The organism is Azospirillum picis (genome assembly GCF_017876115.1).
Taxonomy (GTDB): domain Bacteria; phylum Pseudomonadota; class Alphaproteobacteria; order Azospirillales; family Azospirillaceae; genus Azospirillum; species Azospirillum picis.
In genome coordinates, this window is record NZ_JAGINO010000016.1 from 110046 (window position 1) to 162388 (window position 52343).

At 68.4% G+C, this 52343-nt stretch carries 47 protein-coding genes (1 of these 47 only partly in view); 19 read left to right on the forward strand and 28 right to left on the reverse strand.

Annotation, left to right across the window (positions count from 1 at the left end; genetic code table 11):
* A protein-coding gene (locus J2850_RS20280; protein WP_281415003.1) for a DUF983 domain-containing protein crosses the window boundary here: on the reverse strand, window positions 1–2 show a 2-nt sliver of it. 508 nt of this gene lie to the left of the window's left edge; a 2-nt sliver of its 510-nt coding sequence is all that appears in the window; only part of the start codon is in view: it crosses the left edge, with 2 bases visible at window positions 1–2; its stop codon lies off the left edge, out of view.
* A 137-nt stretch (window positions 3–139) separates the two neighbouring features.
* The gene (locus tag J2850_RS20285; protein WP_209985392.1) at window positions 140–1024 is read right to left on the reverse strand and encodes an NmrA family NAD(P)-binding protein; all 885 of its coding nucleotides are present in this window, start codon (window positions 1022–1024) and stop codon (window positions 140–142) included.
* A gap of 499 nt (window positions 1025–1523) precedes the next feature.
* Between J2850_RS20285 and J2850_RS20290 the strand changes: the two genes are divergently transcribed.
* The 3 genes from J2850_RS20290 to J2850_RS20300 all read left to right on the forward strand — a co-directional run bounded on the left by J2850_RS20290 (window position 1524) and on the right by J2850_RS20300 (window position 6809).
* A complete protein-coding gene (locus J2850_RS20290) occupies window positions 1524–3677 on the forward strand; it encodes a YgiQ family radical SAM protein (RefSeq protein WP_209985395.1) in 2154 nt (717 codons plus the stop codon).
* Between the two features lie 296 nt (window positions 3678–3973).
* A complete protein-coding gene (locus J2850_RS20295) occupies window positions 3974–5776 on the forward strand; it encodes an ABC transporter ATP-binding protein (RefSeq protein WP_209985399.1) in 1803 nt (600 codons plus the stop codon).
* Window positions 5777–5951: 175 nt separating this feature from the next.
* Entirely contained in the window at window positions 5952–6809 is an 858-nt protein-coding gene (locus J2850_RS20300; protein ID WP_209985402.1) for an oxidoreductase, read from the forward strand.
* 39 nt (window positions 6810–6848) lie between these two features.
* Here the strand turns inward: J2850_RS20300 and J2850_RS20305 are convergent, their stop codons facing one another.
* From J2850_RS20305 to J2850_RS20335, 7 genes are all read right to left on the reverse strand, one after another.
* A complete protein-coding gene (locus J2850_RS20305; protein ID WP_209985405.1) occupies window positions 6849–7553 on the reverse strand; it encodes a glutamine amidotransferase in 705 nt (234 codons plus the stop codon).
* 91 nt (window positions 7554–7644) lie between these two features.
* Window positions 7645–8190, reverse strand: a complete 546-nt coding sequence (locus J2850_RS20310; RefSeq protein WP_209985408.1) for a carboxymuconolactone decarboxylase family protein — start codon at window positions 8188–8190, stop codon at window positions 7645–7647.
* 99 nt (window positions 8191–8289) lie between these two features.
* Window positions 8290–9009: a hypothetical protein gene (locus tag J2850_RS20315; RefSeq protein WP_209985411.1), complete on the reverse strand. Its 720-nt coding sequence runs from the start codon at window positions 9007–9009 to the stop codon at window positions 8290–8292.
* A 43-nt stretch (window positions 9010–9052) separates the two neighbouring features.
* Window positions 9053–9697 (reverse strand): MarR family winged helix-turn-helix transcriptional regulator, encoded by a 645-nt coding sequence (locus tag J2850_RS20320; protein ID WP_209985414.1) that lies wholly within the window; start codon window positions 9695–9697, stop codon window positions 9053–9055.
* Window positions 9698–9820: 123 nt separating this feature from the next.
* Window positions 9821–10222 carry a response regulator gene (locus tag J2850_RS20325; RefSeq protein WP_209985417.1) on the reverse strand — a complete coding sequence of 134 codons (402 nt, stop codon included), beginning with the start codon at window positions 10220–10222 and terminating at the stop codon, window positions 9821–9823.
* Complete coding sequence (locus J2850_RS20330; RefSeq protein ID WP_209985420.1) at window positions 10219–12084, reverse strand: sensor histidine kinase; 1866 nt, start codon at window positions 12082–12084, stop codon at window positions 10219–10221. The genes J2850_RS20325 and J2850_RS20330 overlap by 4 nt, the downstream gene beginning before the upstream one ends.
* Entirely contained in the window at window positions 12065–12739 is a 675-nt protein-coding gene (locus J2850_RS20335) for a chemotaxis protein CheX (RefSeq protein WP_246513275.1), read from the reverse strand. The genes J2850_RS20330 and J2850_RS20335 overlap by 20 nt, the downstream gene beginning before the upstream one ends.
* A gap of 385 nt (window positions 12740–13124) precedes the next feature.
* Between J2850_RS20335 and J2850_RS20340 the strand changes: the two genes are divergently transcribed.
* From J2850_RS20340 to J2850_RS20350, 3 genes are all read left to right on the forward strand, one after another.
* Window positions 13125–13913, forward strand: a complete 789-nt coding sequence (locus J2850_RS20340; protein ID WP_209985425.1) for a DUF2076 domain-containing protein — start codon at window positions 13125–13127, stop codon at window positions 13911–13913.
* A 183-nt stretch (window positions 13914–14096) separates the two neighbouring features.
* Complete coding sequence (locus J2850_RS20345) at window positions 14097–14360, forward strand: hypothetical protein (RefSeq protein WP_209985428.1); 264 nt, start codon at window positions 14097–14099, stop codon at window positions 14358–14360.
* Between the two features lie 344 nt (window positions 14361–14704).
* Window positions 14705–17353, forward strand: a complete 2649-nt coding sequence (locus J2850_RS20350) for a methyl-accepting chemotaxis protein (RefSeq protein ID WP_209985431.1) — start codon at window positions 14705–14707, stop codon at window positions 17351–17353.
* Between the two features lie 103 nt (window positions 17354–17456).
* Here the strand turns inward: J2850_RS20350 and J2850_RS20355 are convergent, their stop codons facing one another.
* Together J2850_RS20355 and ppc are read right to left on the reverse strand one after the other, a co-directional pair.
* Complete coding sequence (locus tag J2850_RS20355; protein WP_209985435.1) at window positions 17457–17645, reverse strand: hypothetical protein; 189 nt, start codon at window positions 17643–17645, stop codon at window positions 17457–17459.
* Between the two features lie 271 nt (window positions 17646–17916).
* Window positions 17917–20688: a phosphoenolpyruvate carboxylase gene (gene ppc / locus J2850_RS20360; protein WP_209985438.1), complete on the reverse strand. Its 2772-nt coding sequence runs from the start codon at window positions 20686–20688 to the stop codon at window positions 17917–17919.
* A gap of 343 nt (window positions 20689–21031) precedes the next feature.
* On the opposite strand from ppc, the gene J2850_RS20365 reads away from it, so the two are divergent.
* The 7 genes from J2850_RS20365 to uxuA all read left to right on the forward strand — a co-directional run bounded on the left by J2850_RS20365 (window position 21032) and on the right by uxuA (window position 28792).
* A complete protein-coding gene (locus tag J2850_RS20365; RefSeq protein WP_209985441.1) occupies window positions 21032–21799 on the forward strand; it encodes a GntR family transcriptional regulator in 768 nt (255 codons plus the stop codon).
* Between the two features lie 115 nt (window positions 21800–21914).
* On the forward strand, window positions 21915–23396 hold the full coding sequence (locus tag J2850_RS20370) for a mannitol dehydrogenase family protein (protein ID WP_209985444.1): 1482 nt from the start codon (window positions 21915–21917) through the stop codon (window positions 23394–23396).
* Window positions 23397–23440: 44 nt separating this feature from the next.
* Window positions 23441–24469: a Zn-dependent oxidoreductase gene (locus tag J2850_RS20375; protein WP_209985447.1), complete on the forward strand. Its 1029-nt coding sequence runs from the start codon at window positions 23441–23443 to the stop codon at window positions 24467–24469.
* A gap of 71 nt (window positions 24470–24540) precedes the next feature.
* Window positions 24541–25566, forward strand: coding sequence for a TRAP transporter substrate-binding protein (locus J2850_RS20380; RefSeq protein ID WP_209985450.1), 1026 nt, complete (start codon window positions 24541–24543; stop codon window positions 25564–25566).
* A 198-nt stretch (window positions 25567–25764) separates the two neighbouring features.
* Window positions 25765–26268, forward strand: a complete 504-nt coding sequence (locus J2850_RS20385) for a TRAP transporter small permease (protein WP_209985452.1) — start codon at window positions 25765–25767, stop codon at window positions 26266–26268.
* Entirely contained in the window at window positions 26268–27542 is a 1275-nt protein-coding gene (locus J2850_RS20390; protein ID WP_209985455.1) for a TRAP transporter large permease, read from the forward strand. The genes J2850_RS20385 and J2850_RS20390 overlap by 1 nt, the downstream gene beginning before the upstream one ends.
* Before the next feature lie 53 nt (window positions 27543–27595).
* Window positions 27596–28792 (forward strand): mannonate dehydratase, encoded by a 1197-nt coding sequence (uxuA, locus tag J2850_RS20395; RefSeq protein WP_209985458.1) that lies wholly within the window; start codon window positions 27596–27598, stop codon window positions 28790–28792.
* A 67-nt stretch (window positions 28793–28859) separates the two neighbouring features.
* Here the strand turns inward: uxuA and J2850_RS20400 are convergent, their stop codons facing one another.
* Window positions 28860–29270: a bacteriohemerythrin gene (locus tag J2850_RS20400; RefSeq protein WP_209985461.1), complete on the reverse strand. Its 411-nt coding sequence runs from the start codon at window positions 29268–29270 to the stop codon at window positions 28860–28862.
* Window positions 29271–29451: 181 nt separating this feature from the next.
* Here J2850_RS20400 and J2850_RS20405 point away from each other — a divergent pair, with 181 nt between their 5' ends.
* Window positions 29452–30210 (forward strand): Fic family protein, encoded by a 759-nt coding sequence (locus tag J2850_RS20405; RefSeq protein WP_209985464.1) that lies wholly within the window; start codon window positions 29452–29454, stop codon window positions 30208–30210.
* A gap of 35 nt (window positions 30211–30245) precedes the next feature.
* Here the strand turns inward: J2850_RS20405 and J2850_RS20410 are convergent, their stop codons facing one another.
* Window positions 30246–31004 (reverse strand): AraC family transcriptional regulator, encoded by a 759-nt coding sequence (locus tag J2850_RS20410; RefSeq protein ID WP_209985467.1) that lies wholly within the window; start codon window positions 31002–31004, stop codon window positions 30246–30248.
* Between the two features lie 338 nt (window positions 31005–31342).
* Between J2850_RS20410 and leuA the strand changes: the two genes are divergently transcribed.
* Complete coding sequence (leuA, locus tag J2850_RS20415; protein ID WP_209985470.1) at window positions 31343–33010, forward strand: 2-isopropylmalate synthase; 1668 nt, start codon at window positions 31343–31345, stop codon at window positions 33008–33010.
* A gap of 136 nt (window positions 33011–33146) precedes the next feature.
* On the opposite strand, the gene J2850_RS20420 is transcribed toward leuA, so the two are convergent.
* The 9 genes from J2850_RS20420 to J2850_RS20460 all read right to left on the reverse strand — a co-directional run bounded on the left by J2850_RS20420 (window position 33147) and on the right by J2850_RS20460 (window position 44372).
* On the reverse strand, window positions 33147–34817 hold the full coding sequence (locus J2850_RS20420; RefSeq protein ID WP_209985473.1) for a CocE/NonD family hydrolase: 1671 nt from the start codon (window positions 34815–34817) through the stop codon (window positions 33147–33149).
* A 472-nt stretch (window positions 34818–35289) separates the two neighbouring features.
* Window positions 35290–37059 (reverse strand): adenine deaminase, encoded by a 1770-nt coding sequence (gene ade / locus J2850_RS20425; protein ID WP_246513277.1) that lies wholly within the window; start codon window positions 37057–37059, stop codon window positions 35290–35292.
* 98 nt (window positions 37060–37157) lie between these two features.
* Window positions 37158–38483: a PAS domain-containing sensor histidine kinase gene (locus J2850_RS20430; protein WP_209985476.1), complete on the reverse strand. Its 1326-nt coding sequence runs from the start codon at window positions 38481–38483 to the stop codon at window positions 37158–37160.
* On the reverse strand, window positions 38480–39616 hold the full coding sequence (spbR, locus tag J2850_RS20435; RefSeq protein ID WP_209985481.1) for a SpbR family protein: 1137 nt from the start codon (window positions 39614–39616) through the stop codon (window positions 38480–38482). The genes J2850_RS20430 and spbR overlap by 4 nt, the downstream gene beginning before the upstream one ends.
* A gap of 165 nt (window positions 39617–39781) precedes the next feature.
* Window positions 39782–40525, reverse strand: a complete 744-nt coding sequence (locus J2850_RS20440) for a DUF6969 family protein (RefSeq protein WP_209985484.1) — start codon at window positions 40523–40525, stop codon at window positions 39782–39784.
* Between the two features lie 167 nt (window positions 40526–40692).
* Window positions 40693–41418 carry an ABC-type transport auxiliary lipoprotein family protein gene (locus J2850_RS20445; protein WP_209985487.1) on the reverse strand — a complete coding sequence of 242 codons (726 nt, stop codon included), beginning with the start codon at window positions 41416–41418 and terminating at the stop codon, window positions 40693–40695.
* A complete protein-coding gene (locus tag J2850_RS20450) occupies window positions 41415–42374 on the reverse strand; it encodes an MlaD family protein (protein ID WP_209985489.1) in 960 nt (319 codons plus the stop codon). The genes J2850_RS20445 and J2850_RS20450 overlap by 4 nt, the downstream gene beginning before the upstream one ends.
* A 7-nt stretch (window positions 42375–42381) precedes the next feature.
* Window positions 42382–43221 carry an ABC transporter ATP-binding protein gene (locus J2850_RS20455; RefSeq protein WP_209985492.1) on the reverse strand — a complete coding sequence of 280 codons (840 nt, stop codon included), beginning with the start codon at window positions 43219–43221 and terminating at the stop codon, window positions 42382–42384.
* Window positions 43221–44372 carry an ABC transporter permease gene (locus J2850_RS20460; protein WP_307354496.1) on the reverse strand — a complete coding sequence of 384 codons (1152 nt, stop codon included), beginning with the start codon at window positions 44370–44372 and terminating at the stop codon, window positions 43221–43223. The genes J2850_RS20455 and J2850_RS20460 overlap by 1 nt, the downstream gene beginning before the upstream one ends.
* A 233-nt stretch (window positions 44373–44605) precedes the next feature.
* On the opposite strand from J2850_RS20460, the gene J2850_RS20465 reads away from it, so the two are divergent.
* Together J2850_RS20465 and J2850_RS20470 are read left to right on the forward strand one after the other, a co-directional pair.
* Window positions 44606–45121 carry an adenine phosphoribosyltransferase gene (locus tag J2850_RS20465; protein WP_209985493.1) on the forward strand — a complete coding sequence of 172 codons (516 nt, stop codon included), beginning with the start codon at window positions 44606–44608 and terminating at the stop codon, window positions 45119–45121.
* Between the two features lie 177 nt (window positions 45122–45298).
* Window positions 45299–46027 (forward strand): hypothetical protein, encoded by a 729-nt coding sequence (locus J2850_RS20470; RefSeq protein ID WP_209985496.1) that lies wholly within the window; start codon window positions 45299–45301, stop codon window positions 46025–46027.
* Window positions 46028–46057: 30 nt separating this feature from the next.
* Here the strand turns inward: J2850_RS20470 and J2850_RS20475 are convergent, their stop codons facing one another.
* Both J2850_RS20475 and J2850_RS20480 read right to left on the reverse strand, forming a co-directional pair.
* On the reverse strand, window positions 46058–46708 hold the full coding sequence (locus tag J2850_RS20475) for a response regulator transcription factor (protein WP_209985497.1): 651 nt from the start codon (window positions 46706–46708) through the stop codon (window positions 46058–46060).
* Between the two features lie 188 nt (window positions 46709–46896).
* Window positions 46897–47940 (reverse strand): OmpA family protein, encoded by a 1044-nt coding sequence (locus J2850_RS20480; RefSeq protein ID WP_209985500.1) that lies wholly within the window; start codon window positions 47938–47940, stop codon window positions 46897–46899.
* Between the two features lie 215 nt (window positions 47941–48155).
* Here J2850_RS20480 and J2850_RS20485 point away from each other — a divergent pair, with 215 nt between their 5' ends.
* Window positions 48156–49253 carry an MBL fold metallo-hydrolase gene (locus tag J2850_RS20485; protein WP_209985503.1) on the forward strand — a complete coding sequence of 366 codons (1098 nt, stop codon included), beginning with the start codon at window positions 48156–48158 and terminating at the stop codon, window positions 49251–49253.
* Here J2850_RS20485 and J2850_RS20490 read toward each other — a convergent pair.
* The gene (locus tag J2850_RS20490) at window positions 49240–49449 is read right to left on the reverse strand and encodes a hypothetical protein (protein WP_209985505.1); all 210 of its coding nucleotides are present in this window, start codon (window positions 49447–49449) and stop codon (window positions 49240–49242) included. The two genes, J2850_RS20485 and J2850_RS20490, sit on opposite strands and share 14 nt — an antisense overlap.
* A 270-nt stretch (window positions 49450–49719) precedes the next feature.
* On the opposite strand from J2850_RS20490, the gene J2850_RS20495 reads away from it, so the two are divergent.
* The gene (locus J2850_RS20495; RefSeq protein WP_209985509.1) at window positions 49720–49983 is read left to right on the forward strand and encodes a hypothetical protein; all 264 of its coding nucleotides are present in this window, start codon (window positions 49720–49722) and stop codon (window positions 49981–49983) included.
* A 175-nt stretch (window positions 49984–50158) separates the two neighbouring features.
* On the opposite strand, the gene J2850_RS20500 is transcribed toward J2850_RS20495, so the two are convergent.
* The 3 genes from J2850_RS20500 to J2850_RS20510 form a co-directional block, all read right to left on the reverse strand.
* The gene (locus J2850_RS20500; RefSeq protein ID WP_209985512.1) at window positions 50159–51259 is read right to left on the reverse strand and encodes a branched-chain amino acid ABC transporter substrate-binding protein; all 1101 of its coding nucleotides are present in this window, start codon (window positions 51257–51259) and stop codon (window positions 50159–50161) included.
* A 171-nt stretch (window positions 51260–51430) separates the two neighbouring features.
* On the reverse strand, window positions 51431–51790 hold the full coding sequence (locus J2850_RS20505; RefSeq protein ID WP_209985514.1) for a DUF6867 family protein: 360 nt from the start codon (window positions 51788–51790) through the stop codon (window positions 51431–51433).
* A 1-nt stretch (window position 51791) separates the two neighbouring features.
* Window positions 51792–52343 (reverse strand): ABC transporter ATP-binding protein (locus tag J2850_RS20510; RefSeq protein ID WP_209985516.1); only part of this gene is annotated, 552 nt, incomplete at its 5' end.

Here is a 52343-nt window from a genome sequence, read left to right on the forward strand (position 1 = left end):
AACAGAAATCCATGCAATATGCGGTCAAGATTCATACAACCTTGGAGCACAGGGCACGTGCCACCGGCCCTCATCTCTGGCCGTCACCTCCAGCCGTCCTATCGAGCCGCCCTCCTTCTCCGAAGGCGGCGACCGCGATTCAGCTCTGGAAGACGGCGAGGTTGTCGATGAGCCAGTCGTGCAGCGTGCGCGGATCGCTGCCGGTTAACTCACGGACGGTCGCGGTCGTCTCGCTAAGCGCGGAGTCCCGGAACATCTGGTCGAGCCCGGTCAGCAGATCAGCGATGAGCGGCGATAGGCCGCTGCCGAGCAGTGCGGCATGCTGCTCCTCAAGTGTACGGCTTCCATAGTTGATCCGGCGCCCCAGCAGGGCCGAGAGCTCCTGCGCGATCTCCTGCATGGTCCAGGCCCGCGCACCCGTCAGATGGTAGGCCCGCTGGGAGTGGGGATGGACCTTCTCCAATAGCGCGACCCGCGCCACTTTCGCTATGTCGCGCGTGTCGATGAAATTGACCCGCCCCTGGGTCGCCGCACCCGCCCAGGCACCGCCGGCGATCTGGGGACCTGAGCGCTTCAGCACGTCGAAGAAGGCCGATGGCCGCAGGACCGTCGCGGCTATCGCCTGACGGGCAAGGTGCGCCTCGATCTTCATGTGCCAGGCGAACGGAGTCAGCCGGGTCGCAGGGCAGAGCGCCGAGAGCTTGACGATGTGCCGCACGTTGGCGGCAACGGCGGCATCGATGAGCGCGACCTCGTTTTCCACCTGTCGGGGCGAGGTGCCATGTGCCAGGAACAGCCGCTCGGCACCGCGAAGGGCGTGCCACAAGGTTTCGGGCCGGTCGAAATCGATTGCCGCGACGGCTACGCCCTCCGGCAGCGTCGCCGTCCTGGGATCGCGGGTCAGCGCGATGGTTTCGACCGGGTCGGACGCGAGAAGACTGATCAGGGTGGCCCCGACACGTCCGGTCGCACCGGCTATCGCGATCCGCGGGCCGCTTGTGCCCGAATGGTGATCTGCAGACATCTTACCTTCCCGTCGGTTCGGTTCATGTTAGGATCGGGTGGCCCCGCCCATCCGACTGACGGGCTACCGGTATGAGCAGGCCGGGGACGGCTCGCCGGGCACCGGTGCCGGAACGCGGTGAACTGTGCGTCCGTATGTCCCGGCGGGCGTCGCGCCGTCCGGTGCCGCCTGGGTCAGTCCGCAAGACAGGTGGGTCAGCCCCATCCCTTGCCACGCATGGTGCCCCAGGATCCCGAAGTGGACGATCGTACCTAGGTATGGGTGGAGGGGCTGGAAACGCGCACGGCCAAGGGGACGCGGAGCAAGGCTCCGACGGGACGGCGGTTCCGGGGCGGGCGGGGGCTTGCGCCTGCTGTGGGGCGTCCCACATAGCTGCGCAGGACAGACCACGCAATATCCCATCACCGTGCTGCGTTATCGGCGGTGGGAATTTGCCGGCCGACACGCTAAGACTATCGGCTTGTCCACCCGCACCGATTCATGAGCCCCGGAGAACGCGATGCTCGCGGCCCCCAACCTGTTCGCCGACCGCCCCGACCGGAGCGTGCGCCCGAAGGCGGCGCCCTTCCTGCCGATGTCGCGTGCGGAGATGGACCGGCTGGGCTGGGACCAGTGCGATGTCATCGTGGTCACCGGCGACGCCTATATCGACCACCCCAGCTTCGGCATGGCGATCATCGGCCGGTTGCTGGAGGCGCAGGGACTGCGCGTCGGCATCATCGCCCAGCCGGACTGGAGCAGCGCCGAGCCGTTCAAGGTGCTGGGCAAGCCGCGGCTGTTCTGGGGGGTGACCGGCGGCAACATGGACTCGATGGTCAACCACTACACGGCCGACCGTCGCCTGCGCCACAACGACAGCTACACCCCCAACGACGAGGGCGGCAAGCGCCCCGACCGCGCCGTCATCGTCTATTCCCAGCGCTGCCGCGAAGCGTACAAGGACGTTCCCATCGTGCTGGGCGGCATCGAGGCGTCCTTGCGCCGTATCGCCCAGTACGACCATTGGAGCGAGAAGATCCGCCGCTCCGTCCTGGTCGATTCGAAGGCTGACATGCTGGTCTACGGCAATGCCGAGCGTGCGATCATCGAGATCGCGCGCCGTGCGCGCGCCGGTGAATCGCCCAAGGAGATGACCGACATCCGCGGCACCGCCATCATGCGGTCGGCGGTGCCGGAGGGCTGGAGCGTCATCGACAGCAGCTCGATCGACGATCCGTCCGCGCCGGTGTCGCCACGGGCGCCGGGGGCCGACCGCATGGCGGTGCGGCTGCCCAGCTTCGAGCAGGTGACCGCCGACAAGGTGCTCTATGCCCACGCCAGCCGCGTCCTGCACCAGGAGAGCAATCCCGGCAACGCCCGCGCGCTCGTCCAGCGCCACGGCGACCGCGAGGTGTGGCTGAACCCGCCGCCGATCCCGCTGGAAATGAACGAGATGGACGGCGTCTACGACCTGCCCTATGCCCGGGCGCCCCACCCGTCCTACGGCGATGCGCGCATCCCGGCCTGGGAGATGATCCGCTTCTCGGTCAACATCATGCGCGGCTGCTTCGGCGGCTGCTCCTTCTGCTCGATCACCGAGCATGAGGGGCGCATCATCCAGAGCCGGTCGGAAGGCTCCATCCTGCGCGAGATCGAGCAGATCCGCGACAAGACCAAGGGCTTCACCGGCGTCATCTCCGACATGGGCGGGCCGACCGCCAACATGTACCGCCTCGCCTGCAAGGACAAGGAGACGGAGTCGGTCTGCCGCCGCCCGTCCTGCGTCTTCCCCGACATCTGCAAGAACCTGAACACCGACCATTCCTCGCTGGTCCAGCTCTACCGCAAGGCCCGCGCGGTGCCGGGCGTGAAGAAGATCCACATCGCCTCGGGCCTGCGCTACGACATCGCCGTGCGCAGCCCGGAATACATCAAGGAGCTGGTGACCCATCACGTCGGCGGCTACCTGAAGATCGCGCCGGAGCACACCGAACCGGGCCCGCTGTCGAAGATGATGAAGCCCGGAATGGGCGCCTACGACGACTTCAAGCGGATGTTCGACAAGGCGGCCAAGGAAGCCGGCAAGAAGCTCTACCTGATCCCCTACTTCATCGCCGCCCATCCCGGCACCACCGACGAGGACATGATGAACCTCGCCCTGTGGCTGAAACGGAACGGCTTCAAGGCCGACCAGGTGCAGACCTTCCTGCCGTCGCCGATGTCGCTGGCGACCGCCATGTATCACAGCGAGCGCAACCCGCTGCGTCCGGTCCGCCGCGTCGGTTCGGAGATGGTGTCCTCGGCCAAGGGATTGAAGCAGCGCCGTCTGCACAAGGCGTTCCTGCGCTACCACGACCCGGAGAACTGGCCGATCCTGCGCGAGGCGCTGAAGCGCATGGGCCGCGACGACCTGATCGGTCCGGGAGAGCACCAGTTGATCCCGGCCTGGCAGCCGGTCGGCGCCACCGCCAAGCCGCGCGACCATGCGGCCAAGCCGGGGGCGCAGAAGGGGCCGAAGGGTAAGGCCTTCCTGACCCAGCAGGCCGGCCAGGGACGGCGGATGGTGCCGCCGGTGGCGAAGCCGGCCGCTCCCAAGGCCACCGGCAAGCCGGCGCCCTCCTCGGCGACGCCTTCGGGAATGAAGCCGCGCCAGACCAACCTGAAGGGGCGCTGACGGCACCGCGCCATTACCAAAGAGGTATTGGCGAGCCGCGGCGGCTTTGTTATACGAGTATCCCTTTTTCACATCCTGGCCGGTCGGGAGGCTGCATGCGTATGAAGTGCCTGCTGAACGCTCCCACCCCGGCCAGCAGCTTCCGTCCGGGCCGCCACTTCTAGGCTCCGGCTGGGTGCGGCTGCGACAAGCCCCCCACCACTCCAAACACCTCCTTCAGAACGGCGGCACCAGCCGCCGTGATGCCTGCGTGCCTGCGCGCCGGCCCTGCTCCGGTTTGAAAGCCGGTTGGAATCATGGCTCAGAAACGCCCCCCGCGCGCGGATGCGATCCGCAGCGTCCTCGCCTTCACGTTCCGCCACTGGCGGCGCCAAGCACCGCTGGCGGCGGGGATCGCCGGCGCCATCGCGCTCGCGACCCTGGCCGACGTCTTCATGCCGCTGTTCGCCGGCCGCCTCGTCGATGCGCTGACCCTGCTGCCGAACGACCGCGACGCCGCCCTGGAATCGGCTCTGGCCGCCTTCGCCGCCATGGTCGGGCTCGGTGCCGGCATGGTCGTGATGCGCCATGTCGCCTGGAGCGGCGTCATTCCGCTGACCCTGCGCATCATGAGGGATGTCGGCCAGGACAGCTTCCACCGGGTCCAGCGCTTTTCCACCGACTGGCATGCCAACAGCTTTGCCGGGTCAGTGGTGCGCAAGATCACCCGCGGCATGTGGGCGCTCGACACCCTGAACGACACGCTGCTGCTGGCCCTGTGGCCATCGCTGGTGGTGCTGTTCGGCACCATGCTGGTGCTGGGGCTCCACTGGCCGGCCATGGGGCTGGTCATTGCGCTCGGCACCACGGTCTACATCGGCATGACGGTGATGTTCTCGACGCTCTACATCGCGCCGGCCGCCCGGCTGTCCAATGCCTGGGACACCAGGATGGGCGGTACGCTGGCCGACGCGGTCGGCTGCAACGCGGTGGTCAAGGCGTTCGGCGCGGAATCGCGTGAGGACGACCGCTTCGCCGGCGTTCTGGGCAAGTGGAGCCGGCGCACCGCCCGCACCTGGACCCGTCACACCCGCCACAGCACCGTGCAGCTTGCGGTGCTGCTGCTGATCCGCAGCTCCGTGGTGGCGACCGCGCTTTGGCTGTGGTGGCGCGGCCAGGCGACGCCGGGCGACGTCGCCTATGTGCTGACCACCTATTTCGTCGTGCACGGCTACCTGCGCGATATCGGCATGCACATCAACCATCTCCAGCGCTCCGTCAACGAGATGGAGGAACTGGTGGCCATCCATGCCGAACCGCTCGGCGTCGAGGACCGGCCGGACGCGGCCCCCATCCGCATCGGCAAGGGCGAGGTGCGCTTCGACCATGTGACCTTCCGCTATGGCGGCCACACGACGCCGCTCTACCACGACCTGTCGCTGACCATCCCGGCCGGACAGCGCGTCGGGCTGGTCGGGCCGTCGGGGTCGGGCAAGACCACCTTCGTCAAGCTGATCCAGCGGCTCTACGACGTGACCGACGGCCGTATCCTCATCGACGGACAGAGCGTGGCCGGGGCGACCCAGCAGTCTCTGCGCTCCCACATCGCCATCGTCCCGCAGGAGCCGATCCTGTTCCACCGCACGCTGGCGGAGAACATCGCCTATGGCCGGCCCGACGCCACCATGGAGGAGATCGAACAGGCGGCGCGGCTGGCCAACGCCCACGACTTCATCGCCCGCCTGCCGAAGGGCTACGCCACGCTGGTCGGGGAACGCGGCATCAAGCTGTCCGGCGGCGAGCGCCAGCGGGTGGCCATCGCCCGCGCCTTCCTGGCCGATGCCCCGATCCTGATCATGGACGAAGCCACCTCCAGCCTGGATTCCGAATCCGAAGCGCTGATCCAGGAGGCGATCGAACGGCTGATGCAGGGACGGACCGCGATCGTCATCGCCCACCGGCTGTCCACCGTGCGGACGCTCGACCGCATCCTGGTCTTCAACCATGGCCGGGTGGTGGAGGACGGCAGCCATGCCGCCCTGATGCATCGGACAGGCGGGCTGTACCGCCGCCTGTTCGAACAGCAATCGGCTCCCCCGCCGCTTCGCATGAACGGGTGAGGCGGGTCCCCTCCCCCACTGTCCCAAGGGGGCAACGCCGCGAGGGGCGAAAGGCCAGTGGACGGGTGCGGGGGCCGGCGTATCTTCCTGCCGGGCGCTCGTGCCGCACCCGCACATGGGCGCCCGCCCCCACCCGCGCGCCCGGCTGGCGCCACACCGTGACCCAGGAGTTTCCATGGCACAGAACGCAACGGACACGCCCGTCTGGTTCATCACCGGCTGCTCGACCGGTTTCGGCCGCGAACTGGCCCGGCTGGTGCTGGAGCGTGGATGGCGCGTCGCGGCGACCGCGCGCGACCCCGGCACGCTCGGCGACCTGCTGGCCGGGCATGACGGGCGCGGCCGCGCGGTGGCGCTCGACGTCACCGATCCCGACCAGGTCGCGCGTGCCGTGCGTGAGACTGAACAGGCGTTCGGGCGGCTGGACGTGGTCGTCAACAATGCCGGCTACGGCTATCTCTCCGCCATCGAGGAGGGCGAGGACGCCGAGATCCGCGCCATGTTCGAGACCAACGTCTTCGGCCTGGCGGCGGTGACGCGCGCCGTTCTGCCGGGCATGCGGGCGCGGCGCAGCGGCCATATCGTCAACATCTCCTCCCAGGGCGGGATGATCGGCTTCCCCGGCTCCGGCTATTACGCCGCCACCAAGTTCGCGGTGGAAGGGCTTTCGGAATCGCTGTCCAAGGAAGTCGCCCCGCTCGGCATCCGCGTCCTGATCGTGGAGCCCGGCCCGTTCCGCACCGACTGGGCGGGGCGCTCGCTGAAACAGTCGGCGACATGGATCGACGATTACGAGCAGACCGCCGGCACGCGGCGCAAGCAGGTCTCCGGTTACAGCGGCAAGCAGCCCGGCGACCCGGTGCGGGCGGCCGAGGCGATCATCACGGCCGTGACGGCGCCGAACCCGCCGCTGCGCCTCGTGCTCGGCCGCCCGGCCCTGGAGGGCGTGCGCGGCAAGCTGCGCTCGGTGCTCGACGAGATCGACGCCTGGGAGGAGACGACGCTCGGTGCCGATTTCCCGGACGCGGGTTGAGGCGACCGGCGGCCGGTGCGCTCACACGGCACCTTTCCGTCAACGCTGGCCGAGGCCGGCGATCCAGTCGGCGAAGAGGCGGGAGCCGGCGTCGCGGAGCACCGGGCCATGGCGCTTGCTGTCGGCCCTGAGCTGCCGGGGGTCCAGGCCGGCCGCCGCGATCTCGCAGGCATGGCCGACGAGCCAGCGTTCGATGTCGGCGCCGTCGACCTCGCCATGGAACTGCAATCCGAGTGCGTTCCGCCCGAGCGAGAATGCCTGATGGGCGCACAGGTCGGTCGAGGCGAGGAGCTCGGCGCCGGCCGGGAGGTCGAAGGTGTCGCCGTGCCAGTGCAGCACCGCCGCACCGTCGAGATGGGCGAGTGGAGAGGCGCGCCCCGCCTCGGTCAGCGCGAGCGGTGCCCAGCCGATCTCCTTGCCGGGACCGGGATAGACGCGCGCGCCGAGGGCGCGCGCCATCAACTGGGCGCCGAGGCAGATGCCGAGCGTGGGAAGGCCGGCCGCCAGCCGCCGCTCCAGGAGCCGCAGCTCGTCGGCGAGGAACGGGTACCGGTCGTCCTCATAGGCGCCGACCGGCCCGCCAAGCACGACGAGAAGCTGCGCGTCCGATGGGTCGATGCCCTGCAGGTCGTCGATTCCGGCGTCGTGGACATGCAGCGCATAGCCCGCCCGCCGCAGGATCGGCTCGACGATCCCGAGCCCTTCGAAGGCGATGTGGCGGATGGCGATGGCGGTCGGGGTCATGGCGGTTCTCCTCGGTGCAGGGTGGTGACGCAGCGTGGTGCGCAGGGCTGATGAAGGCGGCCGGCCGCTTCCGACCGGCCACCTTGCGGCATCAGGCGGTACGCGAGAGCTTCACGCCGGGAAAGTCGACCGGGACGTCGAAGGCGACGTTCACGTAGTTGGTGAAGAGGTTCAGCGCGACATGGGCGAGGATCTCGACGATCGCCTCGTCGTCGAAGCCCGCGGAGCGCAGGGACTGGACATCCGCGGCATCGATCGCGCCGCGGTTCTCGACCACCTTCACGGCGAAGGCCAGGGCTGCGGACGCCTTGGGGTCGGCCGAGCGCCCCCGCTGGGCATCCGCCATCTCGGCGGCGGTCGCCCCGGCCTTCTGGCCGAGCAGCGTGTGGGCGGCCAGGCAGTAGCGGCAGTCGTTGCGGTCGGCGATCGCAACCGCGATCTGCTCGCCGAGCTTGGCGCCGATCGTGCCCTGCCCCAGGGCGCCGAACGACCCCCACATGCTGGCGAGGGCGGCGGGCGAGTTCGCGACCGCCTTGAACATGTTCGGAACGACGCCGAAGGCGCCCTTGATCCGGTCGAGCGTCGGCTTGACGGCGGCGGAAGAGGTGGCTGGATCGACGAGGTTGACGTGTGCCATGATGCTTTTTCCTTCTCTGGTGCTTGGAGGGGGATTTTCGGGCGGTCCGGCGATGGCAGTCGTCGGGCCGCTTTCGAGCCGGGACCTGCTTTCCCGGAATTACTTGGCCGGAACGACCTTGCCGGGCAGCGACAGGTTGCCGGACGCGACCTTGTGGACGTCGGTGACGCACAGGAGCGGCGTGTGCAGGTTGGCGTTGACCCTCAGGCCGGCCGTCACGCCGTCGAACGAGGCGGTGGCGAGGGCGCCGATCCTGTCCAGCGGGATGTGCACCTCGACGAGGTCCGCCTTCAGTTCGGTCCTGTATTCCGGGCTGTCGATCAGGATCGGTGCGCCCGGCCACGTCTCGGGCAGCCGGGGTCTGGTGCCCTCGGGGATGTCCTTCACCTTCAAGCCGCCCGGGCAGGCCTTGTCCTCGTTGAGGACGACCCAGTGCGGGTGCCAGCGGTCCCGGTTCTTCGCACCCTTGGCGGCGTCGTCGAAGTCGGGGTGGAAGGTGACGGCAAGCGCGACGATGCCCTGGTCGCTCTCGAAGCCGACATCGGAGGAGTTGAGCGACGTCGGCCAGACATAGGCGTAGACCTCGGACCCTTCGAACTTGCCGGTCGCCGTCGGCGTCGCCTTGCCGGCGTCCGCCCGGACGCGGGTGCTGAAGACCGCGTGGCCGTGATCGGTGACGATGCGGGTCTCGATGATGTCGAACGAGGCCATGACCGCCTGGTTGCTCGCCGACGTGATCTCGTGCGCGCCGGCCGGGGCCGCGAGGCAGCAGAGTGCCGCAGCCACGAGGCCGGCGCCCCGTGGTCCATCGATTGTCATGATCCTGGACTCCTTCTTCTGGTCGTGGTGCTTGGAGTTGCGGCTACCCCCCGGTGAATGCCGTCCAGGTGGCAGCCTGGACGGCGGGGGCGGCCGCTTCATGCTCGCCGCAATCGAGCCGGAGATCCCGGTCGACGATCGGGGCGTTCACAAAGGCGCAATGGTGGGGAGCGGCCTCGCCCGGATGGGCGTTCGGCCGGAAGTGGCGGCAGGTCACGCACAGGCGCTGGACCGGGATGGCCCCGGCCTGTTGCAGTGTCCGGATCAGCTTGACCTGGGCCAGCAGGAGATCGGCCTGCTCGCCGGGAGACAACCGCGCCAATGCCGCGGTGACCTGGGTGGCGGCGGCGGCGAGGGCTTGCCCCTGGGCGGCTCCCTCCTCCGTCAGGCGGGCGATGACGGCGCGTGCGTCGGCAGGATCCGGCGTGCGCCGCAGCAGGGCCTTGCGTTCGAGCGCGGCCAGCGTGTCGGCCATGCTGGGAGCGGAAACCGACAGGTGCGCCGCGATCTCCTTGGGCCGGAGGCCGGCAGGCCGGGCGGCCAGAAGCGCCAGCACCTGCGCCTGCGTCGGGTTGAGCCCCGCCTTGCCCGCCGCTGCCCAGAGATCCGCACGCAGCACCAGAGCGATGCGCTCGAAGCCTTCGCGCAGGCGGGTCAGGACGGGGTCCGGTTTGGGGGCGTGATCCATGCGCTTATTAATAGGAGTCCTATCTATATCCGTCAAGCGGAATCTGCGCGAGACCTCGCCCGGTCGGCGCAACCGCCCTCCGGCTCTGCCCAGATCACCGCGATCCGGCGTCCCCGCCTGATATCAGACGAACAGTTCCATGGTCTGCGGCACGTTGCGCGGGGTTTCTCCGGCCAGGACGGCACGGGCCGCATCGACGGCGGCGAGCAGGCCGCTTTCGGTGAAGGGCTTTGGCAGGCAGCCGATCCCTGCCACCGGCCCGCCCTTCTTCAGCTCGTCGCGGAAGGAGGTGATGAACAGGCTCGGCACGCCGATCGCGGCAAGATCACGTGCCGCGTCGATGCCGCTGGACCCCTGGCCGAGATGCACGTCGACCAGCGCCAGATCCGGCTTCTCATCGCCGGCGATCGCCACCGCCTCGCCGGCGGTGGTCGCGGGGCCGCTGACCGTATAGCCGGCGGTCTCCAAGTAGAACTGCTGTTCCAGGGCGATCAGCACCTCATCTTCCACCAGCAGGATCTTCATCCCTCGCACTCCGCCGTGGAAGAGGTTTCGAGCAGGGGCGTCGCTTCCGGCACCGGCAGCGTGATGCTGAAGGTCGTCCCCATGACCGTGGTGTCGATCCCCACCTCCGCCCGGATCTGCCCGGCGAGGCTGGAAACCAGCCGCATGCCCAGGCTGCGGCTCTTGCGGATATCGAAGTTGGCCGGCAGGCCGGGACCCCGGTCGGAGATGGTCAGGACCAGCGTCTCCGCTTCGCGGCGGAAGGTCACCGTGACCAGCGCCGGACCATCGCCACGGTGCTTCACCGCATTGGTGATCAGTTCGTTGGCGATCAGGCCCAACGGCGCCGCATGATCGATCGGCAGGTCGATCACGTCGGTGCGGACCGAAATGTCGCACATGCTATCGCCGCCGGAGGCACGGCCGAGATCCTCGCACAGCTCCTTCAGGTAGGTGCCGAACTCGATGGTCTGGAACTGGTCGGCCTGGTAGAGGCGGTTGTGGACGCGGGCGATCGCCTCGATCCGGCTGCGGGCATCCTGGAAATGCACGCGCACCGTCGCGTCGGGCAGGCTCAGGGTCTGCAGCGTCAGCAGGCTCGACACGAGCTGCAGGCTGTTCTTCACCCGGTGGTTGACTTCGCGCAGCAGGGTCGACTTCTGGCTGACCAGCTTGCGCAGCGCCGCTTCCATCGACTTGATCTCGGTCACGTCGATGTGCATCAGCACGGCGCCGCCGAACGGGCCGGCCGGCATCGGGGCGGCGAGGCAGCGGAACCAATGCTGGCTCGCGGTGACATACTCCGCCGCCACCGGCGGGGCTCCCTCGTCCAGAAGGATGCGCAATCCGTCCATGACGGCGTCGGCACGGGGATCGGCCGTGTATCCCTTGCCGCAATGCTCCAGGTAATTGTCGCCGACGATGCAGCCCTGGCCGAGAAAGGTCGTTTCAGGACCGGCTTCCGCCCAGGCCCGGTTGACCGACACGATCCGGCCGGAGCGGTCGAGCACGGCGATGAAGGCCGGCAGGGCGTCCAGCGTCGCCTTGGTCTGCTCGGCGAGCTGGCGCATGGCGAGCGCGCTCGCCCGCAGTTCCTCGCGGGCGCGGCGTCGCTCGGTGATGTCGCGCAGGATGCCGGTGATGAAGCTGCGCCCCTCCGACTCCCAGCGCGCCATCGAAAGTTCGAGATCGACGGTGCTGCCGTCGCGGCGTCGGCCGGTCAGTTCCACCGGCTGGACGGCGGCGTCGAAGCCGCCGTTGCCCGGACCGTTGCGCACGGCCATGTCCAGCCAGTCGGGCGACTCCTCGCCCAGCAGGGTCCGCACGCTCTGCCCGATCAGCTCCTCCGGCCGGTAGTCGAACTGGCGGGCGGCGGCGCCATTCATCCACTGCACCATGCCGCGCGTGTCGGTGGTGATGATGGCGTCGTGGGCGGTGTCGACGATGGCGCGGTGGCGGGCATCGCGCTGCTCGCGCAGCACACGCTCGCGGTTGACCGCGGCGGTGACGTCGGTCACCTGGATCAGGCAGCGTGCCTCGCCGCCCGGCGGCAGCGGGCGGATCACCACGTTGTGGACCATCCGCCGCCCGTCGGGCAGCCGCAACGGGAACAGCATCGGGTTCAGCGTGTGCGACAGGACGCCGGGAGCGCCGGTGGCGAGCGTGTCGCGCACCGCGCTGTGCAGACGCGATTCACGCAGGTTGGGTAAGGCGTCGAACAGCTCATGCCCCAGGATCTGGCGCGCCGGCAGGGCGGAAGCCTGTTCCATCCAGCCGTTCCAGAAAAGGACATGACAATGGCGGTCCAGAAGCAGGATGCCGGCGTCCAGCGCCCCCAATACATCCAGCGCCCAGGTCGGCTGTTCAGGCAGAGTGGGGGCCATGCGGCGTTCCGGCAGAAGAGGATTCGGACGCGATGCCCTCGATGAAGGCATGGATCAGTTGCTTTAGCGATTCCAGAGACGAAACTCCCATCAGCAAGGCGATGTAGCCGCGGATGCTCCGGCTGCGGATCGTGAAGTCGATATAGAGGAATAGCACGAGTTCATCGGTGTTCCCCGCCTTATCCTTCAAAATATTCGCGCCGTCGCCGCGCAGCACGGCCGGCAGCGAGATCGTCAGCCTGTCCTTCAGAGCGTTGGCGACGATGACCAGGCAGCCGTTCAGGATGATGTTGCCGATCTCCGCCAGGGCGTCCTGCTCCAGATCGACGATCTCGGCCAGCGTCAGGTCGCCCCCCAGGACCGCGCGGGCCAGTTCCAGGCTGTTGGCTTCGGGGAAGATCAGCATGGCGCGGCCGTCGAACGAGCCGCGGAACTGCTGTTCCACCGCGACCAGCCCGTTGCGTTCGCGGGCCGTCAGGAAGTCCGACGCCTCCTGCCGGCTGACGATGTCTACCGTCGGCACGGACAGCAACACTTGGTCGTTGACCATGCGGCTGAGATGGGTGGCGGCCCGGCCGACGCCCATGTTCACCAACTCGGTCAGCGCGTCGCGCTCCAGGTCGGCCAGTTCCACCATCGATTGGCGCTCGCCCATTCTTGCTTCGTCTCGGCCCGAAAACGTACTGCCAGCCGGCGCCGCCCGGCGGTCGCATAAGGAATGTGGCCTATCGACCCGGAAAAAGGCACCCCCGTCAATGTCATATGTTAAGCCTGCGACGCCATAGCCGGTATAGCCGCACGCTTCTCACAATGGTCAAGCCGGTGACTGGCGGATTGCCCTAAAGACCGCCGCTGCATGAACGAAATCACCGGCAAGCTGTTGGCGTGCTTGTACAAAGTTGCGCCCGACACGCAACAGGCTTTCCGCACGTCCACCAGACGCCCGGCCGGACATGCGGCCTGGGACTTGTCTTGCCCGGTATGCCGGTTCCACATAGGTATAGTGCCCACCTGACCACGCGCACAGCAAGGAGACATCGATGACCCCCGAGGAACGTACGCTGTTGTCCGATCTGTTCCGTCGCCTGCGCGAGGTCGAATCGCAACCACGCGACGGCGAGGCCGAGGACTTCATCCGGCGCTCGGTCCAGGACCAGCCGCTTGCGTCCTACTACATGGCGCAGACCGTGCTGGTCCAGCAGCAGGCACTGAGCGCCGCGCAGGGCCGGATCGAGGAGCTTGAGCGGGAGTTGCAGGCGGCACGCGGCCGGCCGGCTGCGCCCGCGGCTTCCGGCGGCAGCTTCCTGTCGAACGCGCTGGGGCTCGGCCGCAGCCCCTGGCGCGGTGGCGGGCCTTCGGCCTCGCCGCCTCCGGAGCCGGCCGGCCGCAGCCCGTGGGGATCCCCGCCCCCCGCCCAGGCCGGCGGCGGTTTCGGCCAGCCGCAGGGCACCTATCCGCAGCAGCCCTATCCGCCGGCCTATCCGCCACAAGGGATGGCGCCCCGCGGCGGCGGGTTCTTCGCGGGAGCGGCGCAGACCGCGGCGGGCGTCGCCGGCGGCATGCTGGCGGCGAGCGCCATTTCCTCCCTTCTGCATCACTCGCCCGGCCCCTTCGGCAGCGCCATGGCCGGAACCCCGGCCGGCGAGACGATCAACGAGACCGTGATCAACAACTATTACGGCGACGACCAGGCGCCGGCACCCGACTTCGACGCGCGGGACGTGACCTACAACGAGCCCGATCCGCCGCAGGCGGATGACGCCTCCTACGACGACGGGGGGTCGTTCGATGACGGCGGTGGCGGCAGCGGGGACGATTCCTGGATCTGAGACATGGGAGCGGGGATGCCGCAGCCGCAGGGATGCCGCAGCGGTGTCGCAGCGGCGCGGCTCCCCTGCCGGTGCCTCCCTTGGGGTTTTCCTTGATCAGGGCCTTAACCCCATTGGGCATAGGGTGGTGATTTGCTGGCTCACGGCCGGTGTCAGGCCGTGCGACGCCAGAAGGTCCGTTCCATGCCCAAGTCGATGCCCGAACCGATCCACTCCCTCCGTCAGGCCGTCATTCCTGCCGCCGTGCCCGCCCCGATCACCGTCACGATCGGCCCTTGCACACCCGCACGCGCGCCCAACGGGCGTGTCAAGGTGCCGATGCAGTTGCTGGAGATCGCGCAGGCGATGTCGGACGAGTGCGACGGCGACCCGATCCGCGTTCTGGACTGCCATGGGCACCAAGCCGCCGTGGTCGGCCGCCAGGATGTCGACGTCGAACTGTTCTGACCGCCGGCTTCCCCCGGCGCCCCCGGAGCACCCCAGCGCGTCATCCTGCCGCCGCCGGCGCGGTCGCCGCTGCGGATGGCCCGCCCGGACGCATGCAGCCGGCAGGATACCGGGCAGGCGGTGACCTGGACCGGTGGTGGCGGCAATCCCGCGCTTTCGTCCTCTGGCGGAAATACCGAAGCGTTTCGTAAGATTCTGTCAACCACACCTCGGTATGTTTGTGCGGCAATCAATGGATTGGCATAGCGGTCCTGGCGGACCGCAGCCTGTCCAGCGGAGCAGCAGAGGCCAATCACGCGGGCGGGACGCCCGAATGTGCGCACATTGCCGGAGGGGCTGCACAGATGACGATCAACGAGCGCGACGACACCACCAGGGCGGGACGGCCGCCGGAACAGGCGGCTGCCCCACCGCCGGCCAGACGCCTTGGCGTACGGGGCAAGCTGCTGCTTGCCTTCGCCGGAATGGCGGGCATGACCGTCGCGGCCAGCATCGTCGGGCTCACCTCCTTCTCCGCGGTGGAAGCCCCGCTGACGCGAATCGTCAGCACCGGCCTGCCGGAGATGGAACTGGCCAAGCGCCTGTCCGGGGAAAGCAGCGGCATCGCCGCGGCCGCACCGGCGCTCGATGCCGCCGTGACACAGCAGGACCGTCAGCGCATCTATGGCGAGATCATGGGCCAGGGCAAGACCCTGGGCGCGCTGGTGGAGGAACTGGGAAGCCGGCGCCCGAACGACCCGCAGATCACCGAGTTGCGCGGCAAGACACAGGCGCTCGTCAAGACGCTGGAGCGTGAGAATGCGGCGGTCGAACGCCGGCTGTCGGTGCGCGACAGCCGCGACGCGGCGATGACGGATCTCTCCAAGGGGTATGACGCTTTCCTGACCAACCTGGCGCCCCTGACCGACCGCGCCGGGGCCACGCTGCGCGGCAAGGGCGAGGCGCTGGATTCCAGCACGGAACGGGACATGGATGCGCTGGGCGACGCCGTCCGCTCGCTGATCACCATGTTCGAGTTGCGCGGCGACATCGGCGTGGCGTCCGAAGCCCTGACCCGCGCCGGCGGCGCCGACAGCGCCGTCGCGGTCACCCAGCACCAGCAATCCTACCTGGAAGCCGCCGCCCGGATGGTCAGCGCCACCGGACAGGTCGCCACCCATCTGAGCCAGGAGACCAACGACGGGCTGGACGCCTTCTTCAGGCTCGGCGACGGGGCGGACGGCGTGTTCGACCTGCGCCGCCAGGCCCTGGAGCTGCCCGTCGGCACGCCCGAGCGCGACGCGTTGCGGCAGAAGATCACCGCGATCCTCGCCGATGCCGCGAGCCGGCAGAAGTCCCTGTTCGAGCAGATGGAATCGCCGCTGATGCGGCTCAAGGCCGGGATCAAGCTGTCGAGCGTCAACATCCGCTCGCAGACCCGTGACGCGATGCAGGACCTGCTGGGTGACGGGCTGGCCCGCTTCCGGACCTATCTGGAGCTGTCCACCCATGCCGCCGCCGCGGTGGGTACGCTGAACGAAGCGGCGCAGGCCCCAAGCCTCGACAGGCTGAAGACGCTGGAGGTCCGCTACGCCGCTGCGGCAAAGGCGATGGACGAGCGGCTGAAGGCGCTGCAGAGCGGTGGCGACGACGGGCTGCCCAAGCTGATCAAGAGTGCCGAACTGCTGGCGGTCTACGGCAGCGGAGACAAGAGCCTGTTCGCCTTGCGCCGCGCGGAGATCGGGGCTGCACAGGAGAACGACGCCGTGCTGGCGGAGAACCGGGACATCGCCCGCCAGTTCGCCGGTATGGTCGACAGCCAGATCGCGGCGATGAAGGCGGAAGCGGATGCCGCGGCGGCCGGAGCCACCGAAGCCCTGTCGGCTGGCCGGATGATGCTGATCCTTTTCGCCGTGGGCAGCCTCGCCGGTGCGGCGGCGCTCGCCTGGTTCGTGGTCGGCCGCAACATCGTCGCCCGCATCGGCCTGCTCTCCGACGCCATGCGCGCGATCGCCACTGGCAACCTGAACGCCCCCATTCCGACCGCCGGCTCCGATGAAATCGGCGACATGACGCGGGCGCTGATCGTTTTCCGCGACACCGCGAACCGCGCGACCGAAGCCAATGCGCGGGCCGAGGAGGAACGCAGCCGGGCGGCCGGCGAGCGCCGTCGCGCCATGATCGAGATGGCGGAGAATTTCGAGAGCAGCGTCCGCTCGGTCCTGGACCGCGTCGCGAAGGCGGCGGGCGAGATGCAGGGAATGGCCCAGCGCATGAGCCGCAACGCCGAGGCCACCAGCGGAGAGGCGGCCACCGCCGCCAGCACCTCCCAGCAGGCCGAAGGCAGCGTCAAGGCCGTGGCCGCCGCGACCGAGGAACTGTCCGCCTCCATCCAGGAGATCGGCAGCCAGGTCCATGCGTCCAGCCAGATCGCCCGCAAGGCGGCATCCGACGCCGAGCGGACCGACCGCACGGTGGAAGGCCTGTCGCAGACCGCCGGGAAGATCGGCGAGGTGGTGCAGTTGATCAACGACATCGCCAGCCAGACCAACCTGCTGGCCCTCAACGCCACCATCGAGGCCGCCCGTGCCGGCGAAGCCGGCAAGGGTTTCGCAGTGGTGGCGAGCGAGGTGAAGAGCCTGGCCAACCAGACCGGCAAGGCGACCGAGGAAATCTCGTCCCAGATCCAGGCGATGCAGTCGGTCACTCAGGATGCGGTGGACGCCATCCGCTCCATCGCCGGCACCATCCGGGAGATCAACGAGATCGCCGCCACCGTCGCCGCAGCGGTCGAACAGCAGAGCGCCGCAACGCGCGAGATCGCCCGCAACGTCGGCGAGGCCGCGGACGGAACCCAGCATGTCCGCCGCAACATCGACTCCGTCGCCCGGGCGGCAGCGGAGTCCGGCGAATCCGCCACCCACGTCCTGACGGCCTCCTCCACCGTCGCGGACGAGGTGCGGTCGCTCGGATCGCAGGTCGACACCCTGGTCAACCGGATGCGCGCCGGCTGATCGGCCGACGGCCGTTTCCTCTCCCGCCCGAAGCGGGAGAGGGCCGGCGAAGCTGAAAGGTCGCCGGGGCGACGCGGACGCCCCGGGGCGGCGGCGCTGCTTTTCAGCGCTGCCGCGTTTCGACCGTGATCGGACGCCAGATCACCGCCGCGCCGGCACCGGCACCGCAAGCCCCCCCACAGAATCCGTCATCCTGTCCGGTGGCTCCCTGCTGGCTGGCGGCGGTGCCGCCGGCGCCGGCCTGTCCCTGTTGCGGTTGGGCCATCTGCTGCTGCTGTGACTGAGTGGTCATACCATTTCTCCTCTCAAGGAGGAGTGGGGTATCAAAATATTCGCCGACGATCAATTGGCTTTTCAGCAAGGATACCCGTGACTTCTTTTGGGATGTGGCAATATGTCCGCTCTTTATTTTGCATTGCCGAAGAATCGGGCTGCGGTGCACAAGATTAGGGCAAGGCGGACCAACTATTTGAATACAAACGCAAACGCCCTTCCCCAGGCTGGGAAAGGGCGTCGGAGCCGCACCCTTTGGATGGCTGCGGCATTGTGCAGCGGCGAAGGCGTCAGCCGCTGTTGCGCAGGCCGGCGGCGATGCCGTTGATGGTCAGGTGGATGCCGCGGGCGATCTGCTCCCCGCTGTCGCTGGTGCGGTGACGCTTCAGCAGTTCGACCTGGACATGGTTCAGCGGGTCCAGATAAGGGAAACGGTTTCGGATGGAGCGGGCGAGCAGCGGGTTGCTTTCCAGCAGTGCCGACTGTTCGGTGATCGCCAGCAGGGCGTCGATGCTGTCCTGCCATTCCGCCCGGATGCGGGAGAAGATGCTGTCGCGCAGCGCCGGGTCCGATACCAGTCCGGCATAGCGCGACGCGATGGCGATGTTCGACTTCGCCAGCACCATGTCCATGTTCGACAGCAGCGTGCGGAAGAAGCCCCAGTCGCGGTGCATCGCGCGCAGGCGCCCCATCCCGTCCGGGTGGGCGGCGAGATAATCCTTCACCGCCGACCCGAAGCCGAACCAGCCCGGCAGCATCAGCCGGCACTGTGCCCAACTGAACACCCAGGGGATGGCGCGCAGATCCTCGATGCTCGTCGACTTCTTGCGCGAGGCCGGGCGGCTGCCGATGTTGAGGTTGGCGATCTCGCCGATCACCGTGGACTCCCAGAAATACTTCTCGAAGCCCTCGGTTTCGTAGACCAGCCCGCGGTAGGCCTTGAAGGCGTGCTCCGACAGTTCCTCCATCGTCTCCAGGAACTGCTCGGTGCAGGGCGCGGCCGATTCCGGGTGCAGCAGGGTCGCCTCCAGCGTCGCCGCCGCCAGCGTCTCCAGGTTGCGGCGCCCGACCTCGGGGTTGGAATATTTGCCGGCGATCACCTCGCCCTGCTCGGTGATGCGGATGGCACCCTGCACGGCACCGGCGGGCTGCGCCAGGATCGCCTGGTAGCTGGGACCGCCGCCGCGGCCGACCGAGCCGCCGCGGCCGTGGAACAGCCGCAGCCGCACCCCGTGCTTCTCGAACACCTCGACCAGCGCGATCTCGGCCTTGTACAGCTCCCAGCCCGAGGTGAGGAACCCGCCGTCCTTGTTGCTGTCGGAATAGCCGAGCATCACCTCCTGCAGGTTGCCGCGGCTCTCCAGGAACCGGCGGTAGACCGGGATCGACAACAGCCGGTCCATGGTGACGGCGCAGTTGCGCAGGTCGGCGATGGTCTCGAACAGCGGCGCGATGTTGAGGTCGAGGACGCCCTCCTTCGGCCGCAGCAGCCCGGCCTCCTTCAGCAGCACCGCGACTTCCAGGATGTCCGACACGCCGTCGGCCTTGGAGATGACGCAGTTGACCACGGCATCGCTCCCGAACCGCGCCCGGCTGTCGGCCGCCGTCCGCAGGATGTCGAGCTCCGAAGCCGTCTCTTCCGAGTACAAGGTATAGTTGGAGGCGAGCGGACGGTTGGTTTCCAACTCGCGGACCAGCAGCGCGATGCGTTCGTCTTCGGACAGCGACAGGTAGTCGACGCCGGCGTCGGCGAAGCCCAGGAGCTCGGCCACGGTACGCTCGTGGACGTCGGAGTTCTGGCGCAGGTCGATGCTGGCCAGATGGAAGCCGAACAGGTCGACCGCGCGGCGCAGATGGCGCAGCCGGCCCTTGGCGAGCGCCGCCGAGCCGTTGACGGTCAGCGACCGGTCGATGACGTCGAGGTCGGCGCGGAACTCCTCGGCCTTCTGGTAGGCGGGAGCGTCGCCCACCGCATGCAACGGCGAGTCCAGCCCGTCCAGGCTGCGCAGCGTGGCCGCCAAGCGGGCATAGATGCCGGAGATGGCGCGGCGGTAGGGTTCGAGCTGGCGGTGCGGCGACGGGTCGGGCGAACGCTCGGCCAGCAGCCGCAACGGCTCCGACACCGAGATGACTCGGGTGCTGAGAGACAGCTCCGCCCCCAGCGTGTGCAGCTCGTCGAGATAGAAGCGCAGCGCCCGGGTGCTCTGCATCCGCATCGCCTGGCGCAGAACCGGAGCGGTGACGAAGGGGTTGCCGTCGCGGTCGCCGCCGATCCAGCTTCCCATCCGCAGGAAGGACGGCAGCTCCGTCGTCGACCAGGACGGATCCATCCGCCGCAGTTGGTCCTCGAGCTGGGCGTGGAAGCGCGGGATTTCACGCAGGAAGGTGTAGTCGTAGAAGGTCAGTCCGTTCGCCACCTCGTCCGTCACCGCCAGCTTGGTGGCACGCAGGATGGCGGTCTGCCACAAGGTCAGCACCGCCTGCTGCAGCGCCTCCTGGTTGGCTTCGTCCTCTTCCGGGGTCATCGGGCCGTGGTCACGCTCGGCCAGCAGCTTGGCGACCGACATCTGGACGGTCAGGATGCTCTTGCGCTGCACCTCGGTCGGATGGGCGGTCAGCACCGGGCTGATCAGCGCCCCGTCGAAGAACGCCTTGAGCTGCTGGGTGGTGACGCCGGCCTTCGTCGCCTCCTCCAGCGCGTGGGTCATCGTGCCCTCGCGCGGGGCGGATCCGGCGAGCGCATGCGCGCGCGTGCGGCGGATGTGGTGCTGGTCCTCGGCAATGTTGGCGAGGTGCGAGAAGAAGCTGTAGGCCCGAACCACCCGCGCGGTCTGCGGCGGCGACAGGCTGTTCAGGATCGCTTCGAGTTCGCGCCGCGCCCCCTGGTCCTCGTCGCGGTGGAAGCGGATCGAGGTCTGGCGGATCCGCTCGACGATGTCGAACACCGCCTCCCCTTCCTGGCTGCGCACCGTATCGCCGAGGATCCGCCCAAGCATGCGGATATCTTCGCGAAGCGGCTGGTCCTTCGTCTCGGAACTTTCCTGAAGCAGGATGGCGGACATGGGCGGCGGTTTCCTGGAGGAGGAGGGACGGATGGGCGCGGTGTCGCAAGGCGATGGTCAAAAATCGGGCAGAGGCTGCACCTGCGCACGAAATGACCGGGACATCGGGCACAGCATGCCGATTCCACGCGAGTTTTCAACCATCCGTATGCTTGTGCGAAGGCTTTCCCACGGGACGGGGCGGCGCTATGCGACGTCGCATGGCATGCCCATGGAATGGCCCCTCCACCCGCCACCAAGGTGCGGGCTTGCTTCGCCACTAGTATGGTAGTATGCTTCTAATCTGTTCATCGCCCGGGCGGATCCGCAATCGCGGCGACCGGGCCGGAAAGGTGGCGTGACGATGCTGGACAAGATCGATGCGGAATCGAATGAGCCGATCGCGCGGCGTGTCTACCGGGTCCTGCGCAACGCCATCGTGACGATGCAGTTCCGTCCGGGCCAAGCCCTGTCGGAACAGGAGATCGCCGACCAGCTCGGCGTCAGCCGCCAGCCGGTGCGCGAGGCGTTCATCAAGCTGAGCGAAGGGGGGCTGCTCACCATCCGGCCGCAGCGCGGCACCTTCGTCGTCAAGATCTCCACCAAGCAGGTGCTCGACGCGCGCTTCGTTCGCGAGGCGGTCGAGACGGCGGTGGTGCGCAAGGTCTGCGAAACCATCTCCCCCGCCGGCCTGCGTGACCTGCGGGACAATGTGAAGGCGCAGTGGAGCTTTGCCGACGAACCCGACCCCGAACGTTTCCTGGAACTGGACGAGGCCTTCCACCGCGGGATCGCCGCCGGGGCCGACTGCGACTATGCTTGGCGCATCGTCGAGGAGACGAAGGCGCAGATGGATCGCGTCCGCTACCTCAGCGTCCCCTACGCCACGCCGATCCGCCGGCTGATCGCGCAGCACGAGGCGGTGCTGGACGCGATCTCGGCGCGCGATCCCGCCAGGGCCGAAGCCGCCATGGGACTGCACCTGCGCGAGATCCTGACCTCCCTGCCCGAACTGGAAGGCAAGTTCCCCGACCTGTTCAGCCACGAGGAGGCCGCCGTGCCGCCGCCGAAGCCGCGTGGCCGCGCCCGGTCCGGCGCATCCCTTCGCGCCCGGGCGGCCGCGCAGCAATGACGGAGCAGATTTGATTGGGGCGATCGACAATCAGCGTTGTCATCCTCCCTGCCTGGCGGCATACTACCATACAAGGATGTGATCCGAAGGTCCGCCAGGAAGGAATCAGCCCCTCATGCCCTCTGCCGCCCGTTTGAGCAGCATCAACCTCGCCACTCTCCCGCCGCAGGTGAAGCGGCCGGCCTATGACCGCGAGGCGCTCGACATCGGGATCGTCCATCTCGGCGTCGGGGCGTTCCAGCGCGCCCATCAGGCCGCCTACATCGATGCGCTGCTCGCCCGCAGCGTCGGTCCCTGGGGCGTTGCCGGCGTCAGCCTGCGCAGTCCGGACACCCGCGACGCCCTGGAGCCGCAGGACGGCCTCTACACGATGGCGGTGCGCGACGCCGAGGGGGAGCGGCTGCAGGTCGTCGGCTGCCTTCGGGAACTGTTGGTGGCGCACGAGGATCCGGCGGCCGTTCTGGAGCTGATGGCGCGCCCGTCGGTCCGCATCGTCACCCTGACCGTCACCGAGAAGGGATATTGCCATGATCCGGCGACCGGCGCGCTGAACGAGGACCATCCCGACATCCGCCACGACCTTGCCGATCCCGCCGCTCCGCGCACCGCCATCGGTTTCATCGTCGAGGCGCTTGCCCGCCGCCGGGCTGCCGGGCTGCCCTCCTTCACCGTGCTGAGCTGCGACAACCTGCCGAGCAACGGCGACACCGTCGCCCGCATCCTGCGCCGGTTCGCCGAGCTGCGCGACGCGGACCTCGGCGCCTGGGTGGCTGCCGGCGTCGCTTGCCCCAACAGCATGGTCGACCGCATCGTGCCCGCCACCACCGAGGCCGACCGCGCCCGCGTGTCGGCAGCGCTGGGCGTATCGGACGCCTGGCCGGTGGTGACCGAGCCCTTCACCCAATGGGTGGTCGAGGACCGCTTCCCCGCCGGCCGCCCGGCCTGGGAAACGGTCGGCGTGGAGATGGTCGCCGACGTCCATCCCTATGAGACGATGAAGCTGCGGCTGCTGAACGGCAGCCACTCCACCATCGCCTATCTCGGCTACCTCGCGGGCTACGAGACGGTGTCCGACACCATGGCCGATCCGGCCTTCGCCACCCTGATCCGCAACCTGATGGACCGGGAAACCGGCCCGACGCTGCACATGCCTCCGGGTGCGGACCTGGACCATTACAAGGACGCGCTTATCACGCGCTTCCGCAATCCGGCGCTGCGCCACCGCACCTGGCAGATCGCGATGGACGGGACGCAGAAGCTGCCCCAGCGCCTGCTCAACCCGATCCGCGACAGGTTGGCGGCCGGCCGGCCGATAGACCGGCTGGCGCTCGGCGTCGCCGCCTGGATGCGCTATGTCACCGGCCTCGACGAGAAGGGGCAGCCGATCGACGTGCGCGACCCGCTGGCCCCCCGGCTGGCGGAGATCGCCGCCGCGTCGGGCGGCGCGCCCGACCGGCTGGCCGAGGCGCTGTTCGGCCTGACCGTGGTGTTCGGCGACGACCTGCCGCGCGACCCGCGCTTCACCGCCCCGACCGTCACGGCGCTGCGCCGTCTGTTCGCGGAGGGTGCACGCGCCGTTGTCGCGGCCACCGCCTGAACGGGCTCAAGAAAGCAACATCAGTTATAGGGAGAGTTCCCGTCGTGGTTGCCCTGACCGTCGAGAAGCCGCATGTGCTCGCCCTTCGCCCTGAAAGCGCCCCGGACGCCGCACCGGTCAAGTCCGGCGAGGTCCTGGTCCGCGTCCAGCGCGCCGGCATCTGCGGCTCGGATCTGCACATCTATCACGGCTCCAATCCCTTCGCGGTCTACCCCCGCGTGATCGGGCACGAGTTCGCCGGCACCGTCGAGGCGGTCGGTGACGGCGTGACCAATGTTGCGGCCGGCGATCACGTGGTGGTCGACCCGGTGGTGTCCTGCGGGCGCTGCTATGCCTGCCGGGCCGGACGCACCAACGTCTGCGCCAATCTGGAGGTGTTCGGGGTCCACCGCGACGGCGGTTTCCGCAACCATGTCCTGGTGCCTGCGGCGAATGCCGTCAAGGTGCGCTCCGATCTGCCCTTCTCGTTGGCCGCCCTGGCGGAGCCGCTGTCGATCGCCGCGAACGTGCTGTCGCGCACCGGCATCGGTGCCGACGACACGCTCCTGGTCTATGGCGCCGGCACGGTCGGTCTGACGGTGGTGCAGGTCGCAAAGCTGCACGGCGCCCGCTGCATCGTCGCCGATCTCGACGACAAGCGGCTGGAACGGGCAAGGGAGTTCGGTGCCGACGTCGTCCTCAATTCCTCGCGCGTGTCGGTGCCGGACGCGGTGCGCGACGAGAATGACGGGCTCGGCCCGACAGTGGTGATCGACGGCGCCGGCGTGCCGGCGCTGCTGGAGGAGGCCTGCCGCCTCGCCAGCCCGGCCGGGCGCATCGGCCTGCTGGGCTTCTCCCCCGCCCCCTGCAACATCAGCCAGCAGGAGATCGTGAAGAAGGAACTGACCCTGGTCGGTTCCCGCCTGAACCGCCGCCTGTTGCCGCAGGTGATCGATTGGCTGGAAAGCGGCAAGCTGAAGCCCGCCGCCATGATCACCCAGGTCTTCCCGATCGCCGACGCCGCGAGCGCCTTCGCCCTGATCGAAACTGACCCGTCCAGCACGATCAAGGTCCAGCTCGACTTCGAAAGTTGAGCGCCGACCAAGCTCCATCTTCTGCACAAAGGAAGGCGGGCCCGATCCGCCCATAACGGAGGAACACCACAATGAACAGCAAGACCCCGATCTCCCGCCGCACGCTCGCAAAGAGCATCGGCCTGGGCGCCGGAATCGCCGCCGGCGCAACGCTGCTGGGCGGCATCGCAGCACCGGCCATCGTTCGCGCGCAGGCGAAGACCACGCTGAAGCTCGGGCACCTCGGCAACGAGGACAATGTCTGGCACAAGGCCTCGTTGGTCTTCGCCGACGAGGTCGCCAAACGCACCAACGGCGCGGTCGAGGTCAAGGTGTTCCCCAACGAGCAGCTCGGCAAGGAAACCGACCTGATCAAGGGTATCCAGCTCGGCACCATCGACTTCACCATCACCGGCGAGTCCCTGCAGAACTGGGCGCCGGCCGCGGCACTGCTGGCGGTTCCCTACGCCATCCGCGACCTCGACCATCTCGACAAGGTCGTCACCGGCGAGCCGGGCAGGAAGATCGCCGAAGCCATCGAGCAGAAGACGCAGCTCGTGCCGCTGACCTATTTCGCCCGCGGCCCGCGCAACCTGACCAGCAAGCGCCCGATCAAGTCGCCGGATGAACTGAACGGCCTGAAGATGCGCGTCCCCAACGTGCCGCTGTTCGTGTCCTTCTGGCAGGGGCTGGGTGCCAAGCCGACGCCGATGGCCTTTTCCGAGGTCTTCACCGGCCTGCAGAACGACACCATCGAGGCACAGGAGAACCCGCTGGCCCTGATCAAGTCGGCCAGCTTCTACGAGGTCCAGAAGTACCTGAACCTGACCGAGCACGTCATCAGTTGGATCTATCTGGTCGGCGGCTCGAAGAAGTTGAACAAGATGCCGGCGGACCAGCGCACCGCCATCATGGAGGCCGCCAAGGCGGCCCAGGCCGCCGAGCGCAAGCTGTTCATCGAGGACGAAGCCAAGCTCGCCGCCGACCTGAAGGCCAAGGGCATGGAGTTCGTCACGGTCGACAAGGCCGCCTTCGCCGAGAAGGGCCGCCCGGCCGTCGTCGCGGCGCTGTCGCCCGAGATCAAGCCGATCTACGACGAGATCCTCGCGGTCAAGTGAGCGGGGAGACTGCCTCCCTCTCCCGTCCCGGGAGAGGGAGGGGACCCACGACGTGGGGAGGGTGAGGGGTAGGGCAAAAATCCAGAACCGCATGGTTCCTTAGTTCACCCCTCACCCCTCCCACCGCTTCGCGGCGGGTCCCTCCCCTCTCCCGGGGCGGGAGAGGGTGTACTCCCCCAACCGCAAGAGTGCTTTCCAATGCGCAACGCCTTTGCCGCCCTGGTGTCGGCCGTCTCCGCCCTTTGCCGTTGGGGAACCCTGGCGGCCATCGGCGTCCTCATCGTCGTCGTGACCATCCAGGTGCTGGGCCGTGTGCCCGGCTTCCCCTCGCCGGCCTGGACCGAGGAGGTGGCCCGCTTCGCGCTGGTCCATCTCGTCGCCTTCTCCTGCGGGCTGGCCCTGCTGCGCGGCGAGCTGGTGAACGTCGACATGTTCATCCTGCTGCTGCCCACCCCCTTGCAGGCCGCGGTCGCCCGGCTGGTCGACGTGGCGATCCTGGTCTTCGCCATCGCCATCATCCCCGGCTCCTGGGACTATGTCGTCGGCAGCCTCGGCGAGCGGGCACGGTCCATCAACATGCCGATGATCTGGGTCTACGTGGTGACGCTGATCATCCCGGTGTCGCTCGCCTTCTTCTCCATCGCCCGGCTGGCCGGGCTCGGGCGCGATTCGGCGCCGCCCAGCCACGGGGAAACCATCTGATGGTCACCGCACTGTTCCTCACCTTCGCCATCCTGCTGATCCTGGGCGCGCCGGTCGGCATCGCGCTGGGCGGCGCATCGGCGGTCTATCTGGTCGGCAGCGACATCGACCTCGCGGTGGTGCCGCAGTTCATGTATGCGGGCATGGACAGCTTCGTCCTGCTCTGCATCCCCGGCTTCGTGCTGGCCGGCAACCTGATGAACGGCGGCGGCATCACCGACCAGATCGTGCTGTTCAGCAACCGGCTGGTCGGCCATATCCGCGGCGGCCTCGGCCTCGCCAACGTCACCGGGTCGATGGTGTTCGCCGGCATCTCCGGCACCGCAGTGGCGGAAACCGCCTCCATCGGCGCGGTGATGATCCCGGCGATGCGCAAGTCGGGCTACGACGCGCCCTTCGCCGCCGCGGTGACTGCCGCCGCCTCCACCGTCGGACCGATCATCCCGCCCAGCGTGCCGATGATCATCGTCGGCACGCTGACCGGCCTGTCGGTCGGCAAGATGTTCATGGCCGGCGCCGTCCCCGGCCTGCTGCTCGGCCTCGGCATGATGCTGACGGTGTGGATCCTGGCACGGGTGCGCAACTATCCGCGGGAGCCCTGGCAGGGCTTCGGCGCCCTGGTCCGCGCCAGCCGCGGCGCGTTCTGGGCGCTGCTGATGACGGCGATCATCCTGTTCGGCATCGTCGGCGGCTATTTCACCCCGACCGAAGCCTCGATCGTCTCGGCGATCTACGCCTTCGTCATCGGGCTGTTCGTCTACAAGGGCTTCACCCTGCGCCAGCTTCCCGGCATCCTGCTGGAGAGCGCCATCGGGTCGGGCGGGCTGATCCTGCTGGTCGGCCTCGCCAACGTCTTCGGCTGGATCCTGACCAGCGAGCAGATCCCTCAGGCCATCGCCGCCTCGATGCTGGCGCTGACCACCAACAAGTATCTCATCATCCTGCTGATCAACATCCTGCTGCTGATCGTCGGCACCTTCATGGAGACGATCGCGGCGCTGATCATCCTGTTCCCGCCGCTGCTGGCGGTGGCGACCCAGGTCGGCATCGACCCGATCCATTTCGCCACCTTCGCCGTGCTGAACCTGATGATCGGCCTGACCACCCCGCCGGTCGGCGTCTGCCTGTTCGTCGCCGCCAACATCGCGAAGATCTCGCTCGGCGCGATCACCAAGGCGATCTGGCCCTTCCTGCTCTGCAACATCCTGATCCTGTTCCTTGTCTCCTATGTGCCGGCCCTGTCGTTGTGGCTGCCCAACCTGCTGTTCCGCTGATCACCGTCGACGACACCCCAAATCCAAAAATCCCTCCAGAGGAGTTCGAAGCCATGGAACAGTCCTGGCGCTGGTTCGGTCCCGAAGACGCCATCAAGCTCAACCACATCCGTCAGGCCGGTGCGTCCGGCGTCGTCACCGCGCTGCACCACATCCCCTACGGCGTCGTCTGGTCGGTCGAGGAAATCCAGAAGCGCAAGGCGATGATCGAGTCCGACGAGGAACTCGGCCTGCGCTGGACCGTCACCGAAAGCCTTCCCATCCACGAGGCGATCAAGATCGGCGAAGGCGACCTCACGGAGCTTTTCGACAACTACCGCCAGTCGATGCGCAACCTCGCCGCCTGCGGCGTGACGACCATCTGCTACAACTTCATGCCGGTGTTGGACTGGACCCGTACCGAACTCGCCGCGGCGCTGCCGGGCGGCGGGACGTCACTGCGCTTCAACGCCTTCGAGCATGCGGCCTTCGATGTCTACATGCTGGAGCGTCCGGGCGCCGAGGAGGACCACTCGCCCGAGGTGCTGGCGCAGGCCAGGGAGTGGTTCGACCGCTCCTCCGAAAGCGACCGGGCCAAGCTGCTGTCGAACATCATGGCCGGCCTGCCGGGCGCCTACGACCGCTACGACATCCCCGGCCTGCGCCGGATGATCGCGCGCTTCAACGGCATGACCGCCGACGGCCTGCGCGAGACTCTGGCCCGCTTCCTGCGCGAGGTGATCCCGACCGCCGAAGAGGTCGGCATCCGCATGGCGATCCATCCCGACGACCCGCCCCGCCCGCTGTTCGGCCTGCCGCGCGTGGTCAGCACCGAGGACGACCTCGCCCACCTGATCAACGCCGTGAAGTCGCCCAGCAACGGCCTGACCTTCTGCACCGGCTCGCTCGGCGCCGGCCAGACCAACAACGTGCCGGCGATGGCCAAGCGCTTCGCCGAGGACATCCATTTCGTCCATCTGCGGAACGTCTCCAAGGAACTGGACGGGTCCTTCGAGGAGGCCGACCATCTCGACGGCGACGTCGACATGGTGTCGGTCGTCACCACCCTGCTGGAGGAGCAGAAGCGCCGCCAGGACGCCGGCAAGGACAACTGGCGCCTGCCCTTCCGCCCCGACCACGGGCACGAGTTGCTGGATGACGTCGGCAAGCCGACGCACCCCGGCTACCCGATGATCGGCCGGCTGCGCGGCCTGGCGGAGATCCGCGGCGTGATGACGGCCGTCGCGGCGCTGCGCGGCCTGCCGGTGTAAACGGAGCGATTGCCCTTCCCCGGCCCTTCCCGGGGCTGCGGGAAGGGCAACCGGGAACGGGAGCGGTCTACCGACCCGCCGCCCCGGCGATATACGGCTTGTACCGGCTGTCCGTCTGCTGGATGTGGTCCACGAACCAGTCCTTCAGCAGCAGGATCAGGTCCATACGCAGCATCGTCGGATTGTCCCCCTCGATGTCGCGCGCCAGCTTCTCGACCTCGCCGGCGAAATAGCGGTGGGCGGCGAGATGCCCTTCCAGTCCCGGATAACGGCCGCGCTCCATCATCGCCTCTTCCCGGGCGAAATGGACGGCGACATAGTCGCGGAGGCTCGTCAGCAGTCCGGACAGCTCCTCCCGGTTGTCGGGCGTGATGCCGCTGTCCAGCAGGCCGTTGAACAGGTCGAGCAGACGCCGGTGCTCGTCGTCGAGGACAGGCACGCCGACACTCATGGATTCGTCCCAGACGACGTAGCTCATCGCAGCGATCTCCTCCGCGCATCCCGTCGTTTCAAGCGGTTGCGGCCGGCTGCCATCAGGTTGTGGGCCTCTTGACAGGGATCCTAAAACCGGCAACCGTGCCCGTCCAAGCGGCAAATCCCCGCAGGGGGCCGCCAGCCCCCTGTCACCCGGTCCTTATCCTCCTTCGACAGTGTGACCGATGACCCTGCTCGACGAGATCGCGGAGAAGAAGCGGGCGCTGGACGCGGCCAGGCCCCTGCCGCAGGCGGCCGTGCACGCGATCGCCGACCGCTTCGAACTGGACCTGACGGTCGCCGCCGTGGCGCTGGAGGATCTGCCGGTCAAGCCGGTGGACGTGAAGGCGATCCTGGAACGCGGCACCATCCTGCGCCACCGGCCGGCGGCCGAGCAGCGGTTCGTCCTGAACCACCGCGGCGCGCTGGAACTGATGGCCAGGCTCTCCTTCGACCCGTCTGGCGCCGTGACGGAACGCACCATCGCCGCGTTCCACAGCGTCCTTTGCCACGGCATCGATGAGGCCGCAGGAAAGTACCGCGACGGCCCGCTGGCCGACGATGCGGCGGAGGCGGCGCCCGATCCGGCCAAGCTGCGTGTCGCGATGTCGGCCCTGTCGACCTGGATGCGCAAGGCCGACGCCGTCCCCGAGACCGCCTTCGAGGCGCATCACCGGCTGAGCGCCATGCGTCCCTTCAGCACCGGCAACCGGGCGACCGCACTCCTGCTGTGCAACCTGATCCTCAACCGTGCCGGCTATCCGCCGGTGGTGGTGCGGCTCGAGGACCGCGACCAGTACCTCGACCTGGTGCAGCGCGCCTGGTCGGTGGGCGACAAGACGCCCTTCCGCGACCTGATGCTTCGCCTGCTGGCCCGGAGCCTGGAGTCCTGCCTCCAGGTCGCTGCCAGGAAGCCGGTGGAACCGGGCACCCCGGCCCGCTAGCGAATCCTGCAGTCCTCTCCGGCGGGAGGCGGTGCTCACGCACCCGCCGGGCTCGCGAAATAGTCGGTCGGCGACCGCCCGAGTGAGCGCCGGAACATCGCGGAAAAGGCGCTCGGGCTTTCGTATCCGCAAGCGAGCGCGACGCTCAGGATCGACTGCCCATCCGCAAGCAGCGACAACGCATGCAGCAGGCGCGCCTGCTGGCGCCAACGGGCGAGGCTCATGCCGGTTTCGCGCTGGAAACGGCGCATGAAGCTCGACCGGCTCATATGCAGGTCGGCCGCCGCCGTTTCCAGGGAAACCGCGAGGGCGGGTTCGTTCCGCAACCGCTCGCAGAAGCGCGCGAGTTGCGCGTGCCGGGGGGTGGGCAGGTTGAGCGGCTCCACCGGCAGGAACGACAGCTCCAGAAGCAGGAGCCGCGTGACGGCTTGGCAGAAGTCCGGCTCCCTCGGCGCGCCCGCCAGTGCGGCCAAGCGCAGGATCAGTTCGCGCAGCAGCGGCGTCACCTCCACCACGGCGCAGGCGCCGGGCAGCCCCTGCGCCTCCGCCGCGTCGATCAGCAGGGCACGGAACCGCACGGCGGCATGGCTCCTGGTCTCATGCTCGATGCCCGCGGGCACCCAGACCGCACGGCTCGGCGGCACGACCCATGTGCCCTGCGCCGTCGTGACCGCCACCACCCCGGTGATGGCATGGATGAGCTGCGCCTGGTCGTGCCGATGCGAAATGCTGGCAAAGCGGTGGGCATCGCGGCTGACGACGGTGATCTGATCGGTAGCGGCCGGCCCCGCCATTGCGCACTCTGACCCTCTCGCGACGATGAAAGCTCCCCGCGCGCGAGATTATCACCGCCAGCCGGTGTAATGAAAACCCCTCTTGGAACCGATACAGATCAGAACACGCCCCCAATGGCCGACACCGCCTTCGCCATCAGCCGGCATCGCCGGCAACGCCTTGCGGCCATGGCCGCCATCGGCGGCGCATGCGGTCACGGCCGGTACGGTTCCACACGGATGGGCCTCCTTTGCACCGCGCCGCGACTTATCGGCGGTCGCCGGGACTGACGGCATCCTGGCGGCCGTATGCAGCCGTGTCCGCTTGTCCCCGCTCCCGCGTGCATTGGAAATCGACCATGCTGAAAAACCCGGATACCAAATACCGTCCCTTCATCACTCCCGTCGACCTGCCGGACAGGCGATGGCCGTCCCGGCGCCTGACCGCCGCGCCGCGCTGGCTGTCCACCGATCTGCGCGACGGCAACCAGGCGCTGGCCAACCCCATGGGGTCGGAGCGCAAGCAGCGCTTCTACGACATGCTGGTCGCCATCGGCTTCAAGGAGATCGAGGTCGCCTTCCCGTCCGCTTCGCAGACGGAGTTCGACTTCGTCCGGCACCTGATCGATGAGAACCGGATCCCGGAGGACGTGACGATCCAGGTGCTGACGCAGTCGCGGCGCGACCTGATCGCCCGGACGTTCGAGGCGCTCGACGGCGCACGGCATGCCACCGTCCACCTCTACAATGCCACCGCCCCCCTGTTCCGCCGCGTCGTCTTCGGCATGGATCGGCCGGAGATCGTGGCACTCGCCGTCTCCGGCGTCACCGCCATGCTCGACGAGAGCCTGAAGCGTCCGCAGACCGACTGGACCTTCCAGTATTCGCCGGAAACTTTCTGCTTCACCGAACCCGACTTCGCGCTGGAAATCTGCGAGCGCGTCCTCGACGTGTGGCAGCCGACGCCTCAGCGGCCGGTGATCCTGAACCTGCCGGCGACGGTAGAGGTCGCCATGCCGAACGTCTATGCCGACCAGATCGAGTGGTTCTGCCGCAACATTTCCCGGCGTGACTCCGTCATCGTCAGCGTACATCCCCACAACGACCGCGGCACCGGGGTCGCGGCGGCCGAGCAGGCGCTGCTGGCCGGTGCGGACCGTATCGAGGGATGCCTGTTCGGCAATGGCGAGCGGACGGGGAACGTCGATCTCGTGACCCTGGCGCTCAATCTCTACACCCAGGGGATCGATCCCGGCCTGTCCTTCCCGGCGATGCGCGAGATCGTCGGTACGGTCGAGAGCTGCATCGGGCTGCCGGTCCACCCCCGCCATCCCTATGCCGGCGAACTGGTGCACACCGCCTTCTCCGGCTCGCACCAGGACGCCATCCGCAAGGGCTTCGCCGCGCATGAACGGCGCAACGACGGCATCTGGGAGATGCCCTACCTGCCGATCGATCCGGCCGACATCGGCGAAACCTACGAAGCCGTCATCCGCGTCAACAGCCAGTCGGGCAAGGGCGGCGTCGCCTGGGTCATCGAACAGGACCGCGGCATGAGGCTGCCGAAGCGCCTGCAGGCGGACTTCAGCGCGCATGTCCAGGCGCTGGCGGACGGCACCGGCCGGGAACTGGAGGCTGCCGACATCTGGGCGTGCTTCGAGAGCCGGTATCTGCCGCGTCTGGCCGACCGCTTCATGCTGGTGGATCATGAGGAGCGTGGCGCGGCCGGCCGGCGCCTGTTCGTCGGCCGCGTGGCGGTCGACGGCGCGGTCCGCTCGATCTCCGGGCACGGCAACGGCCTGATCTCGGGGGTCGTCGCTGCCCTGGAAGCGGCTGGCGGACCGTCGCTTGACGTCGTGGACTACCAGGAACATGCAATCAGCCGCGGTGCCGATGCGCAGGCGGCGGCTTATGTCGAATGCCGCACCGCCGACGGCCGCGCCGTCTTCGGCGTCGGCATCGATCCGGATGTCGCCACCGCCTCGGTCAGGGCGGTTCTGAGCGCCGCCAACCGCACCTGCGCCTGAGCGCGGGTGCGCCGCCGGACCGCAAGCCGGCGGACTGGAGTGTGATCGGTTCAAGCGGGATCGCTTGAAGCGTAACTCACACGGAAAACCAAAAGCTTAGAGTCCGTCTGGTGATTCAATGAGCATCAGACGGACTCTAAGCCATCCCGGCGGCCAGCCGCAGCCGGGATGGCCGGTCGGGGCCGCTGTGGATCAGCAGCGTGATCGGCAGCGCGTCCACCCGGCGGGTCTCGCCGGGTTCGGCACCGGTGCCGGGATTGACCGGGTAGGCAGGGAAGCAGGAGCCGGCGAGGCTGAGCCGCAGCGCCGATCCCGGTGCCAGCGTGGCGCAGGCTGCCCGCATGCCGATGGTCAACGGCCGGGTCGGATCGCCGGGCTCCACCCGCGCATGCCCCTGCGTCAGTGCCAGCACCTGGCCATCGGGACGGACCACCGACAGCACGGCGCTGACATCGAAGGACGGCGCGTCGGCCTCCACCCACAGGTCGAGCGCGACCCGGCCGGCCAGGATCAGCGGCTCCTCCAGGGGAAGGCTGGTGTAAACGGCGACATCGTGGCGGCGGTCGACGGCAGCACGGTCGCACCGGCCGGCCGAGGACGGCATCGCATGGCCGCCGACCGACGGCACCGGGCACCGTGGATCATGCACCACCACGTCGAGCGCCTCCAGGTCGGGCGGCTCGACGGCCAGCCTGCCGCCCTGGCGGTTGGCGAGCCCGTCGCTGGCCAGATGCAGCGCCGCGGCGGCCGGGGAAACCGACGGCAGGTCATGCCAGCGACCGCTTTCGACATCATGCAGGCGCACCGGGCCGCCGCGATCGGCCATGCTCCCTTCGCCCTTCAGCACGCGGTCGAACCAGGGCAATTGCAGGCCGTCGAGGTCCGGCAATCCGTCCGGCGCGCCATCCGGCAAGGCCGCCGGGCCGACGGCTCCCCAGGGTCCGACAACCAGCCGCACCGGAGCCCGTCCGCGCGCCGCCAGTGCTTCGTGAGCGTCGAGGATGCCGGCCAGCCGCGGGTCGTACCAGCCGCCCAACTGCAGGACGGCGACGTCGGCCGCCATGCCGGGCAGCATGGCCCGGGGCGACAGCGCGTCCCAGGCCGGGCCGGGCAGCGGATTGGTCAGCCAGTCGTCGTAATGGGAATAACGCGCGTAATCGCGCAACGCCTGCGGCCGCGACGGGATCTCGTCGTCGACCGGCAGGGCGCGGACGGCGTCCGACAACAGGCGGTGGCCGGTGCCGTCCTCCACCCGCCGGGCGGACTCCGCCGCGGCCGCCAAGGCCCAGCCCATGGCGTCGGCTAACCGGAAGGCTCCACCCTCGTAGGCCCAATCGGAATAGACGTCCCAGCCGGCGAAGGCCGGCGCGATCGCCCGCAAGGCCGACGGAGCCTCGGCCATGGCCAGCCATTGCGCCATGCCGGCATAGCCGCGGCCGTACATTCCGACCGAACCGGAAGAACCAGGCAGCGAGGCCGCCCAGGCGACGGCGTCGGCACCATCCTCCCGCTCGGCCTCGAAGGGACGGAACCGGCCATCCGACGTACCGCGGCCACGCACGTCCTGCACCACCACGACGTAGCCGCGGGCAGCGTACCAGCGCGGATGCGCGTAATGGCTGGTCTCGCAGACGCGCCGGCCGCAGGCCGTGCGCAGCAGCAGCACCGGCCAGGTTCCGGCAGCGTCGGGGCGGTAGAGATCGGCGTCGAGGCGGATCCCGTCACGCGTCCGCATCGACACCGTCTCCGGCGGGCGGACCGGCAGCAGGGCGTGGGATAGATGGATCATCGGGGCCAGATGGGTCATGGCGGAATCGGACTCGCTCGATGACGGTCTTCGCTAGATATGTCCCCGAGGCAAAGCCCGTGCCACGGGGGCATCATGCCGCACATGTCATCCCATCGGGTCCGGCGCCCCCCTGCAGGGATGACCGTTCTCAGCCGGAATACCGCGACGGAATGGCACCCATCCTCACCCCGAACTGCCTCATGACGGAGCGGCGGCATCGGTTTCCGAAGGTCCGCCCGGTGCGGAGCCGGTGCGCCACCCCACCGACTGCCCCTCCGGCGAAAGTGGGAGGCCAGGCATTTCAATCACGTGGGCCGGAAGTTCACCCCGCTTCCTCGGGAGATGACGGCCGGGGACACCGTGGGGGAGGGGCATGCGCCGCGCATCCCGGCGAAAGACCCGCAACGCCTTTGCGGCACTGGCGGGCCTGCCACTCTCCTCATCCGCAGGGCAACCAAGCGACTGCCGCTTTTTCATGCACCCCGATCAATCAGGCGGCAATCAGCTCGAAGCGATCGACATCGACCATGCCGCGGTCGGTGATCTTCAGATGTGGAATCACCGGCAGCGGCAGGAAGGCCAGTTGCAGGAACGGCTCGGCCAACGGGCAACCCATGGCGCGCACTGCGGCGCGCAGCGCGCGCAGCTTCACCTCCACCGCCTCATACGGTTCCAGGCTCATCAGGCCGGCGAGCGGCAGCGCCAGTTCGCCGAGGATCCGTCCGTCGCGGACGGCGACGAAGCCTCCCTGGAGGTCGATCAGCCGGTTGACCGCCACCGCCATGTCGGCATCGTTCGACCCGACGGTACAGATGTTGTGGCTGTCATGGCCGACCGACGAGGCCAGCGCCCCGTCGGCGAAGCCGAATCCCTGGACGAAGCCCCGTCCGACGTTGCGGTTGCTGCCGTGACGGGCGAAGACGCAGACCTTCAGCAGGTCGCGCGCCGGATCGGCGACCATCCGTCCGCCCACCGCCGGCACCTCGATCCGACGGTGCTCGGTCAGGATCTTCCCCGGTTCCAGCCCGATCACCGATTGCACCGATCCACCGGCCGGCACCGCGAAATCGTCCACCGTGACCGGATCAAGCTTCACCGAGTCGAGACCAACCGGCGCCACCGCCGGCCGGCCGCCGAAACTGTGCTCGCCGACCACCCGGCCGTTGCGGATCACCCGGTTGACCGCGCACTCCTCCAGGTCGTCGAGCAGGACGAGGTCGGCGCGGTGCCCCGGCGCCACCAGACCGCGGTCGTACAGGCGGAAACCGCGGGCCGCCGACCATGTGGCGGCGCGGTAGACGTGGGCGACCGGCGCACCGAGGCGGATGGCGCTGCGGATCAGGTGATCCATGTGCCCCTCCTCGGCAATGTCGAGCGGGTTGCGGTCGTCGGTGCAGAAGCCGAGGAAGGGGGAGGTTTCCGGCCCGATCACCTCGGCCAGCGCATGGACGTCCTTCGACACCGAGCCGTCGCGGATCAGGACCTGCATGCCCTTGCGCAGCTTCTCCATCGCCTCGGCGGCGCTGGTGGTTTCGTGGCAGTTGCGGATGCCGCAGGACAGATAGGCGTTCAGCTCCTTCCCGGTCATCAGCGGCGCATGGCCGTCGATGTGGCGGCCCTCGAAGGCGGCCAGCTTGTCGAGGACGCCATCGACCTTATGGAAGACCCCGGGGAAGTTCATGAACTCGGCAAGGCCCAGCACGCGGGGATGGTCCATGTGGCGGATCAGGTCCGGCGCCTCCAGCCGCGCGCCCGAGGTCTCAAGCTCGGTGGCCGGCACGCAGGAGGAAAGCTGTACGAACAGATCCAGCGCGGTGCCCTCGGCGCTGTCGAGGAAATAGCGCAACCCCCGCTCGCCGAGGACATTGCAGATTTCGTGCGGATCGCAGATGGCGGTGGTGGTGCCGCGCGGCAGGACGCAGCGGTCGAACTCCTGCGGGGTGACGCAGGTGGATTCGCAGTGGACGTGGGTGTCGATGAAGCCGGGGACCACCGTCAGCCCGCGACCGTCGATCTCCTCCACGCCGTCGTAGCTGTCATAGGTGCCGACGATGACGTCGCCGCAAACGGCGATGTCGCCCTCCGCGATCTCCCCCGTCACGACGTTGAGGAAGCGCGTGTCCTTGATGACCAGATCGGCCCTCGCCTCGCCGAGGGCCTGCCCGATGCGCGCCTTCAGCCGCTCGCGGCCTGCCGTCAAATTCAGGCTGGCCAAATCCCGGCTGGCCAAATCCCGATCAGCCCGATCCCGTCCGGCCATGTCCCGCTCCGCCTGTCGTGTACGCATGGATTGCAAGGTGGCCCGCAGCGTCGCAGCGTGCAAGCGGCGATCGCCGCCGCCATGGCGACGCCGTTCCGCTATTCGCCGTCATAGGGCGGAGCGACCGGCAGGCGCACGCTGACCGTGGTGCCTTCGCCCTCGCGGCTGCGGATATCGAGCGTGCCGTTCAATAGCTCGACGAAGGATCGAACGAGCGGCAGCCCGAGCCCGGTGCCGCCCGACCGGCGGGACAGTTGGCTGTCGACCTGGCCGAAGGGCTGCAGCGCGATGGCGATGCCCTCGGCGTTCATGCCGATGCCGGTGTCCGCGACCTCGATCAGCACATGGCCGAGGCCGCCGCCCGCCACCGGGTCGGGACGGACCCGCAGCGTGATGGATCCGCCCTGGCCGGTGAACTTCACGGCATTGGACAGCAGGTTCAGCAGGATCTGCTTCACCCGCACGGGATCGCCCAGCAGGTGCGGCGTGCCGACGGCGATGTCCTGCACCAGCGTCAGCCCGCCTTCCTCCGCCCGTTCGGCGATCAGCAGCAGCGAGCTTTCGACAGCATCGCGGACGTCCATCGGCTGCGGATAGAGATCCAGTTTCCCCGCCTCGATCTTGGCGACGTCCAGGATGTCGCTGATGACGGCCAGCAGGTGCTGGCTCGATTTGCCGATCACCTTGGCGTAGTCGAGGTACTTGGGATGGCCGAGCGGCCCGACGATCTCGCTCTCCATCATCGAGGAAAAGCCGATGATGGCGTTCAGCGGCGTGCGCAGCTCGTGGCTCATGTTGGCCAGGAACTCGCTCTTGGCCCGGTTGGCCAGTTCGGCCTGCTCCTTGGCGTGGATCAGCGCCTGTTCGGCACGGCGGCGCTCCTGCACCTCCTGCAGCAGGGCGCGGGTGCGCTCGGCCACCCGCGCCTCCAACTCGTCGCGCGCCTGCCGCAGCGCCAGCTCCGCCCTCTTCCGGCGGGTGATGTCCTGGCCGACGCAGAGGATGCCGGACGCCATGCCGTCGCCGGCCGGCAGCCGGTTCAGGTTCCACAGCAGCACGCGCTCGCCGTCGCCGCCGTCGGGCAGCACCTGCTCGAAGTTGCGGACCTCGGTGCCCTCGGCGGCAATGGCGAGCTGGGCGGCGAAGACGCCGGCCGGCCGCTGCCCCACCACCTCGATCCAGGGTTTGCCGATGGCGTTGCCGTCGATCCGGAAGGCGCGCTGGGCCTCACGGTTCGCTTCCTGCACGCGGCCATCGTCGCCCAACACCAGGATGATGCTGGCCGCCATCTGCACCAGCGACCGGAAGCGGGCATCGCCGGCCGGCATCCCACCCCGGCCCAGCGCCGCCTCCAGCTCGGCGATGCGCCGTTCCAGCCGGTGCACCGTTGCGAGCGGATCGTCGGAAGGAGTCCGCTCGGTCACGCCTCGGCGTTTTCCAGTTGCATGATGTCCCCGAGCTTGGCCAGCAGGAACTCCAGATCCTCGGGCGCCAGATCCTCGTACTGGGTCAGGATGCGTTCGATGACGCGCCGGCGGTGGCGGCCGCGATCGCCCTCTTCGCCGTCATACGGGGTTTCCTTCAGCACATCGATGGCGATGCGGCAGGCCGGCAGCAGGGCCGGCGGCAGCTTTGCCTTGTCGTAGAGGGACTTGAGCCCGAGCCTGCCGGCGTCATGGATCAGCAGCCGCGTATTGGTCAGCGGCACGTTCGCCAGACGCGCCATCGCCATCTCGAAGAAGCCGATGTCGCCGGTGCACAGCGAGCGGACCAGCAGCGACGGGGTCAGGCGCCCGGTACGGACGAGCTGGCTGACCAGCCGCTCCAGTGCCGCCTCGTCGCTTTCGCCGGTGAGCAGGGCGACGGTCGCGCGCTCCCGGCTCTGCAGGATCAGTTCGGAAGCCACCCGCGACGGCAGCTCGTGATGGGAGACGAGATGCTGGCGCAGCTTTTCCGACACCACGGCGACCAGCCGTTCGGCGATGGTGATCGGCAGGCGGCTGCGGTGAACCAGCGGCTCCTGCACCGCCTCGCTCCGGCCGAAACGGTCGATGACGCGTCCCAGGCTCTGCTCGCCGAGTTCGGCGCCCTCGTTGGCGACCAGGGCTGCGACCGCGGTTTCGGACCCGCTCTCGATCAAGGCGTCGGCGACGGCCGCGGGCACGTTTCCGCGCCGGGCGATGGCAGTGCTCTTGGCGTCCGTCCCCGAGCGCACGATCTCCACGAGATCCGCCGAGGTCAGCACGGTCGAGACGCTGAGCACCGGGATCGCCACCGCCTCGACGTCGCGGGCAAGCGTCAGCGCGACGTCGCGCGGCAGCGACGGGCTGGCCTTCAGGTTCTCCGCCAGGGTCTGGCGGACGCGCAGCACGGTGTCCTTGACCATCAGGCGGATGATGTCCTCCGCCAGTTGCCGCTCGGCGGCCGATAGGTCGATGCTGTCGAACTGGAGCGCGACCTTCGCGGCCAGATCCGTGCGGGTTGCCGGAGACGGATCCGCCAACAGGCGCACCACGTCGTCCCTGGTCAGATGACCGCTTGTGAAACCGTCGCTCATGGGTTCCGGACCCTTCCTGCCCTGGCCGTCTCCCGAGCCCGCCGGCTTGGCTGCGGATCTATGGGCGGAGACGTGTCCATGCCGCAGGATCTTCTGAAAGCGTTGAACCTTCCTTAACGCCCCGCAGTCATAGGCCGCCGGGCCAAGCCGGCCGGACCTGCGGCGTCAGGACGCGTCCGCCAAACTCGGGCGGCGGCGGGCACCGCGCAAATGGGTGGCGATCTCGGCGATCTGCGCATCGACCGAGATCAGGCGCTGGGAGGCGACCTCCAGTCCCCGGTCGTCATAGACGTAGGTTCCGGGATGCCCGGCGGTCCAGCGATCGATCACGGCGTCGCGCTCGTGCAGCAGTTCGACGATCGTCGGGCGGAACAGGCGCATCATCGCCGTGATCCAGCGGTTCGCCGGCCAGGACGGACGGGCATGGTCGATCTCGAAGGCGTCGAGCATGGCGATCACGTCGTCGGCCGCGTACCAGGTCTCTCCCGTCACCCAGCGGTTCGTGGTGAACAGGCGCACCGGCTGGCCCGCGACGTCCATGGCGATGCCGATCAGGTGCGACAATGCGTCGTTGTCGTTTTCCGGTGGCCGGTAATCGGGCAGCGCCATCGGCTCCATCCCCGGCGGCATGCCGTGGGGACGCAGGAAGGTGTGGAAATGGCCGTGCTCGCCGTGGGGGCGCTCGCCTTCCGGATGGCAATGGTAATAATACTGCGCATGGAATTCGGCGTCATAGACGTCGCCGGGCGGATAGTGCTTCCACTCGTACAGCGTGCCATGGCCGCGCAGAAGCTCTCCCACCACGGTGTCGCCGGTCTTCGCCAGGACGCGCTGGCACAGCCGCACCTCGCGGCCGGCCTCCGCCATCGCCTCCAAAGACTCGCGGGATACCCCAGACAGATCCGTCATCGCCCGATCCTGCTTGCGCGAACATCCCCATTACGTACGCGGGCAAGGGATCCTGGCAAGTGGACATTTCCACAAGGCGGGGCACCGGCAATCGGGGACGCGGGGGGCGATGTGCCGGCTGCGTCCCGGTCCGCCGCAATCGGTCCGGCGCAATCAGCCCGCCGCAATCAGCCCGCCGCGGCGTGGCCGGGGGCGAAGGGTTGAGCCAGCGCCCAGGTCACCAGTTCGCTCGTGACGCGGCCCAGCGCCTCGTCGAAGGCGGCGATGACGTCGGTGAAGGCGCGCCCCTTGACCGGCACCACCGCCTCGAAGGAGTCGCCCGCCTCGATGGTGCGGCGCGGCATGGCGACCAGCTTGGCCGACAGGCGCACATGCACGGTATCCGGACCGGCAGCGGCCGGTGCGGCGTATTCCGCCTGGAAATCGCGCAGTTCGGTCTTCAGCACATAGTCGGAACGCAGCCCCACCGTGTCGCGCCCGACGGAGACGATGCGGCCGCTGTCCTCGAAGGTCTGGACGATCAGCCCCTGAACCATGTTCGGCGCCCGGTCGGCCCAGGAAACGTCGGCGAAATAGTCGAGCGAGGTCGGGGTGCGCGACAACGCGATGCGCGGGGTGTCGATGCCCGCCGCCGCCGACGGCGCCTCGACCAGCAACTGCCAGTCGGCCCTCGGGCCGGCCGGAACGGTCGCGCGCGGGGTCAGGGTGTAGAGCTGCGGGGCCGTCGGGTTGAGGGTGGAGCAGGCCGCCAGTCCCGGCAAAGCCACGACGCCGCCCAGCCTGACGGACAGCCCGCCGGCCAGCCCGGCGAGGGAGGAGAGCGCCGTCCGCCGCGTGAGTGCGGCGCCGGTGAAGCCTGCACCGCCGTGTCGTCCCGTGCCGTTCCGCGTCATTTCCCACGAACCTCCACACCCTGCCGCGTTCCGCCGAACAGGAAGTTCGACGGATCGTTCTCGATCCGCGTGACCACCCGTGAAAGCTGACCGGACAGGTCGCGCAGTTGGGTGATCAGCAACGTCAGTTCATACAGTCCAGTCGCGGTAAAGTCGCGCACGGGTTCGCGATTCTCGTCAGCCAGGGCGTTCAGCGTGTCGGAGGTCCGCTTCAGCGTACGCATGAGTTCCCGGGTATCGCCGGTCAACTGCCTGGCGCTGCCATCCACCGTCGCGAGGGTTCCGCGTGCCTGCTCCAGCGTCCGGTTGAGCTGCGGGCCGACCCCGTCGAGGCCGCTCAGCGTGCGCCTGGCCTGATCCATCGTCTCTTCCAGCCCGGCGCCGGCACGGGCGAGTTCGGCGCTGAGGGTGCGGACGTTGGCGAGGATTTCCCCGATGGCCTTCTGGTTCTCGCCGTTCAGCAGGTCGCCCAGGCGGGTGACGACCTCCAGCGCCCGGTTGACGAGCTGCGGCGCGCTGTCGACCACGGCGGTGAGCGAGCTCGGCCGCGACGGGATGGTCAGCACGCCGTCGGCGTCGGTGGCTGTCAGCCGCTTGCCCCCTGCCGCCCCGCCGGAGATCTGGACGTAGGCGCCGCCGGTGATGCCCTGAAGCTCCAGCGAGGCGATCGAGTCCGCCATGATCGGCGTGCCGTTCTGAACCAGGACGGTCACCCGCACCCGCGTCACGTTCTCCGGGTCGAGCCGGATGTCGGACACCGTGCCCACCGGCACGCCGCGGTAGCGCACCGGGCTGCCCTGCTGCAGGCCGGTGACCGAACCGTTGAAGTAGATGCGGTAGGTTTCCCGCGACTCGTCGAGCTGGACCTTGGCGACCCAGGCGGTGAAGACAAGCAGGCCGGCGACCAGCGCCAGCACGAAGCTGCCGACCAGGATGTAGCTGGCGCGGGTTTCCATGGCGACCCTATCCCTTGGCTTTGCGGAGGGCGGCGTCGGGGCCGGCCGTCCGCTCCCTCGCGTCGAGGGCGGCGCGGCCGCGCGGCCCGTGGAAATAGTCGTGGATCCAGGGGTGCGGGTCGGCCAGATGCTGGGCCAGCGTCCCCACCCGGATCTTGCGGTCGACCAGCACGGCGATGCGGTCGCAGATCGAGGTCAGGCTGTCCAGGTCGTGGGTGACCATGAAGACGGTCAGGCCCAGGCTTCGCTGCAGCCCCTGGATCAGCGTGTCGAAAGCGGCGGCGCCGATCGGGTCGAGCCCGGCCGTCGGCTCGTCGAGGAACAGGATGTCGGGATCCAGCGCCAGCGCCCGGGCCAGGCCGGCACGCTTGATCATCCCTCCCGAAAGCTGGGCGGGATGCTTGGTGCCGGCATCCGGCGGCAGGCCGGCCATGGCGATCTTGACCCGCGCCACCTCGGCGATCAGCGACGGCGGCAGCGCGGTGTGCTCCTTCAGCGGCAGCATGACGTTCTCGGCCACCGTCATCGAACTGAACAGCGCTCCATTCTGGAACAGCACGCCGGTCCGGGCCTGGAGCGCCGTGCGTTCGCTCCGGCCAAGCGCCGCGGTGTCGTGGCCGAGCAGCTCGATGCGGCCGGCGGCCGGCTCCATCAGGCCCAGGATCTCCTTCAGCAGCACCGACTTGCCGGTGCCGGAGCCGCCGACGACGCCCAGGACCTCGCCGGGCCGGACATCGAGGTCGAGCCCGTCATGCACGACCTGCGGGCCGAAGCGGGTCACCAGGCCGCGCACGCGGATGACGGGAGGCGCCTCCGCGCCGCGCCGCAGTTCGGGGAGATCGGCCATCACACCCCCAGCATGGAGAAGAGGATGGAGAAGACCGCGTCGATGACGATCACCAGGAAGATGCCCTCCACCACCGCCCTGGTCGTCATGATGCCGACGCTCTCGGCGCTGCCGGAGACCTTCAGCCCCTCATAGCAACCGACCATGGCGATCACCAGCGCGAAGACCGGCGCCTTGACCAGGCCGGTCAGCACCGTGTTGATGCCGACCGCCGTGTGCAGTTGGCGGATGAACTGGCCGAAGGTGATGTCCAGCGTGGCGTAGGCCATCACGGCGCCGCCGAAGAGCCCCATGATGTCGGCATAGAAGGCCAGCAACGGCAGGGTGATCATCAGCGCCAGCGCTCGCGGCACCACCAGCAGCTCGACCGGGTCCAGCCCCATGGTGCCGATGGCGTCCACCTCCTGGTTCACCTTCATGGTGCCGATCTGCGCGGTGAAGGCGGAACCCGACCGGCCGGCGACGATGATCGCGGTCATCAGGATGCCGATCTCCCGGAGGACGGAAATGCCCAGCAGGTTCACCACGAACAGCTCCGCCCCGAAGCGCTTCAACTGGTCAGCCCCCTGGAAGGCGAGCACCACGCCGATCAGGAAGGACAGCAGCCCGAGGATCGGCAGGGCGTTCAACCCGGTCTGTTCGATATGGAACAGGACCGAAGTCAGGCGCAGCCGCGACGGGCGGACAACCAGACGGGCGAAGGTGACGGTGACGAGCCCGAGGAAACCGACGAGGTTGAGCAGTTCCTTTCCCGCGGTCACGGTGGTTTCGCCGGTGCGGACGACCATGTCGATGACGGGGTGATGCTCCCGCTCTATCGGGCGGGGGGGCACCTTGCAGGCGTCGTGCACGGCGGCGAACAGGGCGGCCTGCTCCGGCCGCAGCCCGATCGTTTCGACCGTGTGGCCGCCGGCCCGCAACCCTTCGGCCAGGCGGTTGATCAGGTAGGCCCCGACGGTGTCCAGCGCATCGACATCGGTAAGGTCGAGCCGCACGGCGGTTTCTTCCGCCGGCTGCGGCATGCCGTCGAGCGCCTCGCCGGCAGGGCCTGCGACGTCGAGCGTCCAGCGGCCGGCAACGCCGATCCGCCATCCGTTCCCGTCCGGCCCGGACTCGATCCGCGCCCCTTCCTTCGCCACAATCCCAGCCACACGCCCCGCCGCAGACAGCCGCACACCGACCAGTACCGCCGGGAACGTGGCGGAGCACGGCCGGATGGTCAACCCCATTGCGGCGGGGACCGGGAGGCGGGGAAGCCGGCGTCCGGTCCAGTGGCCGCTTTGCCAAGGGGCGATCAGCCGCTAGAGTGCCGCCCGGTGAGCCGGCACCCGATTGACACTGCCGCAGGCCGTGATCCGGCGAGACCCAAAGGACGGGATTTCCGATGAACCTGAAAGACCACATCCGCGGCATCGCGGATTTCCCCAAGCCCGGCATCCTGTTCTACGACGTCTCGCCCCTGCTGGCGGACGGCGCCGCCTGGAAGGCGGCGATCGACCAGTTGGCAGAGGCCGTGCGCCCGCACAAGCCCGACCTGCTGGTCGGGATCGAATCACGCGGCTTCCTGGTCGCCGCCCCGCTGGCGCTGGCACTGGGCATCGGCTTCGTGATGGTGCGCAAGCGCGGCAAGCTGCCCGGCGACAAGATCGCCCATTCCTACGACCTGGAGTATGGCACCGACACCATCGAGGTGCAGGCCGATGCGGTGATGCCCGGACAGCGGGTGGTGGTGCTGGACGACCTGCTGGCGACCGGCGGCACCATGGCAGCCGCCATCACCCTGCTGCGCCAGGTCGGCGCCGATGTCCGCGCCGCCGCCTTCCTGGTGGAACTGACCTTCCTGAACGGCCGCGACCGCGTCGACGTGCCGAGCATCTCGCTCATGGCTTACGATTCCTGAACGGCGGGAAGGAGGCGCAAGCGGAATTTCCTGCCGCCCCCGGGCGGTCAAATCTGCCGCCCGGCACCGAACGCCGTCAAATAATGCGTTCCGGATCAACGCTTTGGCCTTGGCCCGCATCCTGCAAAGCACCTCCTGCCACGTCCCGACGGGGCTGGAATGCGAGGGGAGCGAACCATGGTCAGCCTGTCCAGTTACGCCGATGTCGGCGGCATGGCGCAGAGCCTGCAGACGTCGATCGACGCGGCGGTCAAGCGGGTGCAGCAGCAAGCCGCGGCCGGATCGGGCGCACCGGCCGGCAAGGTCCAGGAGTACGAGCAGACCGTCAACAAGTCGGCGCTGAACGCCGCGCCCTTCGCCACAAGCATCGGCACGCTGGTCAAGGATACCAGCCGGCTGAACGTCTTCAGTTCGCTTGCTGCCAACGACCCGGCCGACTTCTACAAATTCTCGGTCACCGGCTCCGGTGCCGTCACGCTGGGGACGGTGGGCGACGCCGGGGTGCGCCTGCAGTTGATGGACCGCGGCGGCAAGATCGTCGCCGACAGCAGCAAGGACTCCGGCGCCACCTATGACGCCTTCCAGAAGCTGAAGAACGGGCAGCTCACGCTGGACAAGGGCGACTACACGCTGCGCGTCGCGCGCGACAAGGACGTTCCCGTCAAGGATGCCAAGGATTACGGCGTCCAACTGCGCATGGGCACCTACAGCAAGGACTACGACACCATCGCCAAGCAGCCGGCCAAGGGCGACAATCCGTTCGGCGGGAACCTCAAGCTGCAGGGGCTTGCCGCCATCCTCGGCGGCTCGACGGGCACCCCGCTCAACGCGGCAAGCATGCTGCTGGGCGGGTCTGCCAGCGGCTCCTACGGGGGACGGGGATCGCTGCTGAACGCGCTGCTGTGACAGCCGGCCGGCGATCCCCGGCCACCAGCGTCACACCAGACGATCGCGCCCCGACTCCTTGACCAGCAACACCGCCTGGGTGCGGCTGCCGACGCCCAGCGCCTTGAGCACGCCGGTCACGTGGGTCTTGACCGTCGACAGGTTCAGTCCCAGGCGCTCGCCGATCTCCTGGTTCGACAGGCCCTGGGCCAACAGATCGAGCACCTCCAACTGGCGCCGGGTCAAGCCGTCGAAGACCGTGGGAGCGCCGTTGCGCGCCGCGCCGGGCGCCACCGCCGGAGCACCCGGCATGCCGAGCACCGGCGGCACGTAGGAGCCTCCGGCCATCACCAGCCGCAGGATGTTCACCACCAGCACGTCATCGGTGGATTTCGGGATGAAGGCACGCACGCCGCGCGACAGCACCGCGCGCATCTCATCCGGCGAATCGATCATCGAGAAAATGACGACGGGAACGGGAGCGACCCGCTTGACCAACCCTTCCACGTCATCGAGGCCGCCGAGGCCCGGCATCCGCAGATCCATGACGACCAGGTCGAATGCCGCCCCTTCATCGAGAATGGCGTTCAACTGGCCGAAGCTGGTGGCGGCGACCACCACGGCCTGTTCGTCCAATTCGCCAACCAAATGCGTCAAGCCGCTGCGGACGATGGAATGATCGTCGGCGATCAAAACCTGCATGTAACGTCTCGGACCGGAAAGCCTAGGTACAGCACCGTCATACGCTGACGCAACGGTCCGCGCTACCTCCTTCGCAGGCGGTGCGGCCCCGGCATGGGCCGGGGCCGGCCGCCTCTTCGGCGGCCGGCCCCCTGCCCCACTGCCAATCGGGAGGCTTCGATCAGAAAACCCCGATCAGAAAACCCCGATCAGGAGACCTTGATGAGGATCTGGGCACGGCGGTTCGACGGCTCACGCACGTTCGGACCGGTCGGGACCATGAGCTGGTTTTCGCCCACGCCGTCGACACGGATCATGTTGGCCGGCGTGCCGCGGGCGATCAGGGCCCGGCGGACCGCTTCGGCGCGGCGCAGGGACAGCCGCTGGTTGTAGGCCGGCGAACCCGAGGTGTCGGTGTGGCCGATCACCTGGATGTTGACGGCACGCACGCGGCCGGCGGCGTCGGCCGCGTCGGCGATGATCTTCTCCGAGGTCGGCGTGATCGTCGACTTGTCCCAGTCGAAGAACACCTGATACTCGGTCTGCGGCTGGGCCTGGACCGGCGCCGGAACGGGGGCCGGGGCGGCCACCGGGGTCGGACGCGCCGGGCCGCCGAAGCTGTAACGCAGGCCGGCGAGGATGGTGTGGTTGCGGTATTCGCCCTTCGAGCTGGCCGGCCCGAGGTCGAACTCCGGATCGGTGGTGGCGAAATACCGGTAATCCAGCGTCACGGCCAGATTGTCGGTGATGTCGTAGGACGCACCGACGATGCCCTGATAGGCGAACACCCAGTCGCGGTCGCTCTGGCCGCCGAGCGTCTGCTTCACGCCGGCCACACCGGCACCGACGCCGATGTAGGGGGTGATGGGCAGGCCGAACTTGAAGTCGTACAGCAGGTTGCCCATGAAGGCGATGGAGCTCATCTTGCCATCGACGCCGTTCAGGGCGGGGGTGGCGCTGCTGGTGTCGTCAACGCGGTTGCGCCAGCGCCACGCCGTCTCCAGCTCGGCGCGCAGGCCCATGGCGGTGGCGTAGCCAGCCGACAGGTCACCGATGCCGCCGATCTTGAAGTCCTCGGTCAGCCCGAAGCCCGGCGCCGGATAGCTCCTGACATCGGCATCCCGGGTCCAGTTCACACCGGCGCCGGCACCGACGTAGAAGCCCTCCGTAGCGGCGGACGCGACAGCCGGCAGAACCAGCGAAGGAACGGCGACAGCCAGCGCCGAACCCAGCAAAACCCCACGCATCGTCATATTCTTGTTCCCTTCATTGACGGCGTTGGCGAAACGATTCAGCCGTGGTCTGCATCAAAACGCCGTGACAGACCGGGCTCTGGCCGGGACAATGGAGGTCGGCGGACAAGCTGCCAATCCCGCTCCGGCAAGGCTTTTCAACCTGTTGCCGATTTGCCGCAGCGCACTATGAGCAAGATTTCCATTTCGTAACAGACACTTGGATAGAAATACCCATGCTCTCTACCACGAACGGAGCGCCGGACTACCCCTTTTGCTCCACCCCCGAGGCCGGTGGATGGCTGGAAGTCGCGCCCGGCGTGCTCTGGATAAGGCTGGCCCTGCCCTTCCAGCTCGACCACGTGAACGTCTGGGCGCTGGATGGCGGCGACTCCGGATGGACGTTGGTCGATTGCGGGTTGGGCGATCCCCGCAGCCTTTCGGTCTGGGAGGGACTGCTCCGCGACGCCCTCGCGCGGCGCTCAGTGCAACGGGTGGTTGTCACCCACTTCCATCCCGATCATATCGGGGCGGCGGGCTGGCTGGTGGAGCGGACCGGTGCCGTCTTCGCCGCGTCGCTGACCGAATGGCTCCTCGCCCGCGCGCTGTCTGCGGGCAGCGATGCCGCCGCCGACGCCGCAGCGGAGCGTTTCTATCGCCGCAGCGGGATGGCGGAGGAGGCGATAGCGTCCATGCTCGGACGCAAGGGCGCCTACAACCGCGGCGTGCCGAGCGTGCCGCCGACCCTGACCCGGCTGCGCGCAGGCGACCGGCTGACGGTGGGACGCCACGAGTGGATCGTGATCGGTGGCAGCGGCCATACCGCCGAACCGGTCAGCCTCTACCGCCCCGCCGACGGGAACGGCGAGACCGGCCTGCTGATCTCCGGTGACCAGATCCTGCCGCGGATCAGCCCGAACATCAGCGTCTGGCCGGCCGAACCCGATGCCGATCCCTTGGCCGACTATCTCGCCAGCCTCGATGGCTGGTCGGCGTTGCCGGCCGATACGTTGGTTCTGCCCTCTCACGGCCGTCCTTTCCGCGGCCTGCACGAGCGGGCACGGGCGCTCGCCGACCACCATGCGGAAAGGCTGGAGGAGATCGAGACGCTGTGCGCCACGCCACGGACCGCGGCCGCGGTGACGCGGGCGCTGTTCCCCCGACCGCTCGACGCGCAGCAGACGCTGTTCGCGCTGGGTGAGGCGATCGCCCACCTGAACCACCTGATCCACCGGGGGAGGATGCTGAGGATGGTGGCGGACGAGGGGGCGGGAAGGAGCGGCGCCGACCTCTATGGGCTGGCCGGCACCGCCGGAACGCTCATGACTCGGTGACGAGTTCGAACTCGTGGGGATCGAGCAGGGTCGACACCGACAGCGTCTTCAGTGTCTTCGGATCGTCGGTCCTCTGCATCTGGGCGTGCTGGGTCCCCATGCCGTCCTTGCGGATGGCGATCACCAGCCAATAGCCTCCACTGGGTGAGAGCTTGCGATAAATCTGGCCCTCGACCACCTCGCGCTTCCTGCGCATTTTCTTTTCTCCAAAACCCGTCCCTGACCGGCGGCCGCGGGGGCCGCTGCGAAGGGCGCCATTGAAGCACAAAACACCCCGGTCTTGGCGAGTGTCCGATCGGTGACCCTTGAAGGTCGCGCATGAGATCGACGCCATGGTGCGCTGCGCCGGGCAATGCCGCATCCGCTCTGCCGCAGCGCAGCATCGCCCGGGGCACCTCGTATGACCCTTTGCCGCAGCGCGGTTTCAGGCTGGAACAAACGCCTCGCCTGTGGGTTCATAAGGGTCATGAATACCGACCTCGACGTGCTTGTCTTCGCAACCCGCCTGGTTGATGAACTGGGCGAGACCGCGATTCGCATGAGCCGCGTTCGTCTTGTCGAACTCACGGCCGCCAACCACACCCGCGCCGCCGCCTTCTGGCGGGACGTCCTGCGAACATCCGAAAGGCTGCTGAACGAACGATCCGGTAAACGGGTCAACGCTGCGGCGATCGCGGCGGCGCAAACTGCGCCGGCCTCCGTGATGCATGTCCCAAGGCCCATACCCTGACGCCGGTGCCCTGACCGCGCCCCGCGCGGGACCCTCCGGCTGCGCCTGACAGCCCCGCGATGGCGGGGACCGGAGGCCCAGGGACCGCGAAACCGCCCACCCGAACACCACAAGCGCAAGAAAAAGGGGCCGGCACCAGGTGCCGGCCCCTCATTTGCTGACGGACTCAGTCCGCTTACTTCACTTCGGCGTACTGGCCATTGGTCCACTTGTACCAGACATAGGCCGGGCTGGTGACGTCGCCCTTGGCGTCGAACCCGATCTTGCCGATGACGGTGTCGTAATCGCCCTTGCGCAGGACATCCGACACCTTGGCGACATCGGTCGAACCGGCCTTCTTCACCGCCTCGGCCCACGCCTGCAGGGCGGCGTAGGTGTAGAGGGTGTAGCCTTCCGGCTCGTAGCCGGCCTTGCGGAAGTCCTCGACGACCTTCTTGGCCGTCGGCTTCTCGCGCGGGTCCGGGCCGAAGGTCATCATGGTGTTCTCGCCGGCGTCGCCGGTGATGGCCCAGTACTCGTTGGTCACCAGCGCGTCACCCGACACGATGGGGGCCTTCATGCCCTGGTCCTTCATCTGGCGGGCGATCAGACCGGCCTCGGTGTGGTAGCCGCCGACATAGACGACGTCGATGTTGGCCTGCTTCAGCTTCGACACCAGGGCCGAGTAGTCCTTCTCGCCGGCCGTGTAGGCCTCGTAGATGGCTTCCTTCTGCCCGCCGGCGTTCAGCGCCTTCTGCGTCTCGTCGGCCAAGCCCTTACCATAGGCCGACTTGTCGTGCAGGATGGCGACGTTCTTGCCCTTGTAGTTGTCGAGCAGGTACTTGCCGGCGATGGCGCCCTGCTGGTCGTCACGGCCGCAGACGCGGAAGACGTTCTTCAGGCCCTGTTCGGTCAGCTTGGGGTTGGTCGAGGCCGGGGAGATCTGCAGCATGCCTTCTTCGGCATAGACCTGGCTGGCGGGGATCGACGAGCCCGAGCAGAAATGCCCGGCCACGAACTTCACGCCGGCCTTGGCCAACTGGTTGGCCACCGCGACGGCCTGCTTGGGGTCGCAGGCGTCGTCGCCGACTTCCAGCTTCAGCTTCTGGCCCAGGACACCGCCGGCGGCGTTGATGTCCTTGACGGCCTGCTCAATGCCCTTCTTCATCTGCTCGCCGAAGGTGGCGTACTGGCCGGTGATCGGGCCGGCGGTCGCCACCGCGATGTCGGCCTTGGCGGCCGTGGCGGTGAGCGCGGTCGCCGCGATCGCGGCGAGAAGGGACAGCTTGAATTTCATGGGTGTGCTTGCTCCCTGTTCGATGAGTGGTCCCTGTTGCAACATACCCCCGACCCTTGCGGGTCTTGCCGCCGGGTCCCCTCCGGCGGTGTCCAGGCTACCATACTCCAAGTGGCGCGGAGAGCGACAGTTTCGCGGACGCCCCTGGCGGTATGGCCTATGATTGGCGGCTCATTTCGCGGACGCCGAACCCGACCGCTCCCTCCAGGCGAAGGGACCTGCGCGCTCGTAGAGCCACGGGTACTGGTTGACCATGCGGCGGGCGATGGCGATGCGGTGGGCGGTCAGGGTGATGGCGGCGATCACCGCCGTGTGGACGATGAAGCCCCAGGGCGCCAGCAACTGCTCGCCGAACAGGCCCCAGGCCAGGAAGCGGTCGCCCACCCCCAGCAGCAGCGAGTAGGCCAGCACGCTGCCCACCGGCTTCCACCCCTCCGCCAGCGTCTGGCCGGTCAGAACCCCGCAGCCCCCGAACACCAGAACCGTCAGGAACACGAACACCGCAAGCGAAGACCCCAGCAGCGTCTCCATCTCAGTGCCCCCCTTCCAGATAGGCCGCCCGGACCTCAGAGTCGGCCAGAAGCTGCGCCCCGGTCCCCGTCATCGTGATCTTCCCCGTCACCATCACATAGGCACGGTGCGCCAGCTTCAGCGCGTGGAACGCGTTCTGCTCCACCATGAACACCGTCATCTTCTGTTCCCGGTTGATCTCCGCGATCACCTGGAAGATCTGCTTCACGATCAGCGGCGCCAGGCCCAGCGACGGCTCGTCCAGCAGCAGAAGACGCGGCTGGCTCATCAAGGCCCGCCCGATCGCCAGCATCTGCTGCTCGCCCCCGGACATCGTCCCCGCCCGCTGGTTGATCCGCTCCTTCAGCCGCGGGAACAGCGTCAGAACCCGCTCCAGTTCGCGATCGAAGCTGCCGGGCTGCGCCACGATCGAGCCCATCTGCAGGTTCTCCAGCACCGTCATCCGCGGGAAGATGCGACGCCCCTCCGGAGACTGCGCGATGCCGCGCCGCACGATCTCGTGCGTCGGCAGCCCGGTGATGTCCTCGCCCTCGAAGAGCACCCGGCCCTGGCG

Bases quoted from the DNA above. Each gene is read 5' to 3' on its own strand.
- J2850_RS20285 (WP_209985392.1), bottom strand. From the start codon at position 1,024: ATGTCTGCAGATCACCATTCGGGCACAAGCGGCCCGCGGATCGCGATA.
- J2850_RS20290 (WP_209985395.1), top strand. From the start codon at position 1,524: ATGCTCGCGGCCCCCAACCTGTTCGCCGACCGCCCCGACCGGAGCGTG.
- J2850_RS20295 (WP_209985399.1), top strand. From the start codon at position 3,974: ATGGCTCAGAAACGCCCCCCGCGCGCGGATGCGATCCGCAGCGTCCTC.
- J2850_RS20300 (WP_209985402.1), top strand. From the start codon at position 5,952: ATGGCACAGAACGCAACGGACACGCCCGTCTGGTTCATCACCGGCTGC.
- J2850_RS20305 (WP_209985405.1), bottom strand. From the start codon at position 7,553: ATGACCCCGACCGCCATCGCCATCCGCCACATCGCCTTCGAAGGGCTC.
- J2850_RS20310 (WP_209985408.1), bottom strand. From the start codon at position 8,190: ATGGCACACGTCAACCTCGTCGATCCAGCCACCTCTTCCGCCGCCGTC.
- J2850_RS20315 (WP_209985411.1), bottom strand. From the start codon at position 9,009: ATGACAATCGATGGACCACGGGGCGCCGGCCTCGTGGCTGCGGCACTC.
- J2850_RS20320 (WP_209985414.1), bottom strand. From the start codon at position 9,697: ATGGATCACGCCCCCAAACCGGACCCCGTCCTGACCCGCCTGCGCGAA.
- J2850_RS20325 (WP_209985417.1), bottom strand. From the start codon at position 10,222: ATGAAGATCCTGCTGGTGGAAGATGAGGTGCTGATCGCCCTGGAACAG.
- J2850_RS20330 (WP_209985420.1), bottom strand. From the start codon at position 12,084: ATGGCCCCCACTCTGCCTGAACAGCCGACCTGGGCGCTGGATGTATTG.
- J2850_RS20335 (WP_246513275.1), bottom strand. From the start codon at position 12,739: ATGGGCGAGCGCCAATCGATGGTGGAACTGGCCGACCTGGAGCGCGAC.
- J2850_RS20340 (WP_209985425.1), top strand. From the start codon at position 13,125: ATGACCCCCGAGGAACGTACGCTGTTGTCCGATCTGTTCCGTCGCCTG.
- J2850_RS20345 (WP_209985428.1), top strand. From the start codon at position 14,097: ATGCCCAAGTCGATGCCCGAACCGATCCACTCCCTCCGTCAGGCCGTC.
- J2850_RS20350 (WP_209985431.1), top strand. From the start codon at position 14,705: ATGACGATCAACGAGCGCGACGACACCACCAGGGCGGGACGGCCGCCG.
- J2850_RS20355 (WP_209985435.1), bottom strand. From the start codon at position 17,645: ATGACCACTCAGTCACAGCAGCAGCAGATGGCCCAACCGCAACAGGGA.
- ppc (WP_209985438.1), bottom strand. From the start codon at position 20,688: ATGTCCGCCATCCTGCTTCAGGAAAGTTCCGAGACGAAGGACCAGCCG.
- J2850_RS20365 (WP_209985441.1), top strand. From the start codon at position 21,032: ATGCTGGACAAGATCGATGCGGAATCGAATGAGCCGATCGCGCGGCGT.
- J2850_RS20370 (WP_209985444.1), top strand. From the start codon at position 21,915: ATGCCCTCTGCCGCCCGTTTGAGCAGCATCAACCTCGCCACTCTCCCG.
- J2850_RS20380 (WP_209985450.1), top strand. From the start codon at position 24,541: ATGAACAGCAAGACCCCGATCTCCCGCCGCACGCTCGCAAAGAGCATC.
- J2850_RS20385 (WP_209985452.1), top strand. From the start codon at position 25,765: ATGCGCAACGCCTTTGCCGCCCTGGTGTCGGCCGTCTCCGCCCTTTGC.
- J2850_RS20390 (WP_209985455.1), top strand. From the start codon at position 26,268: ATGGTCACCGCACTGTTCCTCACCTTCGCCATCCTGCTGATCCTGGGC.
- uxuA (WP_209985458.1), top strand. From the start codon at position 27,596: ATGGAACAGTCCTGGCGCTGGTTCGGTCCCGAAGACGCCATCAAGCTC.
- J2850_RS20400 (WP_209985461.1), bottom strand. From the start codon at position 29,270: ATGAGCTACGTCGTCTGGGACGAATCCATGAGTGTCGGCGTGCCTGTC.
- J2850_RS20405 (WP_209985464.1), top strand. From the start codon at position 29,452: ATGACCCTGCTCGACGAGATCGCGGAGAAGAAGCGGGCGCTGGACGCG.
- J2850_RS20410 (WP_209985467.1), bottom strand. From the start codon at position 31,004: ATGGCGGGGCCGGCCGCTACCGATCAGATCACCGTCGTCAGCCGCGAT.
- leuA (WP_209985470.1), top strand. From the start codon at position 31,343: ATGCTGAAAAACCCGGATACCAAATACCGTCCCTTCATCACTCCCGTC.
- J2850_RS20420 (WP_209985473.1), bottom strand. From the start codon at position 34,817: ATGACCCATCTGGCCCCGATGATCCATCTATCCCACGCCCTGCTGCCG.
- ade (WP_246513277.1), bottom strand. From the start codon at position 37,059: ATGGCCGGACGGGATCGGGCTGATCGGGATTTGGCCAGCCGGGATTTG.
- spbR (WP_209985481.1), bottom strand. From the start codon at position 39,616: ATGAGCGACGGTTTCACAAGCGGTCATCTGACCAGGGACGACGTGGTG.
- J2850_RS20440 (WP_209985484.1), bottom strand. From the start codon at position 40,525: ATGACGGATCTGTCTGGGGTATCCCGCGAGTCTTTGGAGGCGATGGCG.
- J2850_RS20445 (WP_209985487.1), bottom strand. From the start codon at position 41,418: ATGACGCGGAACGGCACGGGACGACACGGCGGTGCAGGCTTCACCGGC.
- J2850_RS20450 (WP_209985489.1), bottom strand. From the start codon at position 42,374: ATGGAAACCCGCGCCAGCTACATCCTGGTCGGCAGCTTCGTGCTGGCG.
- J2850_RS20455 (WP_209985492.1), bottom strand. From the start codon at position 43,221: ATGGCCGATCTCCCCGAACTGCGGCGCGGCGCGGAGGCGCCTCCCGTC.
- J2850_RS20465 (WP_209985493.1), top strand. From the start codon at position 44,606: ATGAACCTGAAAGACCACATCCGCGGCATCGCGGATTTCCCCAAGCCC.
- J2850_RS20470 (WP_209985496.1), top strand. From the start codon at position 45,299: ATGGTCAGCCTGTCCAGTTACGCCGATGTCGGCGGCATGGCGCAGAGC.
- J2850_RS20475 (WP_209985497.1), bottom strand. From the start codon at position 46,708: ATGCAGGTTTTGATCGCCGACGATCATTCCATCGTCCGCAGCGGCTTG.
- J2850_RS20480 (WP_209985500.1), bottom strand. From the start codon at position 47,940: ATGACGATGCGTGGGGTTTTGCTGGGTTCGGCGCTGGCTGTCGCCGTT.
- J2850_RS20485 (WP_209985503.1), top strand. From the start codon at position 48,156: ATGCTCTCTACCACGAACGGAGCGCCGGACTACCCCTTTTGCTCCACC.
- J2850_RS20490 (WP_209985505.1), bottom strand. From the start codon at position 49,449: ATGCGCAGGAAGCGCGAGGTGGTCGAGGGCCAGATTTATCGCAAGCTC.
- J2850_RS20495 (WP_209985509.1), top strand. From the start codon at position 49,720: ATGAATACCGACCTCGACGTGCTTGTCTTCGCAACCCGCCTGGTTGAT.
- J2850_RS20500 (WP_209985512.1), bottom strand. From the start codon at position 51,259: ATGAAATTCAAGCTGTCCCTTCTCGCCGCGATCGCGGCGACCGCGCTC.
- J2850_RS20505 (WP_209985514.1), bottom strand. From the start codon at position 51,790: ATGGAGACGCTGCTGGGGTCTTCGCTTGCGGTGTTCGTGTTCCTGACG.